59 protein-coding genes (1 of these 59 running past the window's edge) are annotated in these 57,671 nt (G+C 35.3%); 19 read left to right on the top strand and 40 right to left on the bottom strand.

The window, feature by feature from the left end:
• The 3 genes in view from hemY to hemE are tightly spaced (at most 23 nt apart) and all read right to left on the bottom strand, a layout consistent with a single transcriptional unit that may run on beyond the window.
• Window positions 1-122, bottom strand: the 5' end (the start) of a protein-coding gene (gene hemY / locus D8M06_RS14575; RefSeq protein ID WP_121205183.1) for a protoporphyrinogen oxidase. The gene continues 1,282 nt to the left of window position 1, outside the view; 122 of the gene's 1,404 nt are visible here — the first part of the coding sequence; the start codon lies at window positions 120-122; the stop codon falls past the left edge of the window.
• Window positions 122-1,057, bottom strand: coding sequence for a ferrochelatase (gene hemH, locus D8M06_RS14570; RefSeq protein ID WP_121205180.1), 936 nt, complete (start codon window positions 1,055-1,057; stop codon window positions 122-124). Before hemH ends, hemY begins: the two co-directional genes overlap by 1 nt.
• 23 nt (window positions 1,058-1,080) lie before the next feature.
• Window positions 1,081-2,115, bottom strand: coding sequence for a uroporphyrinogen decarboxylase (hemE, locus tag D8M06_RS14565; protein ID WP_121205178.1), 1,035 nt, complete (start codon window positions 2,113-2,115; stop codon window positions 1,081-1,083).
• A gap of 481 nt (window positions 2,116-2,596) precedes the next feature.
• On the opposite strand from hemE, the gene D8M06_RS14560 reads away from it, so the two are divergent.
• Window positions 2,597-3,100: an antibiotic biosynthesis monooxygenase family protein gene (locus tag D8M06_RS14560; protein WP_121205176.1), complete on the top strand. Its 504-nt coding sequence runs from the start codon at window positions 2,597-2,599 to the stop codon at window positions 3,098-3,100.
• An 83-nt stretch (window positions 3,101-3,183) separates the two neighbouring features.
• Here D8M06_RS14560 and D8M06_RS14555 read toward each other — a convergent pair whose 3' ends face one another.
• From D8M06_RS14555 to D8M06_RS14530, 6 genes are all read right to left on the bottom strand, one after another.
• A complete protein-coding gene (locus D8M06_RS14555) occupies window positions 3,184-3,657 on the bottom strand; it encodes a thioredoxin family protein (protein ID WP_121205174.1) in 474 nt (157 codons plus the stop codon).
• Window positions 3,657-4,106, bottom strand: coding sequence for a disulfide oxidoreductase (locus tag D8M06_RS14550; RefSeq protein WP_121205172.1), 450 nt, complete (start codon window positions 4,104-4,106; stop codon window positions 3,657-3,659). The genes D8M06_RS14555 and D8M06_RS14550 overlap by 1 nt, the downstream gene beginning before the upstream one ends.
• A 125-nt stretch (window positions 4,107-4,231) precedes the next feature.
• Window positions 4,232-4,861, bottom strand: coding sequence for a response regulator (locus tag D8M06_RS14545; RefSeq protein WP_121205170.1), 630 nt, complete (start codon window positions 4,859-4,861; stop codon window positions 4,232-4,234).
• Between the two features lie 17 nt (window positions 4,862-4,878).
• Window positions 4,879-5,922 (bottom strand): sensor histidine kinase, encoded by a 1,044-nt coding sequence (locus D8M06_RS14540; protein ID WP_121205168.1) that lies wholly within the window; start codon window positions 5,920-5,922, stop codon window positions 4,879-4,881.
• 13 nt (window positions 5,923-5,935) lie between these two features.
• Window positions 5,936-6,688 carry a cell wall-active antibiotics response protein LiaF gene (liaF, locus tag D8M06_RS14535; RefSeq protein WP_121205166.1) on the bottom strand — a complete coding sequence of 251 codons (753 nt, stop codon included), beginning with the start codon at window positions 6,686-6,688 and terminating at the stop codon, window positions 5,936-5,938.
• A gap of 854 nt (window positions 6,689-7,542) precedes the next feature.
• Window positions 7,543-8,205: a phosphatase PAP2 family protein gene (locus tag D8M06_RS14530; RefSeq protein WP_241558960.1), complete on the bottom strand. Its 663-nt coding sequence runs from the start codon at window positions 8,203-8,205 to the stop codon at window positions 7,543-7,545.
• Window positions 8,206-8,313: 108 nt separating this feature from the next.
• On the opposite strand from D8M06_RS14530, the gene D8M06_RS14525 reads away from it, so the two are divergent.
• On the top strand, window positions 8,314-8,748 hold the full coding sequence (locus D8M06_RS14525; RefSeq protein WP_121205165.1) for a ferritin-like domain-containing protein: 435 nt from the start codon (window positions 8,314-8,316) through the stop codon (window positions 8,746-8,748).
• A 115-nt stretch (window positions 8,749-8,863) separates the two neighbouring features.
• On the opposite strand, the gene D8M06_RS14520 is transcribed toward D8M06_RS14525, so the two are convergent.
• From D8M06_RS14520 to D8M06_RS20295, 3 genes are all read right to left on the bottom strand, one after another.
• Window positions 8,864-10,078 (bottom strand): ABC transporter permease, encoded by a 1,215-nt coding sequence (locus tag D8M06_RS14520; RefSeq protein ID WP_121205162.1) that lies wholly within the window; start codon window positions 10,076-10,078, stop codon window positions 8,864-8,866.
• Complete coding sequence (locus D8M06_RS14515; protein ID WP_121205160.1) at window positions 10,071-10,814, bottom strand: ABC transporter ATP-binding protein; 744 nt, start codon at window positions 10,812-10,814, stop codon at window positions 10,071-10,073. Before D8M06_RS14515 ends, D8M06_RS14520 begins: the two co-directional genes overlap by 8 nt.
• 407 nt (window positions 10,815-11,221) lie before the next feature.
• A complete protein-coding gene (locus D8M06_RS20295) occupies window positions 11,222-11,356 on the bottom strand; it encodes a hypothetical protein (RefSeq protein WP_277749488.1) in 135 nt (44 codons plus the stop codon).
• A gap of 64 nt (window positions 11,357-11,420) precedes the next feature.
• Here D8M06_RS20295 and D8M06_RS14510 point away from each other — a divergent pair, with 64 nt between their 5' ends.
• The 3 genes from D8M06_RS14510 (at window position 11,421) to D8M06_RS14500 (ending at window position 13,018) form a co-directional block, all read left to right on the top strand.
• Window positions 11,421-11,852: an HIT family protein gene (locus D8M06_RS14510; RefSeq protein WP_121205157.1), complete on the top strand. Its 432-nt coding sequence runs from the start codon at window positions 11,421-11,423 to the stop codon at window positions 11,850-11,852.
• A 140-nt stretch (window positions 11,853-11,992) separates the two neighbouring features.
• Complete coding sequence (locus D8M06_RS14505; RefSeq protein ID WP_121205155.1) at window positions 11,993-12,520, top strand: tryptophan transporter; 528 nt, start codon at window positions 11,993-11,995, stop codon at window positions 12,518-12,520.
• A gap of 135 nt (window positions 12,521-12,655) precedes the next feature.
• Entirely contained in the window at window positions 12,656-13,018 is a 363-nt protein-coding gene (locus D8M06_RS14500; RefSeq protein WP_121205152.1) for a YtxH domain-containing protein, read from the top strand.
• Between the two features lie 462 nt (window positions 13,019-13,480).
• On the opposite strand, the gene D8M06_RS14495 is transcribed toward D8M06_RS14500, so the two are convergent.
• The 3 genes from D8M06_RS14495 to D8M06_RS14485 form a co-directional block, all read right to left on the bottom strand.
• Complete coding sequence (locus D8M06_RS14495; RefSeq protein WP_121205150.1) at window positions 13,481-14,398, bottom strand: glycine betaine ABC transporter substrate-binding protein; 918 nt, start codon at window positions 14,396-14,398, stop codon at window positions 13,481-13,483.
• 107 nt (window positions 14,399-14,505) lie between these two features.
• Complete coding sequence (locus tag D8M06_RS14490; protein ID WP_121205148.1) at window positions 14,506-15,363, bottom strand: ABC transporter permease; 858 nt, start codon at window positions 15,361-15,363, stop codon at window positions 14,506-14,508.
• On the bottom strand, window positions 15,356-16,552 hold the full coding sequence (locus tag D8M06_RS14485; RefSeq protein WP_121205145.1) for a quaternary amine ABC transporter ATP-binding protein: 1,197 nt from the start codon (window positions 16,550-16,552) through the stop codon (window positions 15,356-15,358). Before D8M06_RS14485 ends, D8M06_RS14490 begins: the two co-directional genes overlap by 8 nt.
• Before the next feature lie 314 nt (window positions 16,553-16,866).
• Here D8M06_RS14485 and D8M06_RS14480 point away from each other — a divergent pair, with 314 nt between their 5' ends.
• Window positions 16,867-17,352, top strand: coding sequence for a GbsR/MarR family transcriptional regulator (locus D8M06_RS14480; protein ID WP_121205143.1), 486 nt, complete (start codon window positions 16,867-16,869; stop codon window positions 17,350-17,352).
• 2 nt (window positions 17,353-17,354) lie between these two features.
• Here D8M06_RS14480 and D8M06_RS14475 read toward each other — a convergent pair whose 3' ends face one another.
• Window positions 17,355-17,708 (bottom strand): DUF1878 family protein, encoded by a 354-nt coding sequence (locus D8M06_RS14475; RefSeq protein WP_121205141.1) that lies wholly within the window; start codon window positions 17,706-17,708, stop codon window positions 17,355-17,357.
• Window positions 17,709-17,940: 232 nt separating this feature from the next.
• On the opposite strand from D8M06_RS14475, the gene D8M06_RS14470 reads away from it, so the two are divergent.
• Both D8M06_RS14470 and D8M06_RS14465 read left to right on the top strand, forming a co-directional pair.
• Window positions 17,941-18,483, top strand: a complete 543-nt coding sequence (locus D8M06_RS14470) for a DUF3267 domain-containing protein (RefSeq protein WP_121205139.1) — start codon at window positions 17,941-17,943, stop codon at window positions 18,481-18,483.
• Between the two features lie 330 nt (window positions 18,484-18,813).
• Window positions 18,814-19,701 (top strand): peptidylprolyl isomerase, encoded by an 888-nt coding sequence (locus D8M06_RS14465; protein WP_121205137.1) that lies wholly within the window; start codon window positions 18,814-18,816, stop codon window positions 19,699-19,701.
• Window positions 19,702-19,753: 52 nt separating this feature from the next.
• On the opposite strand, the gene D8M06_RS14460 is transcribed toward D8M06_RS14465, so the two are convergent.
• A complete protein-coding gene (locus D8M06_RS14460; protein WP_277749487.1) occupies window positions 19,754-19,951 on the bottom strand; it encodes a sporulation YhaL family protein in 198 nt (65 codons plus the stop codon).
• 854 nt (window positions 19,952-20,805) lie between these two features.
• Here D8M06_RS14460 and D8M06_RS14455 point away from each other — a divergent pair.
• Window positions 20,806-22,029, top strand: coding sequence for an HD domain-containing protein (locus D8M06_RS14455; protein WP_338322981.1), 1,224 nt, complete (start codon window positions 20,806-20,808; stop codon window positions 22,027-22,029).
• A 154-nt stretch (window positions 22,030-22,183) separates the two neighbouring features.
• Here the strand turns inward: D8M06_RS14455 and D8M06_RS14450 are convergent, their stop codons facing one another.
• The 7 genes from D8M06_RS14450 to D8M06_RS14415 form a co-directional block, all read right to left on the bottom strand.
• Window positions 22,184-22,732, bottom strand: coding sequence for a GbsR/MarR family transcriptional regulator (locus tag D8M06_RS14450; RefSeq protein ID WP_121205132.1), 549 nt, complete (start codon window positions 22,730-22,732; stop codon window positions 22,184-22,186).
• Between the two features lie 99 nt (window positions 22,733-22,831).
• Window positions 22,832-25,801: an ATP-binding protein gene (locus D8M06_RS14445; RefSeq protein ID WP_121205130.1), complete on the bottom strand. Its 2,970-nt coding sequence runs from the start codon at window positions 25,799-25,801 to the stop codon at window positions 22,832-22,834.
• 5 nt (window positions 25,802-25,806) lie between these two features.
• Window positions 25,807-27,030 (bottom strand): metallophosphoesterase family protein, encoded by a 1,224-nt coding sequence (locus D8M06_RS14440; RefSeq protein ID WP_241558962.1) that lies wholly within the window; start codon window positions 27,028-27,030, stop codon window positions 25,807-25,809.
• A 170-nt stretch (window positions 27,031-27,200) separates the two neighbouring features.
• Window positions 27,201-28,454, bottom strand: a complete 1,254-nt coding sequence (locus tag D8M06_RS14435) for an ABC transporter permease (RefSeq protein WP_121205125.1) — start codon at window positions 28,452-28,454, stop codon at window positions 27,201-27,203.
• A complete protein-coding gene (locus D8M06_RS14430) occupies window positions 28,447-29,346 on the bottom strand; it encodes an ABC transporter ATP-binding protein (protein ID WP_121205123.1) in 900 nt (299 codons plus the stop codon). The genes D8M06_RS14435 and D8M06_RS14430 overlap by 8 nt, the downstream gene beginning before the upstream one ends.
• Window positions 29,347-30,082: 736 nt before the next feature.
• Entirely contained in the window at window positions 30,083-30,397 is a 315-nt protein-coding gene (locus tag D8M06_RS14420; protein WP_158591796.1) for a DUF2178 domain-containing protein, read from the bottom strand.
• Entirely contained in the window at window positions 30,390-30,599 is a 210-nt protein-coding gene (locus tag D8M06_RS14415) for a helix-turn-helix transcriptional regulator (protein WP_121205117.1), read from the bottom strand. The genes D8M06_RS14420 and D8M06_RS14415 overlap by 8 nt, the downstream gene beginning before the upstream one ends.
• Window positions 30,600-30,772: 173 nt before the next feature.
• On the opposite strand from D8M06_RS14415, the gene D8M06_RS14410 reads away from it, so the two are divergent.
• A complete protein-coding gene (locus tag D8M06_RS14410; RefSeq protein WP_121205115.1) occupies window positions 30,773-30,958 on the top strand; it encodes a YhzD family protein in 186 nt (61 codons plus the stop codon).
• Window positions 30,959-31,768: 810 nt separating this feature from the next.
• Here D8M06_RS14410 and D8M06_RS14400 read toward each other — a convergent pair.
• Window positions 31,769-32,128 carry a YlbF/YmcA family competence regulator gene (locus D8M06_RS14400; RefSeq protein WP_121205110.1) on the bottom strand — a complete coding sequence of 120 codons (360 nt, stop codon included), beginning with the start codon at window positions 32,126-32,128 and terminating at the stop codon, window positions 31,769-31,771.
• Between the two features lie 204 nt (window positions 32,129-32,332).
• Here D8M06_RS14400 and D8M06_RS14395 point away from each other — a divergent pair, with 204 nt between their 5' ends.
• From D8M06_RS14395 to D8M06_RS19870, 3 genes are all read left to right on the top strand, one after another.
• Complete coding sequence (locus D8M06_RS14395) at window positions 32,333-33,211, top strand: PucR family transcriptional regulator (RefSeq protein ID WP_121205108.1); 879 nt, start codon at window positions 32,333-32,335, stop codon at window positions 33,209-33,211.
• An 88-nt stretch (window positions 33,212-33,299) separates the two neighbouring features.
• Complete coding sequence (locus D8M06_RS14390; RefSeq protein WP_121205107.1) at window positions 33,300-34,397, top strand: ABC transporter ATP-binding protein; 1,098 nt, start codon at window positions 33,300-33,302, stop codon at window positions 34,395-34,397.
• A 205-nt stretch (window positions 34,398-34,602) separates the two neighbouring features.
• The gene (locus D8M06_RS19870; protein WP_158591795.1) at window positions 34,603-34,752 is read left to right on the top strand and encodes a hypothetical protein; all 150 of its coding nucleotides are present in this window, start codon (window positions 34,603-34,605) and stop codon (window positions 34,750-34,752) included.
• A 60-nt stretch (window positions 34,753-34,812) separates the two neighbouring features.
• Here D8M06_RS19870 and D8M06_RS14385 read toward each other — a convergent pair whose 3' ends face one another.
• Complete coding sequence (locus tag D8M06_RS14385; RefSeq protein WP_121205106.1) at window positions 34,813-35,016, bottom strand: alpha/beta-type small acid-soluble spore protein; 204 nt, start codon at window positions 35,014-35,016, stop codon at window positions 34,813-34,815.
• Between the two features lie 183 nt (window positions 35,017-35,199).
• Window positions 35,200-36,585, bottom strand: coding sequence for a class II fumarate hydratase (gene fumC / locus D8M06_RS14380; protein ID WP_121205105.1), 1,386 nt, complete (start codon window positions 36,583-36,585; stop codon window positions 35,200-35,202).
• Window positions 36,586-36,822: 237 nt separating this feature from the next.
• Between fumC and D8M06_RS14375 the strand changes: the two genes are divergently transcribed.
• Window positions 36,823-37,737: a zinc dependent phospholipase C family protein gene (locus D8M06_RS14375; protein WP_121205104.1), complete on the top strand. Its 915-nt coding sequence runs from the start codon at window positions 36,823-36,825 to the stop codon at window positions 37,735-37,737.
• A gap of 32 nt (window positions 37,738-37,769) precedes the next feature.
• Here the strand turns inward: D8M06_RS14375 and D8M06_RS14370 are convergent, their stop codons facing one another.
• The gene (locus D8M06_RS14370; protein ID WP_121205103.1) at window positions 37,770-39,056 is read right to left on the bottom strand and encodes an MFS transporter; all 1,287 of its coding nucleotides are present in this window, start codon (window positions 39,054-39,056) and stop codon (window positions 37,770-37,772) included.
• 937 nt (window positions 39,057-39,993) lie between these two features.
• Window positions 39,994-40,227 carry a hypothetical protein gene (locus tag D8M06_RS14360; RefSeq protein ID WP_121205102.1) on the bottom strand — a complete coding sequence of 78 codons (234 nt, stop codon included), beginning with the start codon at window positions 40,225-40,227 and terminating at the stop codon, window positions 39,994-39,996.
• A 274-nt stretch (window positions 40,228-40,501) separates the two neighbouring features.
• Here D8M06_RS14360 and D8M06_RS14355 point away from each other — a divergent pair, with 274 nt between their 5' ends.
• Window positions 40,502-41,374, top strand: coding sequence for a cation diffusion facilitator family transporter (locus D8M06_RS14355; protein ID WP_121205101.1), 873 nt, complete (start codon window positions 40,502-40,504; stop codon window positions 41,372-41,374).
• Between the two features lie 316 nt (window positions 41,375-41,690).
• Here D8M06_RS14355 and D8M06_RS14350 read toward each other — a convergent pair whose 3' ends face one another.
• Together D8M06_RS14350 and D8M06_RS14345 are read right to left on the bottom strand one after the other, a co-directional pair.
• On the bottom strand, window positions 41,691-41,987 hold the full coding sequence (locus D8M06_RS14350; RefSeq protein ID WP_121205100.1) for an AzlD domain-containing protein: 297 nt from the start codon (window positions 41,985-41,987) through the stop codon (window positions 41,691-41,693).
• Entirely contained in the window at window positions 41,984-42,727 is a 744-nt protein-coding gene (locus tag D8M06_RS14345; protein ID WP_121205099.1) for an AzlC family ABC transporter permease, read from the bottom strand. The genes D8M06_RS14350 and D8M06_RS14345 overlap by 4 nt, the downstream gene beginning before the upstream one ends.
• 1,058 nt (window positions 42,728-43,785) lie before the next feature.
• Here D8M06_RS14345 and nhaC point away from each other — a divergent pair.
• Entirely contained in the window at window positions 43,786-45,162 is a 1,377-nt protein-coding gene (nhaC, locus tag D8M06_RS14340; protein WP_121205098.1) for a Na+/H+ antiporter NhaC, read from the top strand.
• 130 nt (window positions 45,163-45,292) lie between these two features.
• Here the strand turns inward: nhaC and D8M06_RS14335 are convergent, their stop codons facing one another.
• Both D8M06_RS14335 and map read right to left on the bottom strand, forming a co-directional pair.
• The gene (locus D8M06_RS14335) at window positions 45,293-46,057 is read right to left on the bottom strand and encodes a cobalamin-binding protein (protein ID WP_121205097.1); all 765 of its coding nucleotides are present in this window, start codon (window positions 46,055-46,057) and stop codon (window positions 45,293-45,295) included.
• A gap of 807 nt (window positions 46,058-46,864) precedes the next feature.
• Window positions 46,865-47,620, bottom strand: coding sequence for a type I methionyl aminopeptidase (map, locus tag D8M06_RS14330; protein ID WP_121205096.1), 756 nt, complete (start codon window positions 47,618-47,620; stop codon window positions 46,865-46,867).
• Window positions 47,621-48,376: 756 nt separating this feature from the next.
• Between map and D8M06_RS14325 the strand changes: the two genes are divergently transcribed.
• Window positions 48,377-49,099, top strand: coding sequence for an ABC transporter ATP-binding protein (locus tag D8M06_RS14325; protein WP_121205095.1), 723 nt, complete (start codon window positions 48,377-48,379; stop codon window positions 49,097-49,099).
• Window positions 49,089-50,735 (top strand): putative ABC transporter permease subunit, encoded by a 1,647-nt coding sequence (locus D8M06_RS14320; RefSeq protein ID WP_121205094.1) that lies wholly within the window; start codon window positions 49,089-49,091, stop codon window positions 50,733-50,735. Before D8M06_RS14325 ends, D8M06_RS14320 begins: the two co-directional genes overlap by 11 nt.
• A gap of 35 nt (window positions 50,736-50,770) precedes the next feature.
• Here the strand turns inward: D8M06_RS14320 and D8M06_RS14315 are convergent, their stop codons facing one another.
• The 4 genes from D8M06_RS14315 to D8M06_RS14300 form a co-directional block, all read right to left on the bottom strand.
• Window positions 50,771-50,890, bottom strand: a complete 120-nt coding sequence (locus D8M06_RS14315) for a YjcZ family sporulation protein (RefSeq protein ID WP_121205093.1) — start codon at window positions 50,888-50,890, stop codon at window positions 50,771-50,773.
• Between the two features lie 113 nt (window positions 50,891-51,003).
• A complete protein-coding gene (locus tag D8M06_RS14310; RefSeq protein WP_121205092.1) occupies window positions 51,004-51,762 on the bottom strand; it encodes a (S)-benzoin forming benzil reductase in 759 nt (252 codons plus the stop codon).
• 16 nt (window positions 51,763-51,778) lie between these two features.
• Window positions 51,779-53,146, bottom strand: a complete 1,368-nt coding sequence (locus D8M06_RS14305) for a dipeptidase (RefSeq protein ID WP_121205091.1) — start codon at window positions 53,144-53,146, stop codon at window positions 51,779-51,781.
• A 120-nt stretch (window positions 53,147-53,266) separates the two neighbouring features.
• Window positions 53,267-53,959: a YhcN/YlaJ family sporulation lipoprotein gene (locus D8M06_RS14300; RefSeq protein WP_121205090.1), complete on the bottom strand. Its 693-nt coding sequence runs from the start codon at window positions 53,957-53,959 to the stop codon at window positions 53,267-53,269.
• 172 nt (window positions 53,960-54,131) lie between these two features.
• Between D8M06_RS14300 and D8M06_RS14295 the strand changes: the two genes are divergently transcribed.
• A complete protein-coding gene (locus D8M06_RS14295) occupies window positions 54,132-54,362 on the top strand; it encodes a YhdB family protein (protein WP_121205089.1) in 231 nt (76 codons plus the stop codon).
• 46 nt (window positions 54,363-54,408) lie between these two features.
• Here D8M06_RS14295 and D8M06_RS14290 read toward each other — a convergent pair whose 3' ends face one another.
• From D8M06_RS14290 to D8M06_RS14280, 3 genes are all read right to left on the bottom strand, one after another.
• The gene (locus tag D8M06_RS14290; protein WP_121205088.1) at window positions 54,409-55,632 is read right to left on the bottom strand and encodes an anti-sigma-I factor RsgI family protein; all 1,224 of its coding nucleotides are present in this window, start codon (window positions 55,630-55,632) and stop codon (window positions 54,409-54,411) included.
• Window positions 55,629-56,354 (bottom strand): RNA polymerase sigma factor SigI, encoded by a 726-nt coding sequence (gene sigI, locus D8M06_RS14285; RefSeq protein ID WP_121205224.1) that lies wholly within the window; start codon window positions 56,352-56,354, stop codon window positions 55,629-55,631. The genes D8M06_RS14290 and sigI overlap by 4 nt, the downstream gene beginning before the upstream one ends.
• A 327-nt stretch (window positions 56,355-56,681) precedes the next feature.
• Window positions 56,682-57,500 carry a S1C family serine protease gene (locus D8M06_RS14280; RefSeq protein ID WP_121205087.1) on the bottom strand — a complete coding sequence of 273 codons (819 nt, stop codon included), beginning with the start codon at window positions 57,498-57,500 and terminating at the stop codon, window positions 56,682-56,684.
• Between the last annotated feature and the right edge of the window lie 171 nt (window positions 57,501-57,671).

The following is a 57,671-nucleotide window of genomic DNA, read 5'->3' as shown; positions in this document are numbered from 1 at the left end:
CTTGCTTCTATAAGTTTCAATGTGTAAGGAAGTTGTTTTTCATTAATTGTCTTTTGTAAATGGTAAGCAGCGGATAATCCAGTGATCCCGCCGCCTACAATAACAATATTTTTATGTTTCATTACGCTTCACTCTTTGCAGTATTTAATACAACTTCAGCTAAAGTATTAATGAATTGTGGATGAACATTTGGCATTTCTGGACGATAGTAGTTGACACCTAGTTCATCACAAACTACTTTACACTCATAATCATTATCATATAAAACTTCCAAGTGATCTGCTACAAATCCTACTGGTGCATATACAAATGAACGATATCCCTTTTCTTTATATAATTCACGAGTTAGATCTTGTACATCTGGTCCTAACCATGGATCAGGAGTATTTCCTTCACTTTGCCAGCCTAGAGCATAGTTTTTAACACCTGCTTCTTTTGCAACTAAGTCAGCTGTTTCTTTTAATTGATCTGGGTATGGATCACCATTTTGCAATATTTTCTCTGGTAAGCTATGTGCTGACACGATGAGGACTGCATTTTCACGCTCTTCATCGGACATTTCTGCATAGATTTTCTTAACTCCATCTGCCCAGAATTTAATGAAGCCAGATTCGTTATACCAGCTTTGGACAGAATGGATGGCAATACCATGCTTCTCCCCTTCATTGGTTGCACGCTCATTATATGATTTCACACTGAATGTAGAATAATGTGGTGCTAATACAATAGAGACAGCTTCCTTAATTCCGTCTTTCGCCATTTCATGTACAGTATCTTCAATAAAAGGGTGAATATGTTTTAAACCGATGTAAGCCTTAAATTCATATTTATCTTGACTAGAATTTAACGCTTCTTCTAAAGCTCTTGTTTGTTCTTCCGTTATTTTAGCTAAAGGAGATATACCTCCAATTGCTTTATATCGATCTTTTAAATCTTGCAAAGCCTCTGGTTCTGGTTTTCTACCATGGCGAATATGTGTGTAGTAAGGTTCAATGTCTTCTTCCTTGTATGGCGTACCATAAGCCATAACTAATAATCCTAATTTCTTTTTACTCATTTAAAGCACCTCTTTATGAATTCTCATTTCTGTGAATATCGATGAATTAACTCAGTTAATTTTTTTAATGTTGCTGGTTTAATATCTGGTGTTACACCATGCCCCAGATTAAACACGTAGTTCCCTTTCTCTAATCCCTCATCTAAAATAGCTTTGGTACGATTTTCAATAGTCTCCCATTCTGTTAATAAAATCGTAGGATCAAGGTTCCCTTGAATTACTTTCGTAACACCTAGTTCTCGGGCTTCCGTAATAGAAGTGCGCCAGTCAAGACCAATGACATCAACCGGCAAATCATTCCACTCAAGCAATAAATGTCGTGCACCTACCCCAAATATGATTAACGGGACTTGGTGTTGACGTAATTCAGAAAGTATTCTAGTCATAACAGGTTTAATAAATATGCGGTAATCAGGAGCACTTAAAGCTCCAACCCAAGAATCAAAAATCTGAATCGCACGTGCACCTGATTCAACTTGAGCTTCTACATACGTTATGATCATATCAGCTAATTTATCCATTAGCGCAAACCATGTTTCAGGCTCACGATACATTAACGCTTTCGTTTTACTATAGTTTTTTGAAGGACCACCTTCAATCATATAGCTAGCTAACGTGAACGGAGCACCACTGAAACCAATTAAAGGAACCTCCAACTGCTCCTCCGTCAAGAGACGAATCGTATCCAAGACATATGGAACATCAGCTTTCGGGTTGATTTCTCCTAACTTTTCAACGTCATGAATATTCCTTATTGGGTTATGAATAACAGGACCAATTCCAGATTTTATTTCAACGTCTATTCCTAATGAAGGAAGTGGGCTCATAATATCTTTATAAAGAATCGCAGCATCCACTCCATAGTTTTCTACCGGTAAACGTGTCACATAAGCACATAGTTCTGGTTGATGGGTAATTTCGAACAAGGAATACTTTTTCTTCAGTTCACGATATTCTGGCTGTGAACGTCCAGCCTGACGCATGAACCACGCAGGAATATAATCGGTTTCCTCTCCGTTATATGCCCTAATAATTGTATCATTTAGTTTTTTTGACATAGTTTTTCATCCTTTAGCTGTTTCTACTATAACTACTATAATATAACGACAAAAAAAGTGTAGTTATAATGGATTATTGTCACGAAATTGACTAATTTGACTTTTCATGCATTATTTACTTCAACAAATTAATTCTACCGCTTCCAACCCTGTTTCTTCAAGTTTAGTCCATGAATCATCGGAATAAGTAATAATTGCTATTCCTAATAAAACACTCACGACACTCGCTGTATTGCCTGGGAAATAGTAACCACTTAGATTACTTATCTACAAAACTTTACTAATTATAGAAAGTATTTCTGAAGAAGTCACTAAAGAGTATTATACGACATTTTTTGCAATCAAGGAAGAAATAAATACTATATATTATTTGATAATAATTATAAATTATAACACCTCTGTTACATATTCTTTTTATAATAATTTTTATTAGCAATCATATAGGGTAAAATGGAGATAAAAGAGAAGGAAGGATGATTTCATGAAAGCTTATATGACTAACGGAACATTAGATTTCCTCCAAAAAATAATTGAAACACACACAGGTATTACGTTTTACCTAATGACAAACAGCTCTGGTGCATTAGCCTATTATGAAGAAAAAAAGAAAAAAATATTTAGTTCTGGACGCACCTATGAAATCCTAAAGAATGAAGGAATTATGATTCAAGAAGGCTATATTGTTATGCAAACAATTCCAGTTACAGATGATGACCAGGCAGTATTTGAAGACCGTATAAAAAATAATCTTCTAGATAAAATGCCTGGTTTACAAGCATTTCGATTTTTAAAACCTGAGAAAGGAAATAAGTATGTAATTTTAAGCCAATGGAAATCAGTAAAAGATTATGATAAGTGGAAGCAATCGCACCGGTTTGAATTAGCACAACAAATTCTTTCAAATAAAAAACCTGCCTATCACGGCGACATACCGTTTACAACAGCATATTTTATCCATCAAGATGAAGAAAACAAAAAAAGCTAACTGAAGGAGAAGAAACTTCAGTTAGCTAACGCGATGTAAAATAAAGTGTATCTCTAAAAAGAAACTAATTGTTGAAGAGAGCCTTAATCTAAGACGTAATCATCAAAAAATGCTTGGAATTCTTCTTCCGGTCTTTGACCTACGATTCTAGCTACTTCCTCCCCCTCTTCATAATGAATCAATGTTGGGGTTGATTCAATAGCATACGGCCTAGCTTCCTGACCGAACTCCAATAGATTATATTTCACCATATCAATTCCATTTTTTTCCGCTAAGGGTACTAAATATGGTGTTGTGTTTTGACAATAGACACAAGTTGGACTATAAAAATAAACCGTTACTTCTTCCCCATTTTCCATTTTTTTGTTAAGTTCGTCCGGCAATATTTGATTTTCATAATTTGGATCATCCAACTGATCGATAGTCGCTTGATCCAAATCATCTGTACCATATGGATTATCTGCTAATGCTTGTTTATTTTGATATTGAACGACAAAGAATAATGCAATCATTAAAACAACAATGAATCCTACTATAGCTATCATTTTTTTGCCCATTAATTATTTCCTCCTTTGTTTTTCCGAGTGTTGATTAAAAGTGCCACATGTAAAATGGAGATAATGGTAAAAGCAGTTAAAGCTAGAAATGGGATAGTAATAAACCCTAAGTAGTCGACGTAAACTACATTACAAGGCACTCCACCAATACAGGCCCCCCCCATCTCCTGAAATGCTGGTACTTTTTGGATTAAGTAATGGTAAGCAGATACGAACATGCCGATACCACTAAAAACAAGCCCTGGCAGCGCAATATTAATTTCTTTTTTGATAGCTGCAACGGCATATATAACAACTAGTGGATACATCAAAATACGCTGAAACCAGCAAAGTTCACAGGGGATATAACCCATTACTTCAGAGTAAAACAAACTTCCAGCCATTGCAATAAAAGCTTGGGCCCATGCTAGTATTAATAAATTCTCTGCTTTTTTGGTTAATTTCCCCATCGATTAGATTCCTCTCTCTATTTTCTTCTCAAAGATTTACTACCCTTGTATTATACACGAGGAGAATTTCTTAATACAACTAGATTACTATAAATAACTGTTGACGCTGCAAATCAACCTTTGCATTATTTCATCAAATGATTTCGATGTACATACACCGCTGCTTGCGTGCGATCGTGTAACTCTAGCTTTGATAGAATATTACTAACATGTGTCTTCACCGTTTTAATTCCTATATATAGTTTGTCACTAATCTCCTGATTTGTCATCCCATTACCAATACACAATAATACTTCCATTTCACGCTCAGTCAAATCATCATGTGGTTTCTTCTGCTCACCACGAAAACCTGACATCATTTTTCCAGCTACTCTCGGTTCAATCACATTCTCCCCTTTAACAGCCTTTCTTATTGCCTGAATGATTTCTATTGCAGAGGAAGTTTTTAAAATATAGCTAAATGCACCAGCCTCAATAGCAGGAAATATTTGTTCATCATCATAGTAGCTTGTCAAAATAATTATTTTACAAGCCGGAAAACTTTCCATCACTTTTTTGGTTGCTTCAATTCCAGTTCCATTATCCATAATAAGATCCATTAATACAACATCTGGTTTCAGCTGTAATATAAGATCAGCACCTTCATTACCACTTGATGCTTGGCCAACAATATCAATGTCGTCTTCTGTCTGCAAATAGGCAACTATTCCTTTTCGAACCACTTCATGATCATCGACAACGAGCACACGTATCACTTAATAACATCTCCCTTTTAATCTTTATATGGTATGCGAATATCAATATATGTACCTTCATCTTTATTGGAACGAATAGTGAATGTCCCACCAAGTTCCTCACTACGTTCTCGCATCGTTTTTAATCCGTAAGAAGTTTTCCTCTCAGAATCATTGCTAATATCAAATCCTTTACCATTATCCCTTATATGAATAAACAATTCCTTTGTGCGAGTGGTTATCTCTAAATTCACCTCTGTAGCATGGGCATGACGTAAAATATTGGATAATGATTCTTGAATAATTCGAAATACGTGTTCTTCAATCGCTTCCGAAAGTACTAAATCCTCCGGTATTACTACATCAAACTTCATTTGACTTTTCTGTTTTAATTCAGCAATTAATTTGTGTATCCCCTTTGCTAACGAATCCCCAGATAAATGGACAGGTCGAAGGTGTAATAACAACGCACGCATTTCCGTTTGTGCTTGCATTGCCGCTTGTGTTACATCTTGCATTTGAGATTTGGCTAATTCAGGATTTTTTGCTAATTGTTTGCCAGCTGCTTCTGACATCATTGTAAGTGCAAACAATTGCTGACTTACTGCATCGTGTAAATCTCTAGCAATACGCTGTCGTTCTTCTATGACAGCCGCTTTATGTGCCGATTTGGCAAAATCGGTTTTTTCATCTGCCATACGCTGTAACGATTTCACTTGGCTTTGCAGCTTTTTTCCTAACTCATTCAACTCTTCTGTAATCCTACTGAATTCATCGTCATCGATTGATTGAATGTAAGATTCATAGTTTCCATTCGCATATTGTGTGATTAGTACAGACATCGCATCTAAACGTGATTTAAGAGAACCACTCGTTTGGAACCCAATAAATAAAGAAATAAAAACGGATAATATAATATATAAGATAATAAACAAAAAGATACTTTGTACAGACAACCACTCTGGATGAAATAACACATATACTGATAGGAGAATAGCTAATAAGGTAACGACGGTTAAAAACACCCCATAAAGATGAGAACGTATAAAAACATAACGAATACTAGAAAACCTTCCCTTCAACTTCCCTTCCCCCTTACACCTGATCAACTCGAATGGATCCAGCTTTTAAATGAATCTTAAAATCTATCTTCCGCTCAACATCATCATAATCATCCGTTTCATATATTAGAGTTCTATTAATACCATCTGCTGTCTGTCCTAACACCTCAATATCCCCCGCATTTACAGATGCCTCCACCCGAAATGCAACATTTTCAGGCATAATGATATTTACATCTCCGGCAAAGCTATTCACCGTAATAGGTATGTTCTTTTCCGGTATAAAAGCCTTTGTAAAATCAAAATAGAAATCACCTGCAAGGGTTCGCAAACTCATTGGCTGGACTTTCCAATTTTCTTTATTATATTCATGACTTCCCACTGTAAAAACGGAGTTACCATATTTCTTTTCCTTCGTTTTTCCTGAACGCTTTCCTTTATGTTCAATGACAATGTGTGATTTTCCAGATATCAGCATAACCCCAATATAAACAATTAATAATGGCCATAGTTTAAAAACATCCCAAAACGTGAAGTAAATGATATGGAACCAATCTAGAAGTAGCAGAGAGCCAAATATCAAAAAGAACGAACCAAAAACCCAACTCCCACCTTTTTTCATTAAAAAATCAACTAGCCATTTCAATCCAATAACAACGAAAAATATCGAGTAGATAAGCTTCCAAGTATTTCCAAGATTAAATTGTACTGCCCCAACATTAGCCAAAACTAACAAGATTCCAATAATTATGAATAATACGGCTATAAAATAACGAAAAATTTTCAAACATAAGTCACCCTTTCATCGGAGCAAATATTATAATGCTCTTTTCTTAAGTTCTGTGCATTTTATATAGACTGTTGATAACTTTAATTCAGAATAGTGTAGCTCTCGCTCACACTTATGTTTGATATGTGCGATCATTCGCTCCGGCAGAATACTTCGCTTTCCGCGGGCACGGCCTCAGCCTCCTCGGAAGAAAACCACTTCCTGCGGGGTCTTCGGACACGTGCTATTCCCACAGGAGTCTCCGTATTCTTCCTCCACTTAAATAGGCGCTCAAGATTACTTTGAGCTAATATATCTAGGAATTACGTTTTAAGACCGTTATAATTTTAAAACATCATATTTCTTGTTTATACAAGTAGAGCAGACGCATAGCGGAGGAAATACACGGAGACACCTTGAAAAAACCTTGAAAAAAGAAGACCACTTTTTTCTGCGTGCGATGTTTCGCTGCCGAAGCGTTCCTTGTCCTGCGGGAAGAAGAGCATCGGTGAGACTACGTAGTGAGGGAACTGCTTGAATATACTTCCTAGTTCCCTTGCGCCGAGAAAGCCCGCTTCGAAGCATTACTGGAAGACGCAGGCGCACACGCTTTTCAGCACGAAGGAGGCTCACCAGCTCCCCGCGGAAAGCGGAGTGTATTTCCGTAGCGGTGTTAACGAATCGCCCCATTAGTTATTTATACTGAATTAAATATATCAGGAATTTCTTTCAACTCCAACTTAGTTAAAAGCAACGAAATTTTGAATAACTAGGTTTGGTATTTTCACAAAAGAATAATTCGAACTCCCATGGGGAAGTTTAAATTTTTCTTTTGTAATTCTATTTTACTTGGTATAACTTTGATTAGATACCTACTGCAGATGGCTCTTCCCTCGGACTTGAGGCGGAGATTGTTTTGCTTGTGAAATTTCAAACAGGAAAAGAAAAGAAACCATACAAATTAGTCCTATTACATAGCCTGCCAATACATCCGTTAAGTAATGGACATTGATCATATATCTGCTAATTCCTATGAGAAAAATGATAGAGAAAAGCGTAATTTGAATACCAGTAACCTTACTTTTGGATTTTATCTTTTTCGTTAAAAAGTAAGCTAACAAGCCGTAACAAACGGTAGAAATCATGGCATGTCCAGATGGGAAACTATTTCCGATTGCGTTTGCTTCTTCTAGAATACTTGGCCGCTCGCGTTGTATAAGGTTTTTCATCCAGCCATTTAATTTATATGTAATATATGTTCCACCCGAAAAAATAATGGCAGGGAGCCACTTTCTGTAGATTATTCTTATGATAATCGTCAGTAGCAGTACAAACGGTAGTAAAAATTCTCTAGAACCTAAATTTGTTATGGTAAAGAAGATTTCGTATACAGTTGTATTTTCAACTCTAATCACTAATTCGCGTGTCCATTGATCCATATAGGGCATGTATCCATTAGTAATTTGAACAGTCCATATTATCGTAGGGAGAAAAGCGATAATAAGCATAAATGTAATCAATTTTTGAATTCGCAACTTTTTGTGACTCCTATTAGATTAATGTTTGAAATTACTGAGAAATGGTATAGTGGTAGTATAGCAAAATTTTCACAAAAAATAGTGTTTAAAGGGAGGAATATGTAAATGAATCAAGAGTTACAACAATTAATAGAAGGATTAAATGAAGATTTATCTAACGAATATGGCGCTGCTATTCAATATACCTATAGTGCGTCAGTTGTATCTGGGTTATACCGGTCTGCTCTCAAACCTTTTTTTGAAGCAGAAGTAGCAGAAGAAATGCAACATGCATTGTACCTTTCCGAAAAGATAAAATCACTTGGTGGCACTCCTACAACGAAGGCAGCCGAAATCCCACAACCAACTGATGTAAAAGATTTGCTTGAAGCTACTTTACAATCTGAAACCGATACAATCGAACGGTACGAAAAGAGAAAAAAACAAGCAGAAAATCTAGGTTTAACAGAATTAGTTGTTAAACTAGAAGATTTAATCACTGATGAGACAAACCATAAAGAAGAAATTGAACGATTATTGGAAGACCCAAGACTTGGTTAATGAATATATATATTTTTTGGATGGTTAAGCGCCATCCTTTTTATTGCGCATTTAATATGTCACAATGGCTAGAAAACAACGTTCTGTAAAATCAAAGAGAGGGAATGCCCCTCTCTTAAGCCAATTTTGCTTTCACATAACCATTAATAAACGCAACTGTGAATAATACTCCCCCGCCTAAGGCTAGAAGAAAACCCAAATAATCTTGTGTTACGATAAATAAAATAGCAAATATTACAGTTTGGATTAAACTAAGCTGATATAAAATTTTGATTATCGATTGTTTTTTATCGTTTGATTCAACAGGGTATAAATCCAACCACATAATAGTACGGTGGTGATGAAACAACGTCATCATTTGAAAAGTACTTAAGTAGATGAATAATATACTAAATATTACCTTAATCCACATATTAGGTATTAAATAGATAAATATTCCACCAATAACCAGTAAACGTAAATACATACCTATATAATCGCCACTTCTCACAAACGTAATTCGAAATAAATAATCGAAAGTGTTTCGATTTTCAAAAGGTATACCTTTTGTAACCAAACGGACCAGCCACTGGCGTTTTCTCACTCGCGCTTTTAAATGTGGTACATCAGCAAACATATTGGCAAATCGATAAAATGCTTGCATGCGATGCTGGTCTTTTTCTATTAATAATTCCCAATTCACACCTGTCTGCTTTTTTGATACGGTATAGTCATACAAGAATAACAGCACAAAAATAATTGTTGTTATTCCTGCAAAGAGTGCATCTCCTCGAACGATAAAATAAAATATAGCAATATTAACGAATGTCCGGACAAGAGTATCTACATTTCGAATGTTTTTATCCCTTACTTTTAGCATCCACCAATTTGCTAATAAGTTTCCAACTTTTATAATTAGCAATACAAGAATGGATAATAGATAAATATTCCCTGGTCTATCTTCATATGCAGCAAAATATAGGGGGCCCAATGCAGCTGCCAATAAAAAAATTAAATATAGCTGGATTACAAAGCTATAAATAATGGTATTTCGAAAATAGTACCCCATCCGGTCTTCTGCAACAATAATAAATACTAAGTCCGGTTCCTTTAATAAAGTACGAACAGGACTGTAACTTGCAATCAACCCAAATATTCCCCCAATAATTAACGCAGTAGGAAAATTTTCCGGAAGTTGTGTTAGCCATTGCTGGTAATATACAGCCATCGTAGATAACAAAAAGAATATAACAATAAGCATGTGTCCATTTAAAATATATCGTAAATAACGCCCTAATTCTTTCATATGGGCAGACAAACGAGATTTATAAAAGGCATGGGAATCAAACATGGCTATCTTCCTTTGTTAACTGTACATATAAATCATCTAGTGTTGCTCGCGGCATACTGAAACTTTCACGCAATTCCTCAAGAGTACCCAATGCACGAATTTTTCCATCATGTAGAATAACAAAACGATCACAATAACGTTCAGCTGTTGCTAAAATATGTGTAGACATTAAAACACCTGAACCATTATTCTTCATCTTATTCATTAATTGTAAATATGACTGAATCCCTAAAGGGTCCAACCCCACAAAAGGCTCGTCCACTATATATAAAGGTGGCTCAATTAAAAATGCACACATAATCATAACCTTCTGTCGCATTCCTTTTGAAAAATGAACCGGAAACCAATTTAACTTTTTTTCCATACGAAATTCTTTTAATAGTGGCTCTAATCGCTTCTCGAATATTTCTTTTTCAATGCCATACGCTGTTGCAGTCAAATGGAGATGTTCATGTAACGTTAATTCATCATATAAAATGGGCATCTCTGGGATATATGCCATCTGATTTCTGTAAGTTGTAGGATTTTCCTTAAAGCTTTTTCCATTTACAGAGATTGTTCCTTTTTTCGCTTGCATCAGACCAATTACATGTTTAATGGTGGTACTTTTTCCCGCTCCATTTAAACCAATTAATCCAACAATTTCTTTTGGCTTTACATCAAATGAAATACCATGCAAAACATTTTTATGTGTATATCCACCATAAAGGTTATCTATATGCAGCAATGAATCCAAATTAGTTCCTCCTCTACACTACTTTCGATTTTATCATTTTTGCAAATCTTTTCCAAAACATACTGCGAGTAAAATTTCGACAAGATTTGTACCAAAAAAATTTTTTATCTTTTTTTGTATATTATATGCGAAACCAGTACAAAATAGGTACTGAAGAAACGGGATGCAGCAAACACTTACAATCGTGTGAATCACAAATGAGGTGTTAGTGATCGAGTTACTAATGTAATTTCGTGTTATTCCAACACAAATGAGGTGTTAGTGAACGATAAACTATACTGAATTTCGTGACCAATAACCACACAAATGAGGTGTTAGTGTTGGCGTTCTAACTAATGAACAGAAAACCCTTTTGCCAGACCCCATCTCATTAATGAGATGCTGACAAAAAGGTTTTGTAAACAAGGTTAAATTCGATTTAACTGCAAGTTTACAGGTCCCCACTCATTAGGTTTACCATCCCGTTTCTTCATAAAGAATAGGTCTAGTTCGTCTAAAAAGCGGACTAGGCCTATTTCTTTTGGTAATTTTAGCCTAATCACTTTACTTTGTCCCCATTTCCTAGATAAAATATAGAATAATCAAACTTAAGGAGTGTGTTATTAAGTGAGTCACGAGGATTGCATTTTCTGTAAAATAATTGATGGGGATATCCCATCAGCAAAAGTATACGAAGACGATCATGTTTATGCCTTTTTAGACATTTCACAAGTCACCAAAGGTCATACGCTAGTCATTCCAAAAAAACATACAAAGAATATCTTTGAAACACCACCTGAAGTTGCAAAAGAATTATTTGAACGTGTTCCTATAATTGCAAATGCGATTAAAGACACTTATAAGCCACTTGGGATGAATTTACTAAATAATAACGGAGAAGATGCTGAACAATCTGTCTTTCACTTACATATTCATTTGATTCCTCGATATGGTGATGGAGATGGATATTCTCCTAATTGGACCGTCCATACAGACGATTATACTAGCGAGAAATTACAACAAATTGCAGCAGAAATTAATCAAAATATTAATAAATAATCAGAAAAAAAGGAAATTTAAAATTAGTACTTTTTATTTAGTCAAATCTTTGGTATAATAACAATACATTCCGCAACTGACAATGAGTGTACAGTTGGGAAGAGAGTAGAAGAGAAAAGCATAGACGAGGAGAGGAAAAAATGAATATTCGCGTATTAATCACGTTATCACTACTAGTAGGGATTGGAACTGTGTTACATGCTGTAGTTCCAGGTTTCGTATTTGGTGTCAAACCTGATATGCTGTTATCCATGATGTTTTTAGGAATTTTCTTATTTCCAAAAGCAAAATATGTTTTATTACTTGCACTTGTATCTGGAATTATATCGGCATTAACCACCCAAGCACCTGGAGGACAAATCGCTAACATGATTGATAAACCAGTCACAGCATTTGTCGTATTAGCATTATTTCTATTGTTACAAAATAAAGTTAAGAGTAACAACATTAATGCACCTTTATTAACCTTTGTTGGAACCTTGATTAGCGGATCTATTTTTGCTACAGTTGTTGCGTTAATTGCAGGCTTAGGAGAAGGTGGATTTATCGCACTATTTGTAGGTGCTATCTTACCTGCTGCGGCGGTAAATACTGTGATTATGGTAGTTGTTTATCCAATCGTACAATCCATTATGAAGAGAACAAAGTTTGCTACGGCATTTAATTAATAAAAGAAAATCCTCTGGCATATTTGTCAGAGGATTTTTTAAAGATTGCAAAATACATATAAAAATTATAGAGGATTGCTAGTAGTATCACAATTAATAATGATATACTATAAGTGAGGAAAGGAGCGTTTTTATATGTCAAGAGCAAAATCACTTATCTTAGGTATTGTTGTTGGTGGGGCAGTAAGTGCTACTGTGGCATTATTAACTACACCTTCGTCCGGAAAAGAGATTCGCAATCGAGTTAAAGACCAAAGTATCGATCTAAAAGAACTACTTTATCATTTAAAAGAAGATGGCTTACGTTTAAAAGATCAAATTACCGAAACTTCTAAAGAAAGTGCCGTATTAATTAAAGACTTAACACAAGATATTAAACAATCAGTAGAAGATTGGAAACATACAATCGAACCTCATCAAGAAAGTATACATGAATATCTAGAACAAATCGAAAGCAGCCTAAAAGATTTAGAAGAAAAAGTTAATACTAGCAAATGAACAAAAAGCTTTCTCAACAGGAGAAAGCTTTTTCTATCGATATATAGCTGTCTTTTCGCTGGTAATATAGCATGCACCTTCTTCATTAATCCCATTAAAATGTTTCTCACTTTACCCAATATTTATGTTCATGTCACTTTACTCAAATATTGGAACATCGCTTAGTCATCGTTGCTTCTTGAGGTATATAACGCATAATATATAGACAGCTAATTTCTTTAATTAAGAATAAGTATCTACTTTAGTGCTTTGTTGATTTCCGCTCCGGGCAGTCGCTTTCCGTAGCGGTGTTAACGAATCGCTCCATTAGTTATTTATTCTTAATTAAATATATTCGGAGTTTCTATCAATTCCCAAACAAAAATTACTGCAATACGCCCAAATTGTGCGATAAATAAACGAACATTAAGAAAGGCTGATACATTTTGCATGTAACAGCCTTTCTTTTATAACTTTAAATTATTATTCTATTCCTTCTGTCCATTCAGCAACTTTATCAGAATTTTCTTCTACCCATGTAGCCGCTGCTTCTGCAGGGTCTGTACCGTTTTGAATAGCTAACATTACTTCTTCCATATCAGCTGTATCCCAGTAGAAGTTATCTAATACTTGGTAAGCCTCAGGAGCATCTTCTTCTAAACCTTCACGAACCATTGTTTTAATTTCTTCAGCTTCTCCATAAGTTCCCTCTGGATCTTCTAAGTATTTAAGATCATATTTTTGGAATTTCCAGTGTGGAGACCAACCAGTTACAATGATTTCTTCTTCATTCTCGTATGCTTGACCTAATGCAGTAGCCATCGCACCACTCGAAGATGTTTCAACTTCCCAATCTGCTAGGTTGTCATAATCTTCTAACGCTTGTTCAGATGCAGCAACGACACCAGCACCTGGTTCAATACCAGTAATTGTTTGACCAGCTTCATCTGTTAAATCAGCAATTGAATCTACATCCATATAAGATGGAACAACCATACCAATTGCAGCGCCTTCTAAGTTAGCACCTAAGTCAACCATTTGATCGCCATATTCAGCATACTGAGCTTCATGCGTACCTGGCATCCATGCAGCTACCATACCATCTGCTTCACCAGTTGCGACAGCTTCCCACATAACTGCATTGTCAAGTGGAGTTAATTCAACATCATACCCTAAATCTTCAAGTACTTTACCCACAACATTTGTAGATGCAACTTCTGTATCCCATTCTACATATGTCAATTCAATTTCTTGACCATCTACGGATGCAGATTCTTCTGTACCCTCTTCTGAACCATTGTCCGTTTCAGGCTCTTCCTCTGCAGCGCCACAGCCTGCAGCAAATAATGATAATGAAAGTCCAGCAGCGATGCCTAGACGTTTCCAATTAAGTTTAGCCATAACTTAAATACTCTCCTTCTTATATATTTTTTCTATTGTCCAGAAAGTCTCATTCTGGACAATAGATATTTATATGGACTTTTCGTATAAAAAAATTACCAAATAAATTAATCTTTCTTCTTATTCATATTTTGTGTAAGACGATCAATAATAATCGCTAAAATAACAATACCAATACCTGCTACAAATCCAGTACCTGCTTCTGCACGTTGTAAGGATGAAAGAACCTCTCTACCAAGACCTTTAGCTCCAATCATAGAAGCAATAACAACCATCGATAGTGCTAACATAACCGTTTGGTTAATACCAGCCATAATAGTAGACTTAGCCATCGGTAATTCCACTTTGAATAGTTTTTGAGAACCTGTACTACCAAACGCATCGGCTGCTTCAACTAACTCTTCAGACACCTGTCTAATACCAAGATTTGTAAAACGAACAGTTGGTGGTGTTGCAAAAATTAATGATGCAAACACACCTGGTACCATCCCAATACCAAAGAATGCTACAGCTGGGATTAAATAGACAAACGCCGGCATTGTTTGCATAAAGTCAAGAATTGGTGTAATAATAGCATTCGCAATTTTACTCTTCGACATTAATATACCAATTGGAACACCAATTAATACGGATAAAATACTAGCTAATAATACTAGCGTTACTGTATTCATTAAATCTTCCCAGTGTCCTTGATTATATATAAACCAAAGACCTACTATAGCAAAGCTTGCTAACCCAAATTTCTTCCCTGAAACAAAGAATGCAATGATTGCGACAACAAGGATAAAGATGACTGATGGAATTGCCATCAGAACATCTTCAGCAACAAATTCCATAAAATTTCCAAAATGCTCATTTATAGGATCAAATAAGAAAGAAAACATATCTGTTATTTTATCTGTTAGCCACTCTGTCCCTTCAGCAACAGGAATTTTTGGTGCAAATTCTAAGATTGAGTTAAGCATCTAAATTCACCTCGCTCTCTCCAGCAAGTGCAGCAATTACAGATCCACGAACAATAATACCTCTTAATTTTCCATCTTCAACAACCGCAACTGGTACTTGTGAATCATGAATAATGGTAAATATCTCATTTAATGCTGTTTCTTTTTCCACTTTTGGCATATCTGTTTTAATAATTTCATTTAATTCTTTAATTTCTTTTTTGCGTGCATCTGAGGCATCATCTGCTGTGACATAGCCTTTTAGATTACGATTGTTATCAACGACATAGATACTAGAAAGTCCTTCCTCACGCATTCTTTCTAAAGCAACACGTGGTCCATGTTTATGAATATTAACCGTTTCAGGACGCTTCATAATATGTTGTGCCGTTAACACTTTCGAGCGATCAACATCTTCCACGAATTTTTCAACATAATCATTTGCTGGATTTACTAAGATTTCCTCTGGTGTACCGATTTGTACAATAGATCCATCTTTCATTAATGCAATGCGATCACCTAGACGTAATGCCTCATCTAAATCATGAGTAATAAATACAATGGTTTTTTTCATCGTTGTTTGTAAATCAATCAATTCATCTTGCATTTCTTTACGAATAAGTGGATCGAGTGCAGAGAAAGCTTCATCCATCAACAAGACTTTTGGATCATTTGCTAAAGCCCTAGCTAATCCAACACGTTGTTGCATCCCGCCAGATAACTGGCCAGGATATTGACTGATATATCCACCTAGGCCAACTAATTCTAGTGCATCTTTTGCCTTTTTTTCTCGTTCATCTTTCGGTACATTTTGTATTTCCAAACCATACTCCGCATTTTCTAATATAGTTCTATGCGGGAACAAGCCAAACTTTTGGAATACCATACTTAATTTTTCTCTTCGAACCTTGCGAAGAGCAGCTTTATCCATTTTAGATAGATCTTCTCCATCTATATAGATACTTCCTGATGTAGGTTCTATCAATCTATTAATAAGTCGAACTAATGTTGACTTCCCACTTCCTGATAACCCCATAATGACAAATGTTTCTCCAGGCTCTACAGAAAAGGAGGCTTGATTAACACCAACCGTACTTCCAGTTTCTTTCAATATGGCTTCCTTAGATTTGCCTTCATCAAGTAGTTTTAAAGCTTGTTTCGTATTTTTTCCAAAAACCTTCGTCAGTTTATCTACTTCTATGATTGGCATATCTTTCACCTCTTCTTTCTATCAATCTATTTACGAACTAGTGTTTATTCAATCTTATGGACTCAAATAATACCCAATCGAAAGTTCTAAACAGCAAATTACTACTTTACAACTATATACCTATTCGTTCATTTTGTACAAACTTTAAATTCCGTTATTTAAGAACATTTTTTACGTACAGTTTGAACTGTATGTAAATTATATAGTTAATCCTTCAAATTCCTTCAAATTCCTTGGGAATTCGACACAAATATAGATTTTTAATTATTTTCGTTTTGTTGTAGGGTAAATGATAGAGGGGAATGGTTAGATTTATGGATTCAGTACAAGATGAAAAAATCACACAACAAATTATGGTTGAATTTTCTAAAACAGTTGAGCTGTTTGGATTAAATCCACTAGAAGCTCGACTTTTTTCCTATTTATATTTGTCTAGAAAAGCGCTTACACTAGATGACATGAGTGAAGCTTTAGGAAAAAGCAAAACTTCTATGAGTACAAACATTCGAAGTCTGCTAGATTTAAATCTAGTCACAAGAGTTTGGAAAAAAGGAGTGCGAAAAGATCTATACGAAGCAAACTCGTCATTATTTAAATCATTTATGAGTTTTTACATCAATAAATGGATGGATGCAGCAAATCACCAGAAAGAAGCACTAGAAGAAATAGAGAAGTTAATTGATAAAGATGCAAAGGAAACTGATCCTTCAACAGATACAGTGGACGTAACGCATCGATTGAAGGAGATTATTGAATTTCATAATCAATTGGTGACATTGTTTAAAAAAATCGAAGAGTAAATTTACTTACCTCGATATTTTGATTCTGCAGCAATAATTTTTGTAAACTCATCCATTAAAGAAGGATAATATCCTTCTTTTTTTAGTGCGAAAATTGTCTCATTCGGATCCAATTTTTCATTTAACATACCAGCAAATCGAACTAATAGTGAAGTGAAATCAATGAGGCCTTCTTCTTTCTGTTGTTGAAAGGTATCTTCTAGTTGAGTGAGCAATTGAAATAAATCCTCATATTCATTCTCAGAGATATTATTTATAATCATTAATTTAATAAATGGATATTGATCTATATCAATAATTTTAGAAAGTAATTGTATATGGAATGAAGAAGTATTACAATTCCTGATATCCTTCAACTCTAAAAACCTCCGTTTGTAATCATTAACCTTTTAGTAAGAACTCAAAAACTTTTTTATGATTAACACACATATTTTACCTTTAAGTCTACTCCACTCTCATGTAAAATCATACACTAAAAATATGTTAGAAAAAAACTCAAAAAAACTATTGATTTTTTATATAAATCGTACTATGATTCTTGAAGTGCTCTTGATGCATGTAAAATTTAAAGCATGGGAGTGATTCAACATGAATTGCTGGAAATCCATTAAACTAAAAAAAGAATTTGGACATAATCGAACTCTACTAATCTCGACATTACTAGGCCTGTTAATATTTATCGTTCTTTATGTACCCTTTTCTATCTATCATGGTACAAATCGTTCCCATGATTCAGGTATGATAGTATTTATTATTGCTATGTCCTTCTTACCGACTTTACATTCGTTTGTGCATATTCTTCCATTAATTATGATGAAAAAACGAGTGAAAATTGCTTATAAATTAAAAATGAAAATTTTTCCTATTTTTACCTATTATACAAAAACTCACGTAACAAAAAAAGTTTCTTTAATCGTACTAATTGCACCAACTGTTATGATTACTTTACCAGGAATTATTTCAACCTATTTGTTTGGTGAATGGTATCTATATTTGTTGTTATTCACTTGTACTCACATAGGTGTCACGTTTATTGATTTTTGGTATATGAGCCAAATCATTAAAGCTCCAAAAAAAGCATTTATACAAAATGATAATGATGGATATGATATATTAGTGAAAGCCCATTAAGACGCTGAAAATTGCTTCAGTGTCTTTTTATATTGGTCATTTATTGTTTCGCCGGTCGCGTACAAAAAGCGAAATGTATTTTCCACAGCAGTAGATATTGCACATATTTTTCACCTCTCAGAGAAGGAAGTTTACGTTTACATTTTATAATGACTTCGACTACCACATAGGAACATTACGATAATAAAATGCTTTGCCTTTGTCATAATTTGTGGCACTTTATAGGTATTTTCTAGGGAAATTAGTTGGTACTATTATTTTTATAACAAAATATGTTATATTTATCTTTGTATAAAATAAGTTGGAAGTATAAAGATTAGGAGTGTTCAAATGAAGAAATTAGCTGTTGCTTTAGCCTTATCTGCTAGCGTTCTAACATTAACTGCCTGTAATTCAGATTCAGGAGAGGTAGTTGTCGAATCAAATGCTGGCGACATCACTAAAGAAGAATTTTATGAGGAGCTGAAGGACCGTTACGGTGACGCTGTCTTGCAAGAGATGGTGACTGTAAAGGTATTAGAAGATAAATATGAAATCAGTGATGAAAAGGTAGATGAACAAATTCAATCCTTAAAAGATGCTTATGGGGATTCTTATGAAATGGTTGTAACTCAAAACTTTGGCGGAGAAGATATGCTTCGTAACCAAATCCATCTATCTCTATTACAAGAGCAAGCAGCTTCTGAGGATATAGAGATTACAGATGAAGAAATACAGAATAGATATGACCGCATGCAGACTGAAATCGATGCACAGCACATTTTAGTTGCTGATGAAGATACAGCAAACGAAGTAAAGAAAAAACTTGATGATGGTGAAGACTTTGCTGAACTTGCTGAAGAATATTCAACGGACGGATCAGCTCAAGAAGGTGGTAACTTAGGTTACTTCTCTGCTGGACAAATGGTTCCAGAATTCGAAGATGCTGCCTATAGCATGGAAAGTGGAGAAATTAGTGACCCTGTTCAATCAGAGTTTGGTTATCATATCATTAAAGTAAATGATAAACGTGAAGTGGAAGAAGAAATTGGAGAATTTGAAGACATGAAAGATGACTTACGCAGTCAGTTGATTTATGAAAAAGTCGACCAATCTGTACTTCAACAAAAGATAAGTGATTTAGTACAGGGTGCAGACGTGGATGTAAAAATTGATGAGTATGAAGACTTATTTAACCAAAATGCCGAAGAATCTAGCCCAGATGCAGCGCAAGGTTAATTGGTTAAGAGGCTGTCCATATAGTGGACAGCCTCTTTTTAATTTAAGTTCTTTATGAAATTTGCTGCCTTCTTTTCTCCCTTTCTTCCCTCTCCTTTTTCATACGTTCCATATAAATTTTCCCTTCCTTTTCTGCATACTGCTGTTCTAACTTTCTTTCAGCAACCATTGCCTTAAATGACATGTATCCACTGAAAAAAATTAACACAATTAATGTAAAAACCCACCAAGGCACACCTGCAATAAGCATCACATAACCTCCCTTGTCCACTTTTCTCTATCCAAATATATATGAACCAATAACAAAAAATATAACTATATCACAAGAACATCCTTCATGACTCAAAAAAGGCTATCTAAAAAACTATTAATTAAGTTACAATAGAAATAAGTTTTGATTACTTTCTCAAAGAATTCATGCTTTTTGGATAGTAGTATTATTTAAGATTTTTTATAGATTGTTGATACCTTTAATTCAGAATAGTGCTTATTATCCGCTACGGAAATACACTGCGCTTTCCGCGGGGAGCTGGTGAGCCTCCTTCGTGCTAACGCACAAAGCAGTCTCACCGATGCTCTTCTTCCCGCAGGACAAGGAACGCTTCGGCAGGGTTTCATCGCACGCAGAAAAAAGTGGTTTTCTTTTTTCAAGGAGTCTCCGTGTATTTCCTCCGCTAAGTTCCTGCCCTACTTGATTTTAAGTAAATAAATTTATTTTATACGAGGAACAACTATCCCAAACGTGACATTATGGACTTTAGCTATAAAAATATCTAGGCCATCTAACATAGCGGAGGCAGAATGCGGAGACTCCTCGAAAATGAAAGACCACATTTTCTTCGTGCGATGCTTCGCTGACGTAGCCTTCCTTGTCCTGCGGGAAAAGCACGTGTCCGAAGACCCCGCAGGAAGTGGGTTTCTTCCGAGGAGGCTGAGGCCGTGCCCGCGGAAAGCGAAGTATTCTGCCGGAGCGAATGACAGCAGAAAACATTCATAAGTGTAAGCGAGAGCTAACTATTCTGAATTAAATAAATCAGGAGTTTCTATCAACTATAGAAACCACAATAAACAAACGTTAAGTTTTTAACATGGAGTGATAATATGATGGATGGACAATTGTATTTTTATAACAACGTACCTATACAAGTAAATTTAACAGAAGAGCAGAAAGTGGAAATACTTGAGCAGTTCCCAGTTCCACAATTGCCAAACGGAAATGAACAATTCAATATCGATCAGGAAGTACAAGGTAATCCAATTCACGCACGATTGCTGGTAAATGAATATACCGTTCAACTAACAAGAACGAATAAACAGTTTCTTAAAATAAGATTTAGTAATAACTTAGGCACTTTGAATGCAAAAATGTGGGATAATCAAGGTGCTGTTGACCGTACTCTTCCTCTTTTGGAATCTAACTCTGTTTTTGATGTAATTGGTAAAGTTGACGAATTCAACGGGTTTAAATCTATAACTATTGAACAAATAACACCATGTCAAGAAGATATCAATCCTTTCTCTTTGTTGCCGTACACAAAACAAAATTTGGAAGAATTTACTATAGAACTTTTCTCTTATATTCGTGAGTTACAATCCCCATATCAAGAGATTGCCTACAGTGCCATGAAACGTTTCTGGAATCAGTTTCGCATTAGACCAGCTGCGAAAGGATACCACCATAACTACCTAGGTGGGTTACTGAAGCACACAGTGGGGCTAATGCGATTTGTAAGATATATATTAAAATATGAAGATAATCACTATAAAGCTACAATGAAATTAATTAACATCGTAGAAAAAGCACATAAAAATGAGCTTTGGTCCCAAATTCAAGGTGACAAAGATAAACCGTTAATATGGAAAGATACCATAGACCATTTATATAAAATGTTCTATGGGATGATGCAATACGAAGAAAACCAACCTAACTATGATTTATTAATGACAAGTATTTTGTTTCATGATATCGGTAAATTACTAGAATATGACCATGCTGGAAAAACATTTGAAGAATTTGACTTTCTATATCCTACAGCTATAAAAGAAAATTTCTCCAACAGAAAACAGGCTGGTATAACAATGGATGACTTAGGCGTCATGATTGGGCATATTCCATACGGGGTTCTTATACTCACAAAAATCATAGAAATAGAAAATATTCAATTATCGTTAGAGAAAATTCATCAAATGTCCCATTGTATCCTTTGTCATCACGGACTTCCAGAATGGGGTTCAGCCGTTAAATATCCACAAACAATTGAAGGTTTTCTTATTCATATAGTAGATTATCTCGATAGTAGATACGAAAACACAGAAGGAATAAAGTAAATGCTATCTTCATATTACCACCATGAGGATACACTACACTTTTCAAGGTAACTGCTGAATCAACGTGGATTAAGCACTCTTTAGCAAAGTTTTATTTCCTATACAACAAAAAAAACAGCATCATGCCACATAGATGCAGCAAGATGCTGTTTTGTTATTTATTCTTTGGAATGTAATTAAATATCTCACCTGACTCCACTACCTTAATGAACTGCATGAGCCACTGATAATATTTTTTAGCATATTCTAACTTTTCCAGATCATTATTCAATCTTTCTTTTAACTCTTTATCCTCTGTTTCACTAATCATTTCTTGTAAAATTTCAATTGTCTCTTCGGTTTCTTCTATATTGGTCTCCGTTTGCTTCCGCCAACGTATACCAAATAGTGATGTAAATGATTTATACCAATCTTCTTCAGATTGATAAAGATCTTTTCGCGTTCCTTTTCGAAATGTGGACTCCACCATTCTCATATCTGCTAATGTCCGTACACCCGTAGACATGCTTGTTTTACTCATTGATAAAGCGTCACGCATATCGTCTAGTGTCATCGGTTCATCATTAAAATATAAAACACCATACAATCTTCCTATTGAAGGTGTAATCCCATAAAGATTCATGTTTTTACCAATAACTTGAATAAATTTTTCAATTGTTTCTTCATGTTTTTTCCAGTTCTTTTCATCTCTATCTTCTTGCAATGGAAGTCCCTCCACCTACAGTAATCTGAAATTAGTGTACCATTAATTTTTAATTTATGCGAATGGATTCTATCATAGTTATCATAATAACCAAAAACTCTAAGTTTTAACTTCTTTTGGAACCATACTTTGTAAATATATTTTTTCAAAATCTTTTATGGAATCAATAATTTCTTTCTTACAAGTAAAGAGAATAATTTGCTGATACGTTGAAATATCTTCGATTATTTTTATGATACGCTTTGTTCTTATTATATCAAAGTGTAAAAAAGCATCATCTATCATAAAAGGTAATCTATGTTTTTCACTCATTGTTTGACTAATAGCCAGTCTTAAAGATACATACAATTGATCAATTGTCCCTTTTGATAGTTCATTTACCGCGTATCGTATACCATTATCTGTCTCGACTTGAAAAGTTCTGTTTTCCATAGGTGCATATACTTGAAGGTATTTATTTCCTGTTAATTGCTTAAAGTAAAAAGAAGTCTTTTCTATTATTTGCGATAAATAATTTTCTCTATAAGCTCTTTTGGTCTCTGTTAGAAGCTCTTTTGCTGTTTTTATTATTGTCCATTCTCTAGCAAACTTATTTAATTGCTCTTGTTCCATTTCAAACTGATGCAGACAATTTGAATACGATTCAGATGATTCCATCATTTGAAGTTCCGCTTGTGTCGAAGCTAGCTGCTCTCTCTCCCTCTCTATGGTTTTCTCCGTATTTTCTATAGTCTCTTCCGAAGTGTCCTTTGCCAGAATTAGAGTATTTTCATCCGCCATTTCTTTCAAGAACTTTTTCCATGTCCCATCTGGAAATAAACGTTCTAACTGGATGATCACTTTTTCTGCATTTCGCTTTAATTCGGACCTTTCTATTAATAACTTCCCTTTTTGGTAAAAATCTTCTTCTGTTTCAACCTGTGCTATTTCAAATAATGCTTTCATTTCCTTTTTATAAGTTGATATTTTATGATTTAGTTCTTGCTGTGCTTGTTTGTTCTCCTTCATCAATTCTTGGTATTTTGACTCATCTCTAATTAGCTCTTCCTGTCTGTAAAGTATATCGTCTAAGTACTTGATTTGCTGTTCAAACTGGTTAGAACTATCTAACTGGTTATCTTCAAAAAACTGATTGAACTGTTGTTTATATTGGTTCATTTGTTTCATCATCTTATCTTTCTCATAAAGATGATGTTGAAAATTTTTATAATTCGATATTAATTGTTTCATTGCATGAAAGAATTCAGGCCAATAAGTAATTTCTACACGTTGTAAAAATGGATAACTCTCATACTGCGCATCTAAATGTTTAGTATTTATATGCTTTCTCTGACTAATAATCTTTTTCTTTTCTGTTATATTTAACCTCTTAATTTCATTGTCTTTCAGTTTATCCTTTATATTCTCCAATTCATTCATTCGGTTTTTATGCCGTAATAACCGGCGTTCCGCTTCCTGCTTTTCTTCTTTAGATATTTCCTGCATTTCGCTTGCGTATTGGTCGCTTTCCATCATTATTTCCATTTCTTTAAGAGAATTTTTGCCAAGGAACCATTGTCCGATTCCCAGAACTAATAAGAGCACCGTAATACTATATATCCAGGATCGATCTAGAACAACCGCAGAGCCCCCTGATATCACAGCAAATAATATAGCGACCATCAAAAAAAGCATTATATTTTTATGCTTTTTTTCCTTTTTAAATTTCCAACTTTTACGATTTTGTTCTATTTGTTCTTGCATATTTTGAAGTAATTGAAACTTATAGTGTTTATTTACCTTCTCATTCAACCTGTGAAATTCTTCTTCTGGTAATAGTTGGTCTTCTATCTCTTCTAACTGATTGTAGAGATAGTTTCTTTCTTGTTTTAACCGGTTTTCTTCGACAGAAACATGCTCTATTTCGTTGGTTATTTGTTCTGTCTCATTTTTTAACTGTATCCACGTTTTCTCTAAGTGAAAAGGAAACGATAATTCAGCTAATTCTTCAATACTTAAACCAATACTTAAACGGTTTATTTCAGCTTCTACTTCCAATCGGCTTTTAGTGATATTGTTTTCTATTCTTTCCAATTCTTTCTTATTATTATGGTATTCCTGTTTCTTTAACTGAAGCTCCTTAGCTTTATTTATAGTATATTCGTCTACTTTGTCTGCTTGAATTTCCTCTATTTTCTGCTTATATTTTTGTTCATTATCTTTTAATATCGCTAATTCACTCTGTAATGGCAGTAAAGCAGATTTTAATGTCTCGAGTCGCTCATTACCATTTTCAGGGAATGACATATTAACTTTTTTTTCATCTAATTGCGACTGTATATAATGATAGTCATGAAGTACTGGCAAAGCTTGCAACTGTTTTTCGATATTCATGAGGTTCCTTTTCTCTGTTTGCAGTAATGCTTGCAGTTCATCTAATTTGTTTTTCGTAGCTGCTTCTTTCATTATCTTTTCCCTATATGTAGCCTCTTTTGCCTTATAATCCTGTAATGAATTAAATCTTTCATTCAGATTCTCCAGTTGTTGGTTGATAACTGGCTTTTTTCCATAAGGTTTAAACAATTCACCCATTCGATTATCTAACTGTTTCTCAAGTTTATATATTTCTGTTGATCCTGCTAATCCGATACCCAGAAGAACTTCCCCTAGGTCATCTTCTTTCATATCAGTAATGCCGGCCAAATCAAGTGCGGAAAAGGAAAAAATAGATTGATATGTTTGTGCCGTCATCCCTTTCAATCGTTCTGTCAACCAAGATTCCTTATGCTGATTTCCATCGGGGGTATACACGATGGCGTCCCCATTTTTCACTCTGTCTGAACGTTCAATAGTGAAATCACCTTTGATTGAGTCATAAATACTTAACCTACCACCCATTTGTCCCCCATTTTTCGGACGGTAAAACTCTCTTTGTTTAGGCGGGAGACCGAATAGCATAAATAAGATGAATTTCTGAATAGTTGATTTACCAGCTTCATTTTCTCCATAGATACAAACACCCTTTGAAAAATCGATACGATAATCCATCCATTTTCCAAAGCCATACACATAAGCTTGCGTAATTCTCATTCTTTTCACCCCTTTAATAGTTCATTTAGTAACAAGTTTTTTGCTTCTTCCTTAATCGATTGCTCTTCTGTCGTGGAGAGTGGATCTAAATACTTACGTGCCTGCTTATGGTGAAATAATTCATTTACGTATGGCTGAATGCTTGCATCTTCTACTTGTCGAATAAGTTCTCCTATAAAGTGTTCCCCTTTTTCAAGGTCCAAACTGCTGATATCCGCTCGTACCTCTGTGGTTACGCGAAAAATATATTTCCAATTATCTTGAGAACTTGTCGTCTCATTTATTAATTCAATAATTTCATCAAGCTGTTTATTCGCTTCCCATTCTTTTAAGTCATGCTGATTACTTGTTAAATAAAGGTCTATTAGATAATGGTAAGTATCACTTATATTCTGGAATGTTTGCTGTATCTTAGTCTCTAATTGATGTAGATTCGTTAAATCCGAAACATCCATATGTACAGGAGTAATGATGACCTTTTGCAGTGGTATAAAAGTCAATTCTGTTTGATTCTCCCTCAACACTACATGAAAACAGCCCTTTTCTCCTGTTTCTTTTCGATTACGGCCTTGAGTATTTCCTGGGTATACAATTGCTGGATTCTCTTTTAAAATTTCTCGCTTATGTATATGACCTAATGCCCAGTAATGGAATAGTTCTTTTTGTAAATCTGACAATTGAAACGGAGCATACACATCGTGATCTGAATTGGTTCGGATACTTCCATGAAGCATTGCAATATGAAACGGAACTTCTGTATCAGATATATGAAATTCTTTAGCTTTCTCTTCATGTACCGCTCGATTCTCATAGCTAAACCCATAGATTTTAGCCAGTGCTTGCTGATCTTTTACAAATGTAAAATTAGTTACCTTTTCATCAGGGAATATAAAGACATTATCAGGATAATTCACTGGGTAAATATTCCCATTGATAAAATCATGATTTCCATAGGATGCATACACCTTAATGTCGTGATTGTTCAACTCCTCAAAAGCTTTCCTTAGACGAATCTGTGCTTTTAAGCTTTGCTTTTCATTATCAAATAAATCTCCTGAAATAAGAATAAAATCTACTTTCCTTTGAATGGCAGTAGAAACTAGATTATCCAGTGCATGAAAGGTGCTCTCTCTAATCTCTTTAAAAATATGTTCGGGTGTATGTGCTAGCCCTTTGAATGGACTGTCTAAATGCAAATCTGCAGCATGTATAAAGGAAATTTCCTTCATCACCTTGATTGACACCTTCTTTCCTTTTCTATCTAATATAGTTTTATTCTAGCAAACAGAGAATAAGAATGCACGTTCTGCTATTAGTTAGGTATTTATTTCAGCATGAATGTTAATATTTTAACTTTCCTGTACAAAGAAAAAAGCCGCAAATTATTGCGACTAGTAACCTAAGAATCTCTTTTTGATAACGATATTGCTTTTTTGAAATCCTTCCACGCACTGGATTTACCGTACATTAAAACGCCACCTTTATAGACTTTTGCACCTATCACACCGAGTAATGCTATGGTTGCAAGTAAGAGCCCAATCGATAATGCGACTTCCCATGCTGGGACATCCAGCATTCCTACTCTCATAAACATAATCATCGGTGAAAAGAATGGAATAAAGGAAGTTATGTACACTAGCGATGAATTAGGTGCATTCATTCCGAATACAGCAATGAAGAATGCAATCATAATTAAAAATATCATCGGAAACATCATTTGATTGGCATCTTCCACCCTGCTTACTAAAGATCCTAACATAGCAGAAATAGTGGCATAAAGGAAATAACCTAATAAAAAGAAAAGAATAGCATAAATAAAAATAGAAATGGAGTCTCCTTGAAACCCTAGATACTCAAAAACGCCCCCAGCAAGTTCTTCCTGCTTCGATTGGATAAGAAAATACCCCACTACAACCAGCGAACCGATTTGTGTCAATCCTACTAATGCGATTCCAACTATTTTTGCAAACATATGGGTGACAGCGGAGGCACTGGAAACCAATAGTTCCATTACCCTTGATGATTTTTCATTAGCTACATCCGTCATAATCATTTGCCCATATACCATTACCGTTAAATAAAGGACAAACAGCATGATATTTACAATTCCTCTTGCCTGATTCATCTCTTCCGCAGATTTTGCCGATTCATCTAATGCAACAGCATGAAAAGAAACTGGTTCATTAATTTGAGCGAGGATAGCTTGATCAATGCCCGATTGCTGAGTAGCTATCGTTGCTTTTAACTGCTGTAATTGCTGTTCAAAGAATGTTTGATTCCCGAATTCACCTAAAGAATTGGCATAATATTCGGCCTGTGGCAATTGATTTTCATCCAAAGTAATGACCAAGAGAGCATGGTACTTATCTTCTGAAACCGCAGACTTCCCTTCTTCTTCTGACCCATCAAAAGCAACCAGTTCCAAATCATCCCTTGTGCTTTCCACACTGTTAGCTAAAGGTTCCATGAACTGATTAGAATCATCCATAACTGCAATCCTATCTGCTTCATCTCCTGAGAAAGTTTCAATGATAGATTGAATATTTACTAATCCTATAATAAATAAGAAAGAAATTGCTGTACTAATAATGAATGATTTCGATTTGATTCTTGAAAGATACGTATGTGACATAATCACCCAAAACTTACTCATAGGAAGCACCGACTTTCTCAATAAAAATATCATTTAATGATGGTTCTTCTAATTCAAATTTACGAACAAATCCTTTTCCTTGCAATTCGGAAAAGATCCGCTGTGCCACGTCTTCCCCCTGAACTTGCATTTCACAGCCCTCAGCCACTTTTTTATATCGCAACACACCAGGTATTCTCTCAAGAAACGCTAATTCCATGTCTGCATGAACAACGATGTTTTTCTTTCCAAAGGAACTTTTTATCTCACGCAATGATCCTTGTACGACAGGGGTTCCTTTATGCAGAATACATAAATGCTCACACAATTCTTCTACATGTTCCATTCGATGGGAAGAAAAAACAATAGACGTACCCTGCTGTTTCAAATCAATAACAGCTTCCTTCAGCATTTCTACATTCACTGGATCTAAACCAGAAAATGGTTCATCTAAAATTAATAATTTTGGTTTATGAATAACCGCTGAGATAAACTGAATTTTTTGCTGATTCCCTTTGGATAATTCCTCTACCCGTTTCGCCATATATTCAGGAACTTTAAAACGCTCTAGCCATTGCTCGAGTTCTTTTATAATTTCCTGCTTATGCATCCCACGGAGGCGTCCTAAATAAACAATTTGTTCCTTTACCGTCAATTTGGGATAAAGCCCTCTTTCTTCAGGAAGGTAACCGATTAAATGGCTTTTATCATAATTAATCGGCTCTCCATTCCAGGTAATATCCCCTTCTGTTCTATCCAAAAGGCCTAGAATCATACGGAATGTCGTTGTTTTTCCAGCGCCATTTCCACCTAAAAAGCCAAACATTTCTTTTTCTGGTATTTCCAATGATAAGTGATCTACCGCTGTAGCCTTTCCATAGCGTTTAGTGACTTGATTTAACAATAATGTCATTTCCCGTGCTCCCTTATTAGACTAATTTATCTTTTTCTTTTTCCAATAGGCTCTCTTCTAAAAGATTGTTGCCTTTTTAACATGACTTTACCTTACATTTTGTATAGAGTCCTGATATCTTTAATTCAGAATACTGCTCTGTCTCCGCTACGGAAATACACTACGCGCACCTTAGGGGAGCTGGTGAGCCTCCTCCGTGCTGAAAAGCCTGTGCGCCTGCGTCTTCCAGTGATGCTTTGAAGCGGGTTTCCTCGGCGCAAGGGAGCAGGGATGGATATTCAAGTAGTTCCCTCACTACGTAGTCTCACCGATGCTCTTCTTCCCGCAGGACAAGGAACGCTTCGGCAGCAAAACATCGCACGCAGAAAAAAGTGGTCTTCTTTTTTCAAGGAGTCTCCGTGTATTTCCTCCGCTATGTTCCTGCTCTACTTGATTTTATCTGGAAAAATTTATTTTTACGAGGAATAACTATCCCAATACGTAGCCTCCTCGCGGAAAGACCAGAACTACGCCTGCGTCTACTAGTCATAAGTGTAAGCAAGAGCTACACTATTCTAAATTAAATAAATAAGGAATTTCTATCAACTGATAACTTCAAAAAGTAACAAACTATATGAAAAGAGACTTCCGATAGATAAGAATGACTTTATCAATCATTGAATAGAGTGTAAATATCTTTCCATTATATTTACTATAATTTTACATACGGATTAAGTTAGTTATTAGTTTCAATCTTTTATTCTTTGTTCAAAAAATACATATTGGTGATTGCCGCTGTCATATTATGAAGAACTAGGAGTGCAGTCAGCAAAAAGAAACTGAAAGAAATGCCGTCAAAAATGATAACGATTACCCATGCAATCATATAAATGACAATCATTGCGTCCCAGGATCTTGCTTTTGCTCGATTGGTTTGCTGCTGATAGCGTTCATCAAATAGATGCTTTTTCTTTCCAATTCGCCAATTAATGAAAAATACTATCAATAACACAATTCCTGCACCAATTACCCCTGACAGACCATAAAGCGTATTTAACAAAGACTCACTCAATATTCTCATCTCCCTCAAATATAAATAATTCCTCAATGGTACATCCAAAAGTCTGGGCAAGTTTATGAGCCAACACCAAAGAAGGTTTATACTTACCCTTTTCTAGTGAAATTACCGTTTGTCGTGATACTTTCAGTTTTTTCGATAATTCTTCCTGTGTAATATTCATTTCTGTCCTTTTTTCTTTGATTAAAGTTTTCATCTTTATTCCGCCTTCAGGTTAAGTGTTAAGTCAACTTAACGTAAAGTATACTTTACTTAGATGGCGTTGTCAAGTTCACTTTACAATCAAACTAATTTCCTTTTCATCTATATTGATTTATAATAATATTTAGAATATAAGATGTTTTTTTATTTTAACTAGGAGGGATTAATATGAAAAACTACATAATAACGGTATTCGATAAAACTGGGGAAAAATTATTAGATGAGACATTTCAAGCCAAGGATAATAATGAAGCTAAAACACTTGGGCAGCAACTACTAGATGAAAAAGGATACAGTGAACACACCCACCGCTGCGTCTCACCTGAAGCAAAATTAGTATTATTTCATCGTTAAAATAATTTTCCAAAAGATACAATTCTTTAGTATGTTTGCTTTTATAGTTTATTTCGGATTTTGTATAGAGTCCTGATATCTTTAATTCAGAATACTGCTCTGTCTTCGCTACGGAAATACACTTCGCTTTCCGCGGGGAGCTGGTGAGCCTCCTCCGTGCTGACGCACTACGTAGTCTCACCGATGCTCTTCTTCCCGCAGGAGTCTCCGTGTATTTCCTCCGCTTAGTTCCTGCTCTACTTAAATTTTACTAGAAAAATTCTGTATTCTAGGAGGACCAACTACCCTAAACGTAAAATTATGAAGTATAGCTTTAAAAATATCTAGTGCATGTAATATAGCGGAGGCAGAATACGGAGACTCCTCCAAAATGAAAAGCACATTTTCTTCGTGCGATGCTTCGCTGACGTAGTCTTCCTTGTCCTGCGGGAAAAGCACGAGTCTGAAGACCCCGCAGCGAGGGAACTCCTTGATTAAGCTTCTTTGGCCCTTGCGCCGAGGAAGCCTACTTCAAAGCATTACTAGTAGAGGCAGGCGCAGTATGTTTTTTCCGCGAGGAGGCTGAAGCCGTGCCCGCGAACCGCAAGTATTCTGCTGGAGCGAATGCCAGTAGAAAACATTCATTAGTGTAAGCGAGAGATAACTATTCTGAATTAAATAAATCAGGAGTTTCTATCAACTACTACATAATTCAAAATTCTCTTTTAGGATTGGACTTTGTACTATATTATTGCAGGAATTCATTTCAATAAAACTTGATAACAAAAAACGACTTCATTGCATTTCAATGTGCAATGAAGTCGTTTTTTGTTATTGTTGCGGGCTATTTGGGTCACCATAAAGTTCTTCTAATGGCTTAGTAATAATACGGCTTATATCATTAATTAATAGATTTAAGCGTTGCTCTTCTTCCATTAATTTAGAAATATCAGCATGTTGTTGAACTTGTTCTACAACGGCACGAGCTTTTTCTACTTCCTCTTCCGTAATATCTTGTCCTTGCATCTGTTTTTCTTGTAATTGCATTTGTGTATCGCGGAAGCTTTCGAACATTTCTTTTGCCTGAGGATTATTCATAACCGCTTCATACGAATCCTTTAAACTATTGAACTCCTCACTTTCACGAATTGCTTTTTCTAAATCATACGCGCTATCATGTATATTAGACAAAACATGACCTCCTTCATTTATTTTCTAGTCCACTATAACAGACGTATTATTCAATGTATAGCATAACGGTATAGCTTTCACAGCTCTAATACCTACCCATCTGTGCTGTCAAAATCTATTTGCTTTATCATACATATTTAAAATTAAGAAACATGTTAGAATAAGAATTGCAATATAGCAACAAAAGAAAAGAGGATTTTTGTAATGGAGCAGTTAAAAAAAATTTTCCCATCGATGCGATATTTTGAAGAACTAGATACTTTACCACAAAATTATCGCTGGTTTATTACCCAAGAAAATAAAGTAATAGGATTCGACAATAATGAATTGACGAATAAAGACGTTGAATTGTTATCAACCTTTCTTAAACCACACAACATCCATCTCCCTCAGCCGAGTGAATTAGAACAGTTATGGAGAAAACGTATCTCTCAACCGATAGAAAAGAAGGTAAGTCCATTTCGGTTTGTGTATTTCTTGATAAAATCGGACCAGATTGATACACAACTCTTTAAAGAAGCCATTCCTAATACTTACGGTAAAGATGTTCCAATTTTATGGGAAAATGAACATGAAGGAATAATTATCGAAGAAAAACCAGCAATACCAGAGGAATCCATTTCCTATGAACAAATAATTGATGTACTAATGAGTGATTTATATGTAAATATTAGTTTTTTTGTTGGACCGTATATTGATACACTATCAGAATTAGATCAATACTACGAATCATTTGTTACGAGCAGCAACATTGCATTTACCTATTCAGACCAATCTGTTGTTACGTATATAGATGCGATATCCTACCACTTTGTTGACCAAGCGGAACAAAACTTTTTAGATAGTGTCAAACAACTGGTCTTAAAAGAATTAATTGAAGACCATGAACTTCTCCACTCTATTAAAGTATTTATTCAGAGTAATTTAAATGTAACAGTTGCTTCTAAAAAGCTACATCTGCACCGAAATAGTTTACAGTATCGATTAGACAAATTTGTTGATAAAACAGGAATTGACGTACGCCAATTTAATGAAGCAATGGCTGTTTACTTAGTCATATTGTCTATGATGCACAAAGAATAAGCGAGATATTTGTGCACCATTGCCATTAACAGAAAACGCTTTCCATACTACAATGTAGTTACCGCTTACAAATATGGAGGTAATGAAAATGGCAGAATTAAGACTAGAAAAGATTCAAAAAAGATATGATAAAGATGTAATTGCAGTAGATGATTTTAACTTAAACATAAAGGATAAAGAGTTTATTGTTTTCGTTGGTCCTTCTGGTTGTGGTAAATCAACGACATTACGTATGATTGCAGGACTTGAAGAAATCTCAGATGGCGAGTTTTATATTGATGACAAAAAAATGAATGATGTTGCTCCTAAAGACCGCGACATTGCAATGGTTTTCCAAAATTATGCATTATACCCACATATGAATGTTTACGATAACATGGCATTTGGTTTAAAACTTCGTAAATTCAGCAAAGATGATATTGATAAACGTGTAAATAATGCAGCAAAAATATTAGGTTTGGAAGCATACTTAGATCGTAAACCAAAAGCTCTATCTGGTGGTCAACGTCAGCGTGTTGCGCTTGGCCGTGCTATCGTACGTGATGCTAAAGTTTTCTTAATGGATGAACCTTTATCAAACTTAGATGCTAAATTACGTGTGCAAATGCGTGCTGAGATTCAAAAACTACATCAACGTTTGAAAACAACTACAATTTACGTAACACACGACCAAACAGAAGCAATGACAATGGCCACTCGACTTGTTGTTATGAAAGATGGTATCATCCAACAAATCGGTGCACCAAAAGATGTATACGATAATCCGGAAAATGTTTTCGTAGGTGGGTTTATTGGGTCTCCTTCCATGAACTTCTTTAGCGGAAAACTTACGGATGGTTACTTCCAAATGGGTGACATTAAAGTAAAAGTTCCAGAAGGAAAAATGAAGACATTACGTGACCAAGGATACCAAAATAAAGAAGTTACTTTAGGTGTACGTCCAGAAGATATTCATGATGAGCCAGCATTCCTAGATGCTTCACCAGAAACTAAAATTGATGCTCACATAGAAGTAGCTGAATTAATGGGTGCTGAATCCTTCCTATATTCTAAAGTAAATGGTCAAGACTTCGTTGCTCGTGTCGATTCTCGTTCTGATATCAAAGGCGGAGAAACAATTGATTTAGCATTTGACATGAATCGCTGTCATTTCTTTGATAATGATACCGAACTCCGCATTAAATAATTTTCTATAAAGCTTGAAGAGAAATGTTATTTCTCTTCAAGCTTTTTATTTACCATCAATTCTATATAATATTTCACGCACCCGAGTCTGTAATAAAACTTTCCAAAATAAACAGAATTATCACACGAATTATTTGACTGCATTTTATATTTCAATTAGTATGAATAATGTGAATTGACATTTTTTATGCTAGGAGGTGTAAAATATGAAGAAGAAACTAAGAAATATTATTGTTAGCACTGCACTTATCGTTTCTTTATCTTTTGCTTTTTCATCTGTTCAAGCTGAGGTTGAATCTGCTGCATGCTTTGCTATAGGGGGTAACTTTGGTTCTCCTATTCTTTGTGGGGTTTAATTTAAAACATAATAATAAAGAGGGAAGCCTATATAGACTTCCCTCTTAGCCATCTTTATATTATTGTGAACCACCGTTTAATTGTTGTTGAGCAGTTTGTACTAAACGTTTTGTGATTTCTCCACCTACAGAACCGTTAGCACGAGAAGTTGTGTCTGCTCCTAAATTAACACCAAACTCAGTTGCAATTTCATATTTCATTTGATCAAGAGCTTGTTGTACTCCAGGAACAACTAATTGGTTTGAGTTGTTGTTGTTAGCCATGTGATATCACCTCCTTGTGATGTTGTATTTCTATTGTCTGTCGTTAACCCAAATCTTATAACTAAAAATCACTGGTAAAATGTAGATGTGATTCCAGTAAACACATCAACAAATAAAAAGCCCATTACATCAATGTGTAATAGGCTTCCACTTAGTTTTTGTTGTACTTTTACATCTGAAATATTATTTAGGATACGTCATTTCTTCCGGTTTTACGTATTGGTCAAACTCTTCTTCTGTTAAAAGTCCTAATTTCACAGCTGTTTCTTTAAGAGTAGCATTCTCACTAAAAGCTGTTTTCGCAATCTTAGCAGCATTTTCATATCCAATATGAGGATTTAATGCTGTTACAAGCATTAGAGAATCATTTAAATTCTTCTCAATTTGCTCTTGATTTGGTTCAATTCCTTGAGCACAGCGTTCATCAAAGGAAACAATGCTATCAGCGAGCAACTGACAAGATTGTAAGAAATTATATGCTATAACAGGCTTAAATACATTTAATTCAAAGTTTCCTTGACTTGCCGCAAATCCTATAGTTGCATCATTACCCATTACCTGAGCAGCAACCATTGTTACCGCTTCGCTTTGCGTAGGATTTACCTTTCCAGGCATAATAGAGCTTCCAGGTTCATTAGCAGGAATTGTTATTTCTCCAATTCCACAGCGTGGACCACTCGCTAACCAGCGAACATCATTAGCAATCTTCATGATATCTGCAGCTAAACCTTTTAATGCACCATGGGCATATACGGATTCATCATGACTCGTTAAAGAGTGAAATTTATTCGGTGCAGAAACAAATGATTTGCCCGTATAGTCACTAATGGCTTTACAAACGCGTTCAGAAAACTCTGGATGTGCATTGAGGCCTGTACCAACTGCTGTACCACCAATTGCTAATTCCTTAATATGTTGTACACTTTCATTAATCATCATCTCTGATTTTTCCAGCATACGATGCCAGCCACTTATCTCTTGCCCTAATGTTAGTGGAGTTGCATCTTGGAGATGAGTTCGTCCAATTTTTACGATATCAGAAAACGCATCCATTTTTTCTTTTAATGTGTCCTTTAAAGTTTGAACTGCTGGAACTACATAATCTTCCAACTTTAAAACGAAGGCTATATGCATTGCCGTTGGATAAGTATCATTGGAGCTTTGTGATTTATTTACGTCGTCATTTGGGTGCAATCTAAGGTCACTGCCATTTTCAGCAAGCCATTTATTCCCTACGTGCGCAATTACTTCGTTTACATTCATATTAGACTGGGTACCACTTCCGGTTTGCCATACTACTAATGGAAAATGATCAAAAATCTTTCCTTCTATAATCTGATTTGCTGCATATTCTATTGCTTCTGCTTTCTTTTTCTCCATCAGTCCTAAATCACTATTTGCTTTTGCAGCACTTTTTTTCAAAATTGCAAATGCCTGTATAACTTCCTTTGGCATTGTTTCATTACCAATTGGAAAATTTTGTTTGCTTCTTTGTGTCTGTGCCCCCCAGTACTTATCTGCAGGTACATTCACTTCCCCTAATGTATCTCTTTCCACACGATATTCCATCCTGTTTTCCTCCCCTAATATGTAATCTTCTTCACTCCTTTATTGTAACAAATTTCATAAATAATAGAATAGAAAATAACCTTGAATCAAGGAAATCTTTTCACAATTGTCACATTCAACCGGAAGACACAAATTTGTTCATTTTATTTCACCAACTTTTAGACTTTTTCCTATATAATATATGAGTATATTATAAACCTTTGAAATTAAAGAGAAATAATAAAGGGGGATTTCACTGTGCCGAATATATGGACACATATACTTTTTAGTGAGGATGTAGTGGATGCAGTAAATCAACCGTTTCTCACTTCACATAATGAATCCTATTTAAAGTTAGGTGCACAAGGTCCAGATCCGTTTTTTTATTATAATTTTTGGCCGTGGATAAAAGAGGAACCTGTTCATCAAGTGGGAATGGATTTACATACAAAACACTGTGGCGAATTTATAATGGACCTTATAAGAGAGGCAAAAGAAAAAAGCAAATGTGTCCAAGCCTTTGTAGTGGGTTTTCTAACGCACCATATTTTAGATAGAAACACGCATCCATTCGTTCATTATTTTGCAGGATACGAGGGTAGTAATCATCAAAGACTGGAAATAATTATTGATACCTTAATGATGGATAAGTATCATCGTATTAAAACATGGAAATCTCAAGTATACAAGGAAGTAGATATTGGCAGTAAGTTGGATGAGGACATCATAAAACTTCTCCACACAACAATTAAAAAATACTACCCTAACCAAACAAGAGCATCAACTAAATATATACAAAAAGCATATAGGGATATGATACTTGCATTAAAGCTTTTATCAGACCCTCACGGCTGGAAAAATAAAATATTACGAACCTTTGTCTCACCTTATTCCCACCAGCCAATAAAAAACAATAAAGATTACTTAAATTTGAATCATGAAACCTGGTATCATTCGGCAACACAGGAACCTTTAAACGAAAGTTTTATTGATCTTTATGAAAAAAGCCGTATTGAAGCTATTGAAATTTTAACGGAGATAATTAATTACTGGAGAAGCAATGACAAAATCTCTCTACAAAAATTGCAGAAACTAATTGACAACATTTCCTATGATACTGGAAAACCATTAGCTCTTGAGTTAGAAAATAAATACTGTCAACCGATTGTATAAAAAGCGGAAATCGATATGATTTCCGCTTTTTTTCATTTGGTGTCTATTGTTCCTTTTGCTTCTTCTATTCCTTTCTCGATATCTACTCTTCTTAAAATAAGCATCCCTGCAATAAAAAATACAACAAGTGATATAATGCCATATCTACTATTACCAGTTACTTGCCCTACGAAAGCAAAAGCAAAAGGACCAATAACTGCTGCGAATTTAGATGAAATACCATAAAAACCAAAGAATTCTGCTTTTTTATTTTCGGGTACCATACTGCCAAAGATGGATCTGCTTAATGCTTGTGCCCCCCCTTGGACCATCCCAACACAAATAGCAAGAATATAAAAATGCAATGCTGAATTCATAAAATATCCAAGAATAACAATTCCTAAATAAGTAAAAAGAGTAATAAACAATGCCCTTTTAGCTGTAATCTTTGTTGCTAACCAGCCAAAGAAGAAAGTAAAAGGAATCCCTACGAACTGAGTGATTAACAATGCAACAATCAGATCATTGCTTCCAATACCAATGGAACTGCCATAGACGGTAGCCATACGAATAATCGTAGAAAGCCCATCATTGTATAGCCAGAAAGCGAATAAAAAAATTAATAATTGCTTGTAACGTTTTATATCCTTGAAGGTGTTTCCAATACGTGAAAAACCAATTGCAACATAAGATTGATCACTTTTTCCATGATTTTTCTTCTCTTCTTTTACATTTTTTATTAATGGAATGGAGAAAATTAACCACCACACACCGACTGTCACAAAGGAAATCTGTGTTGCTACGGTAGTATTAGGTAAGCCAAACCAATTAGGGTTTAAGATCATTAGTATATTAATGGCTAATAAAATTCCTCCACCTATATATCCATAGGCAAATCCACCAGATGAAACTTTGTCAATCTCATCCTTTTTTGCTATTTCAGGTAAAAAAGAATCATAAAATACATTGGCACCTGAAAAACCGATGGAACCCACTATAAATAAGATAGAAGCTAATATGTAGTCTCCTTCACCAACAAAAGCTAACAGAACACTTGCAATAATCCCCATAAACGCAAAAAACTGCAGAAATTTCTTTTTTGCTGATGTAAAGTCACTAATGGCCCCCAAGATTGGTGCTAATACTGCTACAATTAATACTGAAATTGACTGTGAGTATCCCCAATAACTAGTAGCTAAATTATCGTCCAAACCAGAAGCAGCCACTGTTGAATAATATACTGGTAACACAGCTGCCATGATGGTCGTTGCAAATGCAGAGTTCCCAAAGTCATAAAGCATCCAGCTTCGTTGAATTTTTTTCCTCTGTTTTTCCTCCATATCCCCCACTCCATTCCCTTAGAGTATAACAAATATAACCATTTATATTATGTATATTTCAGAAACTTTACAGAGATTTATTAAATGTTTATTATTTTGGGCAAAATTTTTAAGAGATTTTGCTTTATGCATATAACTTAGGACCATATAATGTATAGACTGTTAAAATCTTTAATTCAGAATAGTATTGTTCTCGCTCACACTGATGATTATTTTGTGCAGTCATTCGCTCCGGCAGAATACTTCGCTTTCCGCGGGCACGGCCTCAGCCTCCTCGCGGAAAACCACCGCTGTGGGGTCTTCGGACACGTGCTATTCCCGCAGGAGTCTCCGTATTCTGCCTCCGCTAAGATAGATGCATGAGATATTTTTGAGATGAATGTTCTTGAAATCACGTTTAAGACCATTATTATTCTTGAAAATAGCATATTTCTTGTTTATACAAGTAGAGATGACAACATAGCGAAGGAAATACACGGAGACTCCTGCGGGAAGAAGAGCATCGGTGAGACTACGAAGTGCGACAGCACGAAGGAGGCTCACCAGCTCCCCGCGGAAAGCGGAGTGTATTTCCGTAGCGGCTGTAAAGCAGAGCTCTATTCTGAATTAAATAAATCCGAAGTTTCTATCAACTGTAACATTTAAAAAGCAACTAAACCTACGAAAAGAGCCTTATTCTTTACTTGAGGCACTTGACCCCCGTTTTAGTTGGTACTAAATTACCACTACGGAAATCGTAATAGGCTACTGGTGCTAATGCAAAACTCACTAAATCAGCAGTGTTGTGAACAAACGAAACCTACTTACGACAAATAGTTTGAGTCACACATTATAAACTTCAACAATAAACAAAACTTACATTTATATTTTCACATTGCGATAATTCCAGTTATAAGCCACAAAAAGCCACACCATAATTGGTGAGGCTTTTTCTATATTACTCCCATACAAATTGCTTGTACGCATTACTAAACGAAATAAAATCATTTTTATTACCAGTTTCAATCGAATGGTTCAGCTTCTCTACAATCTTCTGTTTATTCCAGTTAAAACAAATCTCATCTAATAATAACTGGGCACTGAACTTTAATTCATAAGGGATTTCTTTTCTAGCATGAAGTTTTTCACCTTTGTAACGACAAAAACGATAGACGACCTTTTGCTTTTTCAACTGAGAACTCCCCCTTATTCTTTTATACATTATCCTAAATTTTTAGAAAAATTGCAACTAATTTAAACTGAAATAACTTTACTATTTTTTATCAATACTAATATTGCAGTTGTGTTTTTAGCCAAATGAAAAATAATTAGTTGGTGTCAATACATATAACCATAGCTTTTAATGTTTCTCTAGACCCAACAGGATTTCATTTGTTAAACTATGATAACTACATAATTGCATGTTCTTGAATTGCGGCAATGATTAAATTAGTGGAGGAAACTGAATGAGTTACTCAGAAAACTTGAAACAAGGTGAGAAAGGAGCATGGATTAGTATTATCGCATATATCCTCCTTTCTATCGCCAAACTTGTTATCGCCCAAATTGGGAATTCTGATGCATTACGAGCAGACGGATTGAATAACGCATCGGATGTAGTTGCGTCTGTAGCGGTTCTTATTGGTTTAAAGATTTCGCGGAAACCACCAGATGAAGATCACCCATATGGGCATTACCGTGTAGAAACAATAGCATCCCTCTTTGCTGCATTTATTATGATGTTTATTGGTTTACAAGTTATATTTGATACCATAAAAAAAATAATAAATGGACAAGTTTCTCACTCACCTGATTTATTAACTGCATGGACTGCTCTTGTTGCTGCTATTGTCATGTTTCTAGTCTATCGTTATAATCTAAATCTATCTAAAAAAATTGAAAGCAGCTCTTTAAACGCAGCAGCCCAAGATAACAAATCTGATGCTCTAGTTAGTATCGGTGCTTTTGTTGGTATCATTGGAGCACAATTTGGATTATTTTGGCTGGATCCTTTAGCAGCACTAGTTGTAGGAATAATCATTTGTAAAACAGCTTGGGAAATCTTCAAAGAGTCAACCTTAACTCTTACAGATGGTTTTGAGGAATCTAAATTACTAGAAATTAAAACAAGTATAGGAAAAGTAGAAGAAGTGAAAAAAGTAGTAGATGTAAAGGGACGTGTTCATGGAAACCAATCTCTTCTCGAAGTAACAGTATTAGTCAATCCCCAGTTAAATGTGGAACAAAGCCACCATATCACAGAGGATATTGAAAATTATTTATATAAAAAACACGGAATCACTCATGCTCATATTCACATTGAGCCCTATCATAAGTAGGCTGCTGGTATCGCAGCCTATTTTCTACTTGTCCAGAAAATTTCAGATCGACAAGACAGCTGGCTTATTCATAAGCAGTCTTTACATCACTAGTCGGGTGTTTTGAGCTATTATTCTATGCCTCTTTTCGTCAGTTTTGTTGCTTCTGAGATGTCTCAATTGATATATATTGCTGATGTAATTAATTAAGAATAAATATGAAAAAAGTGCGTTGTTGATTTCCGCCCCTGCCAGTCGCTTTCTGTAGTGGGGATAAATAAAGGAATTCACAGTCTATTTAAAAACAACAATCTTCTTTAGAGAAATAGCCTATTCTTTACATCGTCATTAAAAATACCGTGGCAATTGCGCCTATCACCACTAAAACAACATTTAATCCAAATGTAGCCAAAACTATAGCAACAATACCACCAACTATTCCTACCATTGGTTGGTCCGGTATAACAGTCATTATGCCTGGAAAGATAAGTGCACCTAATGCTGCGTATGGAATGGCACTTAGCCAACGATTTATCCAAGGTCGGAACTGCAACTTTTCTACAACAAAAGCAGGTATTACTCGCGGTATCATCGTCACCAGTGACATACCAATAATAATCAATAATATCGTCATTGTTTATTCTCCTTTAAAAAGTAAAGTCCACTAAAACCTCCAAGCACAGTTCCGACTACAATAGCCCACCCCGTACTCATTCCAATCCCAACACAAGCTGCATTTATTAACATAGCAACAATAGCGACAAGGCCAACTCTTAAATTCTTTTTAACAGATGGAATTAATAGCCCTATGAACATGGCATATAAAGCTATCCCCATACTTTGACTCAATTGTTCAGGTATAATATCCCCTAAAACTCCACCAAGTAGAGAACCTAGCACCCATGATAAATAAGCAATGATAATGATACCGGCATAATATAATGCTCCATGTTTTTCTTTTGCCTTATCAGGATGAAGGGCTGAAACAGCAAACGTCTCATCTGTTAATCCTAGTGTTAAAGGTATGTTCCATTTAAGCGCGATACCACGTAACTGGTTCATAAAAGAAAGGCTCATAACAAAGTGTCGAAAATTAAGTACAAATGTTGCGATAATAATCTCCACTGCACCTGCTCCAACAGCGATCATATTTGCTCCCATGAATTGTGATGCGCCTGCAAAGACCAATAAACTCATTAGTGTTAGTTCTGTTAAGGACATTCCTGCTTGTCTAGCTAATACCCCAAACGTAATCGCTATTGGTAAATAACCTAACATAATCGGAACACCAGTCAGGAGACCTTTATGAAACATATGTATTTTTTCCAAACTTCTATTTTCCTCTGCAGTCTTCACTCCTGCTTCAGTCCCCATCTAATCTCCCCCAAATTACTTTTTAAATTTAAACTATTATAACGAATTTACTGAATGAATAAAAGAGATAAACACTGGAAATTTGTCCTATTGACAAAACCTAATTAATAATTGTATATTCAATACTATCATAAATTTTTATAGATTAGTCCAAGAATGCTAAGTAGGTTATTTTCCAGCAGCAATAAGAGACAAAGTGTTAGGTGTAAACTTTGGCAGAAAATAATTGAATTACACATTTCATGATAATGGATGAATATGCCAAGTGGATGAGTATGATATGTCTCATCAATCAGGGTGGTACCGCGGAGAAAACTTCGTCCCTATTAGGGATGGAGTTTTTTTATTTTGAGCTACTTTCTGAAGCTTTGCGTTTTTTACCATAGCTCTTTCGAAATTTTTCTTGTTCTAAGTGGCAATATGTATAGAATCCTGATTAACTTAATTAAAAATAAATGTGTAATGTAGTGCGTTGTTGATTTCCGCTCCGGGCAGTCGCTTTCCGCGGGCGGCTGATGAGCCTCCTCGTGCTATCGCACTGCGGGGTCTCATCTAGGCCTCTCTTCCCGCAGGACAAGGAAGGCTACGGCAGCATTACATCGCACGAAGAAAATTGCCCTTTATTTTCGAGGAGTCGACTGCCCTCCGCTCCAATCAACACTGTTTTTAGGAGCGTGACCATTTTTGGCTAATATCAGAAGAATTATCATTTATTCATTTATTAAAAGATACCCAATTATATAAGAAAGTTGAACAGCACAAATCAGCGGAGGAAATGCACGGAGACTCCTTGAAAAAAGAAGATCACTTTTTTCTGCGTGCGATGTTTCACTGCCGAAGCGTTCCTTGTCCTGCGGGATGAAAAGCCTAGGTGAGACTACGTAGAGCGATAGCTCGGAGTAGGCTCAGCAGCGCCCGCGGAAAGCGTAGTGTATTTCCGTAGCGGTGTTAACGAATCGCTCCATTAGTTATTTATTCTTAATTAAACTTATCAACAGTTTCTATCAACTGCAATGTAAAATCCTATATTATTTTACAACAATACAGGAGGTCATCATATGTTTCCTATTCAACCTAAATACCAGCCATCCTGGCAAGAATCGTTATTATTTTTAATTTTAATCGTCGGTCTTATTAGCTATTTCATTATTGGCCTTGGAACTAAACCTCATATTCCCATTTTATTAGGAATCTTTTTGCTCTTAGCTTATGGTTTCTTAAAAGGAATTACATTTAAAAATCTTGAAACTGCAATGATTGCTGGGGCTAAATCTGGTATGGGCGCTATTTACTTATTCTTCTTAATAGGTATTTTGATTAGTAGTTGGATGGTTAGCGGAACAATCCCTACAATGATTTATGCTGGATTTTCAATCATTAATGGAACTTGGTTTTTCGCTATTGTATTTGCTATAACTGCAATTATCGGTGTGTCACTAGGAAGTTCTCTAACTACAACAGCAACCATTGGTGTAGCATTTATAGGTATGGCTAATGCGATGGATGTCTCACTGGCAGTTACTGCAGGAGCTATTGTATCTGGCGCATTTTTTGGTGATAAAATGTCTCCACTGTCGGATACCACAAACCTAGCATCAACCATTGTAGGTGTTGATTTGTTTGAGCATATCAAGCATATTAGTTTAACTACCATCCCTGCATTTATTATTTCATTTATTATTTTTGTATTTTTATCTCCTGAGAAAACCGTATCATTGACAAATATTAGCGACTTTCAAGCTGCTCTAGTGAATTCAGGCCTTATTTATTGGACCTCTTGGATTCCATTAGTTTTTCTCATCTTATGTACATTTTTCAGGGTCCCTGCATTCGTGGCACTAGCATCAACAAGCTTGGTAGCAACTTTTTTTGCATGGCTAAATAATCAGTTTACCTGGCCTGAAATTTGGTCCGTTTGGTTTAACGGTTATACAGGAACGACTGATTTCGAACCAGTAAATGAACTGTTAACCAAAGGTGGGATTAACAGCATGTTATTTACTATTTCACTTGTTATTCTAGCTTTGAGCTTTGGAGGCTTATTATTTGTAACAGGAATTATTCCAAGCTTGCTTAATGCCTTTAAAGATAAGATTAAAAACATCCGTACAACGATTTTAACTACTGCCGCAACAGCTATCGGGACAAATGTCCTAATCGGTGAACAATATCTATCTATTTTGTTAACAGGTGAAACTTTTAAAGGACTTTACGAAAAAGCCGGTCTGTCTAAAAAAGCATTATCAAGAACGCTGGAAGATGCTGGAACTGTAATAAATCCACTTATACCATGGAGCGTTTGTGGTGTGTTTATTGCCGATGTCCTCGGGGTTTCCGTTTTAGAGTACTTGCCATTTGCCTTCTTTTGCTTGCTTAGTCCGGTGATTACCGTATTATTTGGTGGACGCTCATTAATCGGAAAAACGCCAAAATAAATTCATACTCAAGGACATATTGATGGAAATTATGTCCTTGAGTACTTTTATCTAACAAGATTGCATCTATGAGTTTTATCTTATCAAAAACGCCTCTAAATTGCTTCTCCCCATCATAAAACATGGTTCTTTATTCCAGTACCTTTATTAGCTTTTTTAATCCTTCTAATAGCCTAGGAGAGGGGCGGCAGAATAGTGATTCTTCCAAGACATGGATATTCCCCTTTTGAATAGCTTTCATTTCTTTCCACCCTGGTCGTTTCATGACGAGCTCTGGCCGCATTTTTTCTTCCTTCACTCCAACCCATACCATACAGATATGATCGGGATTACGTTTTTTCACAGAGTCCCAGTCTGTTTGATGACTAGCTATTTTTTCAGTTGCGAAAACATTTACTCCTCCAGCTAGTTCACTAATCTCCGTTAACCAATTCAACCCACCAGGTGTAAATATGGGCTTTGGCCACCATTCCCAATAAAGACTGGGCTTATCTATTTTCTTGTTAGCACATCGACGATACCCTTGCACTTCATTTAAAAATTCCGCTGCTTTCTGATTTCCTAATTCCTTTAATCCTATAACTTCCCCAACTTTTCTGATATCTTCAGCAATTTCCTTTAAAGAATTTGGATTTAAAATTATATAAGGCAGTTGTTTTTCATCAAGTGCCTCAATGTTTTTTTCCATACCAGGTACACTTAATGAAGCTAATACAAGGTCTGGCTGTAGTTCAGCTACTTTATCCATATCAATCGTAAGATCAGGTCCTACTTTGGGTAAATCCAATACAGAATCTGGCCAATCAGAAAAATCATCCACACCAACTAATAAGTTCGTTTGATCTAAATAAGCTAGTATTTCTGTATTACTCGGACAAATAGAAACGATTCTCAAGAAACTCTCCCCCTAAACACTATAATTTTTTACATATAGGCCCTAAAGACTGTCGCTCTTTAACATGACTTTACTTTACTTTTTGTATAGATTGTCAACTTCTTTAATTCAGAATAGTGAAGCTCTCGCTCAGACTTATGTTTGATTTGTGCGGTCATTCGCTCCGGCAGAATACTTCGCTTTCCGCGGGCACGGCCTCAGCCTCCTCGCGTAAAAAGCATACTGCGCCTGCGTCTACTAGTAATACTTTGAAGTAGGCTTCCTCGGCGCAAGGGCCAAAGAAGCTTAATCAAGGAGTTCCCTCGCTGCGCGGTCTTCGGACACGTGCTATTCCGCAGAGTCTCCGTATTCTGCCTCCGCTAAGATGGATGCTCAAGTCTTTTTTAATTTATAACTCGTGAAATCACGTTTAAGACCGTTATTCTTCTTAAAAACAGCATATTTTCATATTCCTTATTTAGTAGAGCAGATAACATAGCGGAGGAAATACACGGAGACTCCTTGAAAAAAGAAAACCACTTTTTTCTGCGTGCGATGCAACCCTGCCGAAGCGTTCCTTGTCCTGCGGGAAGAAGAGCATCGGTGAGACTGCTTTGTGCGTCAGCACGAAGGAGGCTCACCAGCTCCCCGCGGAAAGCGTAGTGTATTTCCGTAGCGATGTTAAGCACATTACTCTGAATTCAAGTTATTAAGAGTTTCTATCCACTGTAAAACTTCAAAAAGGCCAAACTATACAAAAAGAGGCTTCATACATAAACAAAACCCAAGAGACTGACTATTTCTAGCAGTTCTTGGGTGTGGAATTAATTATTCTTTATCTTGATCGGTAATAAGTAATGGACCATCTTTTGTAATAACAATGGTATGTTCATATTGTGCAGAACGACTTTGGTCAACTGTTCTTGCCGTCCAATTGTTAGAATCCATTTTGCTTTGCCAATCGCCTTCATTTATCATTGGTTCAATGGTAATAACCATTCCTTCTTTTAAACGCAAACCCTTATTAGGTAAACCGAAATGTGGAATATGTGGGTCTTCGTGTATGGTAGGCCCGATTCCATGTCCAGTAAAATCACGAACAACAGAGAAACCTTCTCCCTCAGCATAAGTTTGGATGGCATGACCGATATCACCAATTCTGCTCCCAACTTGCGCTTGTTCAATACCTTTGTAAAGAGATTCCTTTGTAACTTCCATTAGTCGTTTTCCTTTTTCATCAACATTCCCCACAGCATATGTCCAAGCTGAGTCTGCTAAACCTCCATCTAAATTAACAACCATATCAATGGTAACAATATCTCCATCCTGCAATGGTTCTTCCCTTGGAAACCCATGACAAATTTCATCATTTATAGAGGCACAGATAGCATAAGGATAACCGTTATAACCCTTTTGTTCAGGCGTTGCGCCATTTTTTGCTAAAAAGTCTTCTACAAAAGTATCGATTTCCATGGTTGTAATTCCTGGTTTTATCATTTTGGCAATTTCTTTATGTGTTTGTACAAGCAAATCACCTGCCGCTTGCATTTTCTCAATTTCACGTTTACTTTTACGAGTAATCATTTACATCTTCCTCTCTTTGATTGCACAAAAAATCATTAATACATATTTAAATAAATCATTATTTAACGTAAGATATAATAGTAACCTTTTAAATTCTATCACAAACTCGAGTGTTCTGCAGAAGTAACAGTATTTTGGACGAAGAAATTACCTTGTTATCCATAAATAATAGCCAAACCGCCCACGAAATCACGATTATATTCAATCACCATTACTAAAACTGCATAAACTCTTAATGTGGAGTTTGTATAGACTGTTGATATCTTTAATTCAAAATACTGCTTAACACCCGCTACGGAAATACACTACGCTTTCCGCGGGCGCTGCTGAGCCTAGGCTTTTCTTCCCGCAGGAGTCTCCGTGTATTTCCGCTAAGTTCCTGCTCTACCTGATTTTAACTAGAAAAATTCTGTTTTTACGAGGAATAATATACCAAACGTAGCATTATTGACTTTAACTTTAAAAATATTTAGTGCATGAAACATAGCGGAGGCAGAATACGGAGACTCCTGCGGGAAAAGCACGTGTCCGAAGACCCCACAGCGGTGGTTTTTCCGCGAGGAGGCTGAGGCCGTGCCCGCGGAAAGCGAAGTATTCTGCCGTAGCGAATCCTAGCAGAAAATATTCATAAGTGTAAGCGAGAGCTAACTATTCTAAATTAAATAAATCAACAGTTTCTATCAACTACGACAAATCATAAATAGCAATAGTCACTAATAATGTCACAATCACTAGCGATAAGCAAGGAGGAATACAATGATTGAAATTAAAAATGTGACAAAAAGTTTTTCGTCCAGAAGAACGATTGATCATTTAAACTTAACAATACCCCATGGGAAAATTGTTGGATTCTTAGGCCCAAACGGAGCAGGGAAATCAACGACAATTAAAATGATGACTGGGATTCTCCCAATAGATGAAGGTACCATCACTTTAAATGGCTATGATATTGAGAAACAACCAATGGAAGCTAAAAAAACCTTTGGTCTTGTGCCTGATCATCCAGATATGTTTTTACGATTGAAGGGAATGGAGTACCTAAATTTTATTGGTGACATATTTAATATCCCATCAGACATTCGGAAAGAGCGAATTGAAAGAGTTACCAAACAATTTTCCATTTATACAGCATTAAATGATTATATACAAACTTATTCCCATGGTATGCGGCAAAAAATTATTGTGACAGGAGTCTTACTGCATGATCCACCTATTTGGATATTAGATGAGCCATTAACTGGGCTTGATCCAAAATCATCTTACCTATTAAAGGAAATGTTGCGTGAACATGCAGAAAAGGGAAATACGGTATTCTTCTCCAGTCATGGTTTAGAAGTTGTTGAACAGTTGGTTGATGAAGTTGCCATCATTAATCATGGGAAATTGCTATTTTATGGAACGTTACAAGAACTACGCGAGCAAAACCCTTCCAATGACTCTTTAGAAGAAGTATTCCTGGAGATGACGAATGATGCATAAAACGTTTCTACTTGCCAAAACCATGTTAAAAATGCAATATCGAAATCCTGACAGAAAAGCTTCACAAACATTCATGTATATTTTTTCGTTTATCATCTTGTTACCTATTTTATTTGTATACATCGATATTATGCGAGGCCTAGTACAAAGTTTATATCAAGCGTTTGAACCAATTGGCCAGGAATCAGTGATTCTGGGATTGTTATTCTTAACATTACATTTTCTTTTATTCTTTATTAGCATGTTAACCATACTAACGACATTCTATTTTTCTGAGGACATAGAATCTTTTATTCCTTTTCCGTTTGAGCCATATCAGTTATTAATAAGTAAAGCCATTAATCCCTTTATTTATTTATATATAACAGCAAGTGCTTTGTACTTACCGTTTTATTTTTTCTACGGAACGATAAGTGGCGCTTCTATCTTGTATTTTATTGTTGGTATAATCCTTTTACTTCTTACGCCTATTGTGCCATTTTCACTGGCGGCAATTCTGATTATGTTCGTCATGAGATTTGTCAATGTTGCCAAAAACAAAGATCGCTCAAAAGTTATTGCCGGAATTGCTACTTTAGTGTTCATTATTGGCATAAATGTTCTCGTACGTATTAATACAAATGATGATGCCTTTATTGAAAACATGGTAATGTTTTTGCAGGAACAGGATGGACTATTACAAATGCTAACCGGATTCTATCCACCCGCTTACCTTAGTACAAAAGTGCTTATTGGAATTGCAACAGGTGTAGGAGTTCTTTCTTTATTGGGCGTTATCACATTATGTATACTAGGGTTTGTCCTATTTCTATGGCTCGGTCAATTGTTATATTTAAAAGGGGTTCTTGGAGTCAATACAGGAAATAAAAAATCCTTCTCAGAAAAGAAAATTAATAAGAGCTTACACAACAATTCCGTTTGGATTAGTTATATAAAAAAAGAATTAAAGACAATAATACGTACACCAACATTCCTAATGCAATGCATCGTACAAAGTTTATTTGGTCCATTTTTTCTCGTGATAATCCTTATGCTTGATTTTGGAAATAATTCCTTGGCAAATTTCTCAGAAGCCTTTTCTGAAAAAAGTATGATTCTTACCTTGTTTATGGTCTCTATATTTATATTAGGTGCTAATCCAACCTCTTACACCTCTATATCACGAGAGGGTAAGAACTGGTATACTAATTTATTCTTACCAATTAAGCCAAAACAAATAGTTTTGAGTAAAATAGGGGTAGCCAGTCTTATTGACCTACTAACTATCGGACTTTTATTAACGATTATGCTTTTCTTTCTCCATGTCCCAGGAGAAATACTTGCTATTTGGCTTTTTCTCACTTTATTAGGGAGCATATATACAAGTAGTATGGGTACCTATTTGGACTTTTTAAATCCAAAGCTTAATTGGACAGATGAACAGGAACTATTTAAGATGAGGTTTATTGGACTCGTAGCATTATTATTTACGGCAGGGATTTTTGGTATTATTGTATTAATCCTGTGGAATATCCAATATTTCCAAGGTTCACTTCAAATTGCGGGAATATTATTCCTTTGTTTAACTTCAGGTATTACCATTATCCAAAAATTATTAACGCATAAAATCAAAAAGAAATATCATTTACACTATTAAAAAAATGCAGTGGAATTTTCCCACTGCATTCCTTTTTAATAATATCCTCCACCGTAACCGCCAGTATATGCGGTTCCAATGATTATTAGTAAAATAAATAGCACGACTAAAAGCGCGAAGCCTGAGCCGTAACCTCCTCTACCTTCTTTACCCATAACTTTCCCCTCCTTATTTTCAAGGCTAATTTACTATATTCAAGAAGACTTGAAATGGAGCGGGCGTATCGCCTAGTTTTTAAAAGATATGCTGGAAGCGTGCTAAAAATAAATCAAAGATAATTTTTCACATTATAGATTTTTCCGTTCACCACGTCTTCATCATTAATAATATCAATCAACACTCCTGCAACATCAATGGGACTATTTAACTTATTCTCTTCTTTTAATTTTTGATAGCGCTCTACATCAGAGAATTCCTCTTTGGATCTTGAACGGATGGTTTCTTGCATTTCCGTATCCATCACCCCAGGATTAAAAGCAATTATTTTATTACCTGTAGCTAATTCATCCTGCTCCAAAGCTACTGATTGTGTATACATATTCATACTTGCTTTGGTAGCGCAGTAGGTACTCCAACCATAAATCGGACGGTCCGCAGCACCAGAGGTAACAATAACGGCAATTCCGGGGATTTCATGCTGGTGAGCTTCTTTTAAAAATAAATTGGTAAGTATCATAGGTGCTACAGTATTAACTTGAACATGTTGAAGTATATCTCTTGTTTTTAGGTTCATTGCCTGGTCCATTGGTTCAACAGTAGCTGCATTATTAATAAGAAAAACCTCAGATGTCTCTTTCGTAAAAACATGATTTTTTATTTCATTAAATATTGTTTCTACTTGATCAGCATCACCTAAGTCACAACTATAATGCTGGTACACAAGATTATTCTCTTTAGCAATATCAGGCACCACTAGATTTTTACTTCTGGATACCCCAATAACATTAACTCCAGATTCCAACAGTAATTTAGCTATCCCTTCTCCAAGGCCCCGTGATACACCAGTAATAATGGCAAATTTCTTCATCTATTCATTTCTCCTTTTATTCCTTAACTTTATTCCAGTAATATACAAGGGTTTCCATTCCTTTATCAAAACTGTCTAACGGAAAACTTTCGTTCGGTGAGTGCAATCGATCTTCTGGTGTCCCAAACCCTAATAAAACAATAGGAATTTGATAAATTGCTTCAATCCATTCAACTACTGGAATGGAACCACCCATACGAATATAGACCGTGTCTTTACCAAATGCTTTTGTATAGCTCTCTGCTGCTTTTTTTATAAGTGGATGGTTTGGTTCGACTTTATAGGCTTTGGCTGATAACTTTTCCTTCTTCACTTGAACATTTACACCAGAGGGAGCTACTTTTTTTACATGATTTTCAAGTAACTGTTGGATTTTTTCTGGGTCTTGTCCAGGAACTAAGCGACAGGTAATTTTTGCTGTTGCAGAAGATGGAATAATCGTTTTTGTCCCCTCTCCTTGATACCCTCCATAGATTCCATTAATTTCAAATGTTGGACGACCCATGGTATGCTCCTGAGCAGTATATCCTTTTTCAGATACGGTATTAGGGATTCCAGTAGATTCCTCAAAGTCTTCAGAAGGAACGTTAGCTATTATATTCCTTTCTTCATCAGTTAGCGGCTCCACATCATCATAAAATCCTTCCACTGTAATAACTTCATCTAAATCTTTCATGGATGCTAAAATATGATTTAATGCCATGATCGGATTTCTGACCGCTCCACCATACATTCCCGAATGTAAATCATGGTCTGGGCCATCTACGGTTATTTCAATACCAGTAAATCCTTTTAAGCCATAAAGAATCGTTGGCTGATTTTTGGCTATCATACCTGAATCTGAAATCACAGCAAAGTCAGCTTTAAACTGTTCTTTCCTCTTATGTAACACCTCATAAAGGTTCTCACTTCCAATTTCTTCTTCCCCTTCAATGCATACCTTTATATTGATAGGAAGCTTGCCTTCTGTCTTTAGATAGGCTTCAAATACAGCTAAATGCATAAATACTTGCCCTTTATCATCACTGGAGCCACGGGCAAAAATTCTTCCATCTCTTACTTCGGGTTTAAATGGGTCACTTTTCCATTCATCAATCGGATCAATTGGCTGTACATCATAATGTCCATAAAATAGCGCTGTAGGTGCATCAGGACCAGCACCATTATATTCAGCGTATACGAGTGGATGACCAGCTGTTTCCATTTTTTGTACCTTTTCAAATTGAATTTCTTCTAAATATGTAACAATAAAATCAGCAGCTGCATGTACGTCGTTTTTATGAGCACTATCTGTACTTACACTTGGAATAGATAAAAAATGATTTAGTCTGGATAGTAACGTTTCTCTATTTTCTTTTAAAAATGCTAATGCTTTTTTACTCATCAAATTTTCCTCCAATATCTTGCTTTTCTTCATTATTTTAGCACAATTATCAATCAAACCAAAAAGAACAGAAAATGAGTGCCTCATCACCTTAGCCATGAGACACTCCATTGTTAACTTTTATTTATTCTGAGGGAATAATCGCTCGATCATATTACCAAATTGATCAAAAAACCCTTCAATTGGCTCGCCACGGTCAACATCTTCTACATAGTTATTGGTTAGATCAAAGAAATCTGGATTGGTGGAAACGTACACATTATCAATATCCTTATCCACAGACTTGACAATGTCAGATATTTCTTCTTTTACTTTATCCGATAACTCATCATCAAACCTGTTTTGATTATCATTTTGATTTTTATTACGGTTTCGATCTTTTTTATCTGTATCAAGCTCGGCTGCAACATAAGCATTGTTATCCGTAGTTACGACATATACGTTATCTATTTCCTTAACTTTATCTGAGATTTTGTCTGCAGCTTCACTTGCGATTTCATATCGATTTTCGTTATCATTGTCATTCACACGGTTTTGGTTTAGATTCGTGTAATTGTTGTTTTGTGCATTATTGTTCATATTTCTGTCATTGGTTCGATGGTTTATATTTCGTGCATCGCGATTTTGAAAATCGTCTGCATCACGTTGCATCCTATAATTTCGTACGTTTGTCATCCCGTCACCAGTATCGGTACCATACCTAGCATGATCCAAGTTGCCAGCACCGTTTGGACTTGCACCTTCTTCAGCAGCTTGACAACCACCTAAAGCTAAAGAAACAACAATAGCTCCGGCAATCAACTTTTTCTTCAACTAATCTCCTCCTTTTATTTATGGATCTAGACATAGTATGTTTCGCGTAAAATAACATTATGCTAAAGTCCATTAGCCTTTTTATGGCATTCACACCAAAAAAGTTTTGCACATGTAATAGTAAAAACGGGGACACTATTTAATGACCCTTTAATTTAAGGAGGGGAATGATATTTTAGATTACGACAAAGCTCTATACTACACGCTATGGGGACAATGGGATGACTTATTAGTTCTAATGGTTCGAACCAACGATGATTTACTTTCTAAAAAAATCCAACATTTTTTACATTCCTATAACTATTCACTTGATCAAAGGCAAATCATGGAATCCCATGATAATCTTCTCTATTATATAGATCACGCTATGAAGCAAACCCCTGCTGTCACCATGAAAGTTTAAAAAGATAAAAAAATGGAAAAGCAAGCTTTAAGCTGCTTTTCCATTTTTACTCAATGTCTTTCTGGTTACCTTTACCTTTGTTATTTCTGCTTGGATTATTAGCTTCGGGATTTCCATTCTTTACTTTGTGATTTTCATTCTTTCCTTTATGTTTACCATTATTTTTTTGTTTTTTCTGTTCCTTTGCATGGTTTGTTTGGGATTTAGTTGAACCATTATTTCCTTTTATAACATTTCTGCCATTTGAATTTATTTCACCATTTTTACTTTTTAAATTGCTTGGATGATTTTCGTCTTTTCTAGATGAATTCGTTTGTTTTTCTTTTGCTGCTTTGTCTTTTTTATCTTTGCTTATGATAACAGGTGCATTTTCTTTTTTATCCTTCTGCTCAGCTAATTGTTCTTGATTTTCTTCGTTGCGTTCATCGGTGGTCTGTTTAATCTCTTCCGTTTCTTCTATTTCCTCTGCATCTGATTCTTCTTTTTTAATTTCACTTTCCTCTTCAACTTCCACTTCTTCCGTATTATAAAAAGAATCAATAATTTCAATTTCATGTTCGTCTAAATTACTATTATTTGAATCATCTGCAGAAAGATTCGAATCTTCCAAAAAAGTCGTCGCAATGACTTCATTCATGGAAAGTTGCTGTTCTTTAGCCTGGTTTCGAATATTTTTCGGTATATCAAATGCTGCTATTTCCCAGTCAGGCTCACTTAATTCCAAGTGATCTTCCAACAAATATAAAATTTCCTCATCTGAATCAGTATCACCAAGAAAGCTTACTCCAACCAGCATACTCTTATGTTCATTAATAAGTCCATTTTCTTCACTTTTATCCATAATCATTTGAATTACTGTCTCAATTTTTCTGTTTTGATAATCCTCTAATTGATCAACAACTGTTGAGGCATCTGTATTAATTGGCCGAATACTGCGAACTTGATAATCTTTATTTATTTCTAATTCGATACTTGGATTGATATCTACAGAAACATAAGCATAAGTTTTATTAGCACCTGTAATAAAGTAAACCGGAAGAATTAACAACAATAGGAAACACGCTGCACTTAGAAAAAGGGCAGATACATGTTTCCGATTTCCCTGGGCAAAAACAAACGATTTCTTCTTGGTGCCAAATGGCTCAAAAAAAACTTCATCACCAATCTGACCGCTACCTGTTATTACTTTTCCCTTTTCAAAAGCACCGTCTTTTGTCAAAAGGATGGTGTAATTTCGATGTTGCTCAAGTATAATTCCTCTTTTTTTCACTGACCCACACCCTTAAGATAGTCCTTTAGATAGATAAAATCTTCACTTAAAACGATAAAGATTGCTAAAATAAATTTACGATTTCGCTCTAACGTTTTTTTGCTGACATCTACTTTTTTATTAAGATTCTTTATAGGAAGTTTCTTTTTCTGATAAACATACTCACGTAAGACTTCATCTTCATATAGTACTCTTGCTGTATGAATAGCAGATTCTCTCGCATCTCTATGTTTAGGAGAAATCTCAGTCAGTTCATACAATGACAACTTATACTCTTTCAGTTTTTCTTTAAACTCCAATATCTCATCTCTAAGCAGGGAATTATTCTGCTTTTCTTGATATTTCTCTCTTGCTACATGGATTTCAATTGGATTTTCCATTTGAACTTCATCATAACTTTCATCCAATGATACAGCCTTTATTGCTTTTTGATTGGCGCGGATATAATCAATTACTTTTCTTTTTATAACAAGTTTAGCAAATGGTAAGAAGGCATTTCCTCTTTCCGGTGAATATGAAAAGAGTGCTTCATTAAATGCAGATAATCCAACACTGAATTCATCATCCATTTTCGGGTTGATGTAACGTTTACAGACTTCTGAGACGCATTTAGCAATAAATGGCTGGTAACTTTTAAGTAAGTAGTTTTGTACAGCAGTATCTCCGTTTTGAGCAGATATAACCATTTGTTCAAGGGGTTTTTCCTCTAAGGTCTTACTCATTATCAAACAGAATCTCCCCCTGGTCTTATATTTTTCGTTATATGACATACCTTTTTGGGTGTAGTTTGTATGATATTATTCTTTTCATTAAATAAGTTTATAATTAACATGATGATCTCACCATCTTTTTCATTTTACTTCGACAAATTTCTATTTTATTGGACACTATCTATCGTAACTTAACGTGACTTATGTTGCTATCTCAAAGTCATTACAATTTGTTTAAATATCAATTACTGACAACACATTTTGTAGTAATATTGACCTACTTTCATTTAAAATGTCCCTAGCTAAGGCTAGAGACATTTTTCAAAGATTTTATCTTTACTATGTTTGATATTTATAGAATAAATCTATGGGGACAAATAATCCTACTTTTCCATACATATCAGAATTTAGTGTAGCAAATATAACTCCTATAACTTCTCCATTACTGTTTATAATTGGACTACCGCTATTCCCTCGATACACAGGTGCTTCTAGCATGACTACTTGTTCATCCCAATCATCGAGTTGTGTATAACCTATAATATTTCCTTCATTAGCAATTCCATTGAACCTTAATGGATTACCAATAAACTTGATTGCTTCATTTGGTGAGATTTCAGCATTATGCGCTAACTCAAGGTAAGGTAGGTCCTCCCCTTCTACTTTTAATACAGCTAAGTCTATAGATGGATGTTCTTCGATTATTTCAGCTTCAAACAAACCATCATCAGGAAAGGCTACTGCTAAATGATTTTTATCTTCAATAACGTGGTAATTCGTTAGTATGGTTCCGTTGCTGGAAATGGCAAAACCAGTTCCCTTGTTATCCTCTGATTCTACCACAACCACTGCTTTCTTATAGGATTGAATGTCTTCATTCATCATTAAGTTAGCTGATGTTTTTAGAAATTCTATAGCGGGTATAGAATAAGTTTGTGGGATTAAAGCAAACACATTAATAAACATTGCGATGGCTATTAACCAAAAGGCCCACTTTGGAAATGGACGTTTGGTTGAAGTGTTTTTTCTGTTTTTAGCTTTTTCTAATGCCTTTTTTCGCTCTTCCTGTACGAGTTCATATAATTCCTCGTCATCAAACTCCTCATATAAATCTTCATCTATGATATCAGGTTTATGGTTATTATCTTTATTATCCATGCGTCACCTCACGCAGTACATAGATTATAATTAAACTCTTTTTTCCTATGTTATTGCCTTTAAATTTCGCAGTTGATAGAAACTCCGAATATATTTAATTAAGAATAAATAACTAATGGAGCGATTCGTTAACACCGCTACGGAAATACACTCCGCTTTCCGCGGGGAGCT

It is taken from the genome of Oceanobacillus halophilus (assembly GCF_003628505.1).
GTDB lineage: Bacteria > Bacillota > Bacilli > Bacillales > Amphibacillaceae > Oceanobacillus > Oceanobacillus halophilus.
The sequence above is the reverse complement of the archived record's forward strand: the minus strand, read 5'-3'. Positions and strand labels throughout refer to the sequence as shown.

What these genes read in the sequence shown, in the direction of transcription:
- D8M06_RS19870 (WP_158591795.1), top strand. Translation starts at nt 34,603, where the DNA reads ATGAAGAAGAAACTAAGAAATATTATTGTTAGCACTGCACTTATCGTT.
- D8M06_RS14485 (WP_121205145.1), bottom strand. Translation starts at nt 16,552, where the DNA reads ATGCCAATCATAGAAGTAGATAAACTGACGAAGGTTTTTGGAAAAAAT.
- sigI (WP_121205224.1), bottom strand. Translation starts at nt 56,354, where the DNA reads ATGAGTAAGACCTTAGAGGAAAAACCCCTTGAACAAATGGTTATATCT.
- D8M06_RS14305 (WP_121205091.1), bottom strand. Translation starts at nt 53,146, where the DNA reads ATGAGTAAAAAAGCATTAGCATTTTTAAAAGAAAATAGAGAAACGTTA.
- D8M06_RS14455 (WP_338322981.1), top strand. Translation starts at nt 20,806, where the DNA reads ATGGATGGACAATTGTATTTTTATAACAACGTACCTATACAAGTAAAT.
- hemE (WP_121205178.1), bottom strand. Translation starts at nt 2,115, where the DNA reads ATGTCAAAAAAACTAAATGATACAATTATTAGGGCATATAACGGAGAG.
- D8M06_RS14555 (WP_121205174.1), bottom strand. Translation starts at nt 3,657, where the DNA reads ATGGGCAAAAAAATGATAGCTATAGTAGGATTCATTGTTGTTTTAATG.
- D8M06_RS14520 (WP_121205162.1), bottom strand. Translation starts at nt 10,078, where the DNA reads ATGTTTGATTCCCATGCCTTTTATAAATCTCGTTTGTCTGCCCATATG.
- D8M06_RS14410 (WP_121205115.1), top strand. Translation starts at nt 30,773, where the DNA reads ATGAAAAACTACATAATAACGGTATTCGATAAAACTGGGGAAAAATTA.
- D8M06_RS14550 (WP_121205172.1), bottom strand. Translation starts at nt 4,106, where the DNA reads ATGGGGAAATTAACCAAAAAAGCAGAGAATTTATTAATACTAGCATGG.
- D8M06_RS14415 (WP_121205117.1), bottom strand. Translation starts at nt 30,599, where the DNA reads ATGAAAACTTTAATCAAAGAAAAAAGGACAGAAATGAATATTACACAG.
- D8M06_RS14525 (WP_121205165.1), top strand. Translation starts at nt 8,314, where the DNA reads ATGAATCAAGAGTTACAACAATTAATAGAAGGATTAAATGAAGATTTA.
- D8M06_RS14465 (WP_121205137.1), top strand. Translation starts at nt 18,814, where the DNA reads ATGAAGAAATTAGCTGTTGCTTTAGCCTTATCTGCTAGCGTTCTAACA.
- D8M06_RS14435 (WP_121205125.1), bottom strand. Translation starts at nt 28,454, where the DNA reads ATGAGTAAGTTTTGGGTGATTATGTCACATACGTATCTTTCAAGAATC.
- D8M06_RS14320 (WP_121205094.1), top strand. Translation starts at nt 49,089, where the DNA reads ATGATGCATAAAACGTTTCTACTTGCCAAAACCATGTTAAAAATGCAA.
- D8M06_RS14315 (WP_121205093.1), bottom strand. Translation starts at nt 50,890, where the DNA reads ATGGGTAAAGAAGGTAGAGGAGGTTACGGCTCAGGCTTCGCGCTTTTA.
- hemH (WP_121205180.1), bottom strand. Translation starts at nt 1,057, where the DNA reads ATGAGTAAAAAGAAATTAGGATTATTAGTTATGGCTTATGGTACGCCA.
- fumC (WP_121205105.1), bottom strand. Translation starts at nt 36,585, where the DNA reads ATGGAATATCGTGTGGAAAGAGATACATTAGGGGAAGTGAATGTACCT.
- map (WP_121205096.1), bottom strand. Translation starts at nt 47,620, where the DNA reads ATGATTACTCGTAAAAGTAAACGTGAAATTGAGAAAATGCAAGCGGCA.
- D8M06_RS14430 (WP_121205123.1), bottom strand. Translation starts at nt 29,346, where the DNA reads ATGACATTATTGTTAAATCAAGTCACTAAACGCTATGGAAAGGCTACA.
- D8M06_RS14385 (WP_121205106.1), bottom strand. Translation starts at nt 35,016, where the DNA reads ATGGCTAACAACAACAACTCAAACCAATTAGTTGTTCCTGGAGTACAA.
- D8M06_RS14395 (WP_121205108.1), top strand. Translation starts at nt 32,333, where the DNA reads ATGGAGCAGTTAAAAAAAATTTTCCCATCGATGCGATATTTTGAAGAA.
- D8M06_RS14370 (WP_121205103.1), bottom strand. Translation starts at nt 39,056, where the DNA reads ATGGAGGAAAAACAGAGGAAAAAAATTCAACGAAGCTGGATGCTTTAT.
- D8M06_RS14280 (WP_121205087.1), bottom strand. Translation starts at nt 57,500, where the DNA reads ATGGATAATAAAGATAATAACCATAAACCTGATATCATAGATGAAGAT.
- D8M06_RS14310 (WP_121205092.1), bottom strand. Translation starts at nt 51,762, where the DNA reads ATGAAGAAATTTGCCATTATTACTGGTGTATCACGGGGCCTTGGAGAA.
- D8M06_RS14355 (WP_121205101.1), top strand. Translation starts at nt 40,502, where the DNA reads ATGAGTTACTCAGAAAACTTGAAACAAGGTGAGAAAGGAGCATGGATT.
- D8M06_RS14325 (WP_121205095.1), top strand. Translation starts at nt 48,377, where the DNA reads ATGATTGAAATTAAAAATGTGACAAAAAGTTTTTCGTCCAGAAGAACG.
- D8M06_RS14445 (WP_121205130.1), bottom strand. Translation starts at nt 25,801, where the DNA reads ATGAGAATTACGCAAGCTTATGTGTATGGCTTTGGAAAATGGATGGAT.
- D8M06_RS14495 (WP_121205150.1), bottom strand. Translation starts at nt 14,398, where the DNA reads ATGGCTAAACTTAATTGGAAACGTCTAGGCATCGCTGCTGGACTTTCA.
- D8M06_RS14490 (WP_121205148.1), bottom strand. Translation starts at nt 15,363, where the DNA reads ATGCTTAACTCAATCTTAGAATTTGCACCAAAAATTCCTGTTGCTGAA.
- nhaC (WP_121205098.1), top strand. Translation starts at nt 43,786, where the DNA reads ATGTTTCCTATTCAACCTAAATACCAGCCATCCTGGCAAGAATCGTTA.
- D8M06_RS14500 (WP_121205152.1), top strand. Translation starts at nt 12,656, where the DNA reads ATGTCAAGAGCAAAATCACTTATCTTAGGTATTGTTGTTGGTGGGGCA.
- D8M06_RS14470 (WP_121205139.1), top strand. Translation starts at nt 17,941, where the DNA reads ATGAATTGCTGGAAATCCATTAAACTAAAAAAAGAATTTGGACATAAT.
- D8M06_RS14440 (WP_241558962.1), bottom strand. Translation starts at nt 27,030, where the DNA reads ATGAAGGAAATTTCCTTTATACATGCTGCAGATTTGCATTTAGACAGT.
- D8M06_RS14345 (WP_121205099.1), bottom strand. Translation starts at nt 42,727, where the DNA reads ATGGGGACTGAAGCAGGAGTGAAGACTGCAGAGGAAAATAGAAGTTTG.
- D8M06_RS14350 (WP_121205100.1), bottom strand. Translation starts at nt 41,987, where the DNA reads ATGACGATATTATTGATTATTATTGGTATGTCACTGGTGACGATGATA.
- D8M06_RS14560 (WP_121205176.1), top strand. Translation starts at nt 2,597, where the DNA reads ATGAAAGCTTATATGACTAACGGAACATTAGATTTCCTCCAAAAAATA.
- D8M06_RS14460 (WP_277749487.1), bottom strand. Translation starts at nt 19,951, where the DNA reads ATGCTTATTGCAGGTGTGCCTTGGTGGGTTTTTACATTAATTGTGTTA.
- D8M06_RS14505 (WP_121205155.1), top strand. Translation starts at nt 11,993, where the DNA reads ATGAATATTCGCGTATTAATCACGTTATCACTACTAGTAGGGATTGGA.
- D8M06_RS14480 (WP_121205143.1), top strand. Translation starts at nt 16,867, where the DNA reads ATGGATTCAGTACAAGATGAAAAAATCACACAACAAATTATGGTTGAA.
- D8M06_RS14390 (WP_121205107.1), top strand. Translation starts at nt 33,300, where the DNA reads ATGGCAGAATTAAGACTAGAAAAGATTCAAAAAAGATATGATAAAGAT.